This window comes from Dactylosporangium darangshiense (genome assembly GCF_039537565.1).
Taxonomy (GTDB): Bacteria; Actinomycetota; Actinomycetes; order Mycobacteriales; family Micromonosporaceae; genus Dactylosporangium; species Dactylosporangium darangshiense.
Genome location: NZ_BAABAT010000041.1, coordinates 57260 through 101514 on the forward strand (window position 1 = coordinate 57260; position 44255 = coordinate 101514).

General features: G+C 72.8%; 42 protein-coding genes (1 of these 42 cut by a window edge). 20 read left to right on the plus strand and 22 right to left on the minus strand.

The window, feature by feature from the left end:
• From ABD901_RS44815 to ABD901_RS44825, 3 genes are all read right to left on the minus strand, one after another.
• Positions 1–2561 carry the 5' portion of a GH92 family glycosyl hydrolase gene (locus tag ABD901_RS44815; RefSeq protein ID WP_345137497.1) on the minus strand. Its footprint begins 568 nt before the window's first position, so only the first 2561 of its 3129 coding nucleotides appear in the window; its start codon is at positions 2559–2561; its stop codon lies off the left edge, out of view.
• 115 nt (positions 2562–2676) lie between these two features.
• Positions 2677–3819 carry a hypothetical protein gene (locus tag ABD901_RS44820; RefSeq protein WP_345137499.1) on the minus strand — a complete coding sequence of 381 codons (1143 nt, stop codon included), beginning with the start codon at positions 3817–3819 and terminating at the stop codon, positions 2677–2679.
• On the minus strand, positions 3816–4337 hold the full coding sequence (locus ABD901_RS44825; RefSeq protein WP_345137501.1) for a SigE family RNA polymerase sigma factor: 522 nt from the start codon (positions 4335–4337) through the stop codon (positions 3816–3818). The genes ABD901_RS44820 and ABD901_RS44825 overlap by 4 nt, the downstream gene beginning before the upstream one ends.
• A gap of 199 nt (positions 4338–4536) precedes the next feature.
• Here ABD901_RS44825 and ABD901_RS44830 point away from each other — a divergent pair, with 199 nt between their 5' ends.
• The 5 genes from ABD901_RS44830 (at position 4537) to ABD901_RS44850 (ending at position 12412) form a co-directional block, all read left to right on the plus strand.
• Positions 4537–7812 (plus strand): glutaminase domain-containing protein, encoded by a 3276-nt coding sequence (locus ABD901_RS44830; protein WP_345137505.1) that lies wholly within the window; start codon positions 4537–4539, stop codon positions 7810–7812.
• 111 nt (positions 7813–7923) lie between these two features.
• Entirely contained in the window at positions 7924–9702 is a 1779-nt protein-coding gene (locus tag ABD901_RS44835; RefSeq protein WP_345137507.1) for a glycoside hydrolase family 76 protein, read from the plus strand.
• Positions 9699–10097, plus strand: coding sequence for a helix-turn-helix transcriptional regulator (locus tag ABD901_RS44840; RefSeq protein WP_345137510.1), 399 nt, complete (start codon positions 9699–9701; stop codon positions 10095–10097). The genes ABD901_RS44835 and ABD901_RS44840 overlap by 4 nt, the downstream gene beginning before the upstream one ends.
• A gap of 90 nt (positions 10098–10187) precedes the next feature.
• Positions 10188–10898 (plus strand): hypothetical protein, encoded by a 711-nt coding sequence (locus ABD901_RS44845; RefSeq protein WP_345137512.1) that lies wholly within the window; start codon positions 10188–10190, stop codon positions 10896–10898.
• Positions 10899–11080: 182 nt separating this feature from the next.
• On the plus strand, positions 11081–12412 hold the full coding sequence (locus tag ABD901_RS44850; RefSeq protein WP_345137515.1) for a sensor histidine kinase: 1332 nt from the start codon (positions 11081–11083) through the stop codon (positions 12410–12412).
• Between the two features lie 4 nt (positions 12413–12416).
• Here the strand turns inward: ABD901_RS44850 and ABD901_RS44855 are convergent, their stop codons facing one another.
• Genes ABD901_RS44855 through ABD901_RS44870 form a run of 4 tightly spaced genes read right to left on the minus strand, consistent with a single transcriptional unit; the run spans position 12417 to position 15720 of the window.
• The gene (locus ABD901_RS44855) at positions 12417–12986 is read right to left on the minus strand and encodes a DUF6886 family protein (RefSeq protein ID WP_345137517.1); all 570 of its coding nucleotides are present in this window, start codon (positions 12984–12986) and stop codon (positions 12417–12419) included.
• Positions 12987–13024: 38 nt separating this feature from the next.
• Positions 13025–14098 (minus strand): ABC transporter permease, encoded by a 1074-nt coding sequence (locus ABD901_RS44860; RefSeq protein ID WP_345137519.1) that lies wholly within the window; start codon positions 14096–14098, stop codon positions 13025–13027.
• A complete protein-coding gene (locus ABD901_RS44865) occupies positions 14095–14988 on the minus strand; it encodes an ABC transporter ATP-binding protein (RefSeq protein WP_345137522.1) in 894 nt (297 codons plus the stop codon). Before ABD901_RS44865 ends, ABD901_RS44860 begins: the two co-directional genes overlap by 4 nt.
• Before the next feature lie 48 nt (positions 14989–15036).
• Positions 15037–15720: a response regulator gene (locus ABD901_RS44870; RefSeq protein ID WP_345137524.1), complete on the minus strand. Its 684-nt coding sequence runs from the start codon at positions 15718–15720 to the stop codon at positions 15037–15039.
• Between the two features lie 45 nt (positions 15721–15765).
• On the opposite strand from ABD901_RS44870, the gene ABD901_RS44875 reads away from it, so the two are divergent.
• Positions 15766–17442 (plus strand): amidohydrolase, encoded by a 1677-nt coding sequence (locus tag ABD901_RS44875; RefSeq protein WP_345137526.1) that lies wholly within the window; start codon positions 15766–15768, stop codon positions 17440–17442.
• Here the strand turns inward: ABD901_RS44875 and ABD901_RS44880 are convergent.
• Both ABD901_RS44880 and ABD901_RS44885 read right to left on the minus strand, forming a co-directional pair.
• Positions 17390–18595, minus strand: a complete 1206-nt coding sequence (locus ABD901_RS44880; RefSeq protein ID WP_345137528.1) for an RNA polymerase sigma factor — start codon at positions 18593–18595, stop codon at positions 17390–17392. The genes ABD901_RS44875 and ABD901_RS44880 overlap by 53 nt on opposite strands.
• The gene (locus tag ABD901_RS44885; protein ID WP_345137530.1) at positions 18583–18909 is read right to left on the minus strand and encodes a YciI family protein; all 327 of its coding nucleotides are present in this window, start codon (positions 18907–18909) and stop codon (positions 18583–18585) included. The genes ABD901_RS44880 and ABD901_RS44885 overlap by 13 nt, the downstream gene beginning before the upstream one ends.
• 61 nt (positions 18910–18970) lie before the next feature.
• Here ABD901_RS44885 and ABD901_RS44890 point away from each other — a divergent pair, with 61 nt between their 5' ends.
• The gene (locus ABD901_RS44890; protein ID WP_345137533.1) at positions 18971–19234 is read left to right on the plus strand and encodes a nuclear transport factor 2 family protein; all 264 of its coding nucleotides are present in this window, start codon (positions 18971–18973) and stop codon (positions 19232–19234) included.
• Positions 19235–19275: 41 nt separating this feature from the next.
• Here ABD901_RS44890 and ABD901_RS44895 read toward each other — a convergent pair whose 3' ends face one another.
• The 6 genes from ABD901_RS44895 to ABD901_RS44920 form a co-directional block, all read right to left on the minus strand.
• Positions 19276–19584, minus strand: a complete 309-nt coding sequence (locus ABD901_RS44895) for a Rieske (2Fe-2S) protein (protein ID WP_345137534.1) — start codon at positions 19582–19584, stop codon at positions 19276–19278.
• The gene (gene nirB / locus ABD901_RS44900; RefSeq protein ID WP_345137536.1) at positions 19581–22013 is read right to left on the minus strand and encodes a nitrite reductase large subunit NirB; all 2433 of its coding nucleotides are present in this window, start codon (positions 22011–22013) and stop codon (positions 19581–19583) included. The genes ABD901_RS44895 and nirB overlap by 4 nt, the downstream gene beginning before the upstream one ends.
• Before the next feature lie 85 nt (positions 22014–22098).
• The gene (locus tag ABD901_RS44905) at positions 22099–22449 is read right to left on the minus strand and encodes a molybdopterin oxidoreductase (protein ID WP_345137539.1); all 351 of its coding nucleotides are present in this window, start codon (positions 22447–22449) and stop codon (positions 22099–22101) included.
• A 93-nt stretch (positions 22450–22542) separates the two neighbouring features.
• Complete coding sequence (locus ABD901_RS44910; protein WP_345137540.1) at positions 22543–23283, minus strand: SDR family NAD(P)-dependent oxidoreductase; 741 nt, start codon at positions 23281–23283, stop codon at positions 22543–22545.
• A gap of 54 nt (positions 23284–23337) precedes the next feature.
• Entirely contained in the window at positions 23338–23670 is a 333-nt protein-coding gene (locus tag ABD901_RS44915) for a nuclear transport factor 2 family protein (protein WP_345137542.1), read from the minus strand.
• 75 nt (positions 23671–23745) lie between these two features.
• Complete coding sequence (locus ABD901_RS44920; RefSeq protein WP_345137544.1) at positions 23746–24501, minus strand: LLM class flavin-dependent oxidoreductase; 756 nt, start codon at positions 24499–24501, stop codon at positions 23746–23748.
• A gap of 36 nt (positions 24502–24537) precedes the next feature.
• Here ABD901_RS44920 and ABD901_RS44925 point away from each other — a divergent pair, with 36 nt between their 5' ends.
• Positions 24538–25974: a phenylacetate--CoA ligase family protein gene (locus tag ABD901_RS44925; protein ID WP_345137547.1), complete on the plus strand. Its 1437-nt coding sequence runs from the start codon at positions 24538–24540 to the stop codon at positions 25972–25974.
• Positions 25975–25979: 5 nt separating this feature from the next.
• On the opposite strand, the gene ABD901_RS44930 is transcribed toward ABD901_RS44925, so the two are convergent.
• Positions 25980–27419, minus strand: a complete 1440-nt coding sequence (locus tag ABD901_RS44930; protein ID WP_345137549.1) for a PucR family transcriptional regulator — start codon at positions 27417–27419, stop codon at positions 25980–25982.
• 123 nt (positions 27420–27542) lie between these two features.
• Here ABD901_RS44930 and ABD901_RS44935 point away from each other — a divergent pair, with 123 nt between their 5' ends.
• The 4 genes from ABD901_RS44935 to ABD901_RS44950 are packed head-to-tail and all read left to right on the plus strand — an operon-like array spanning position 27543 to position 31394.
• On the plus strand, positions 27543–28529 hold the full coding sequence (locus ABD901_RS44935; RefSeq protein WP_345137551.1) for an ABC transporter ATP-binding protein: 987 nt from the start codon (positions 27543–27545) through the stop codon (positions 28527–28529).
• 23 nt (positions 28530–28552) lie between these two features.
• Positions 28553–29743, plus strand: a complete 1191-nt coding sequence (locus ABD901_RS44940; protein WP_345137552.1) for an ABC transporter substrate-binding protein — start codon at positions 28553–28555, stop codon at positions 29741–29743.
• Entirely contained in the window at positions 29740–30585 is an 846-nt protein-coding gene (locus tag ABD901_RS44945) for an ABC transporter permease (protein WP_345137554.1), read from the plus strand. The genes ABD901_RS44940 and ABD901_RS44945 overlap by 4 nt, the downstream gene beginning before the upstream one ends.
• Positions 30582–31394, plus strand: a complete 813-nt coding sequence (locus tag ABD901_RS44950; protein WP_345137557.1) for an ABC transporter permease — start codon at positions 30582–30584, stop codon at positions 31392–31394. The genes ABD901_RS44945 and ABD901_RS44950 overlap by 4 nt, the downstream gene beginning before the upstream one ends.
• On the opposite strand, the gene ABD901_RS44955 is transcribed toward ABD901_RS44950, so the two are convergent.
• Together ABD901_RS44955 and ABD901_RS44960 are read right to left on the minus strand one after the other, a co-directional pair.
• Entirely contained in the window at positions 31391–32680 is a 1290-nt protein-coding gene (locus tag ABD901_RS44955; RefSeq protein ID WP_345137559.1) for a serine hydrolase domain-containing protein, read from the minus strand. The genes ABD901_RS44950 and ABD901_RS44955 overlap by 4 nt on opposite strands.
• A gap of 40 nt (positions 32681–32720) precedes the next feature.
• Positions 32721–33104, minus strand: coding sequence for a RidA family protein (locus ABD901_RS44960; RefSeq protein WP_345137561.1), 384 nt, complete (start codon positions 33102–33104; stop codon positions 32721–32723).
• Positions 33105–33157: 53 nt separating this feature from the next.
• Between ABD901_RS44960 and ABD901_RS44965 the strand changes: the two genes are divergently transcribed.
• Positions 33158–34036, plus strand: coding sequence for a GNAT family N-acetyltransferase (locus ABD901_RS44965; RefSeq protein ID WP_345137563.1), 879 nt, complete (start codon positions 33158–33160; stop codon positions 34034–34036).
• Positions 34037–34044: 8 nt separating this feature from the next.
• Here ABD901_RS44965 and ABD901_RS44970 read toward each other — a convergent pair whose 3' ends face one another.
• The 3 genes from ABD901_RS44970 to ABD901_RS44980 are packed head-to-tail and all read right to left on the minus strand — an operon-like array spanning position 34045 to position 36971.
• Complete coding sequence (locus tag ABD901_RS44970) at positions 34045–34902, minus strand: hypothetical protein (RefSeq protein ID WP_345137565.1); 858 nt, start codon at positions 34900–34902, stop codon at positions 34045–34047.
• Positions 34903–34917: 15 nt separating this feature from the next.
• A complete protein-coding gene (locus ABD901_RS44975; RefSeq protein ID WP_345137567.1) occupies positions 34918–36378 on the minus strand; it encodes an FAD-dependent monooxygenase in 1461 nt (486 codons plus the stop codon).
• Positions 36375–36971, minus strand: coding sequence for a PadR family transcriptional regulator (locus tag ABD901_RS44980; protein ID WP_345137570.1), 597 nt, complete (start codon positions 36969–36971; stop codon positions 36375–36377). The genes ABD901_RS44975 and ABD901_RS44980 overlap by 4 nt, the downstream gene beginning before the upstream one ends.
• Before the next feature lie 163 nt (positions 36972–37134).
• Here ABD901_RS44980 and ABD901_RS44985 point away from each other — a divergent pair, with 163 nt between their 5' ends.
• From ABD901_RS44985 to ABD901_RS45015, 7 genes are all read left to right on the plus strand, one after another.
• Positions 37135–37791 carry a hypothetical protein gene (locus tag ABD901_RS44985; RefSeq protein WP_345137573.1) on the plus strand — a complete coding sequence of 219 codons (657 nt, stop codon included), beginning with the start codon at positions 37135–37137 and terminating at the stop codon, positions 37789–37791.
• Positions 37792–37885: 94 nt separating this feature from the next.
• On the plus strand, positions 37886–38095 hold the full coding sequence (locus ABD901_RS44990) for a methylenetetrahydrofolate reductase C-terminal domain-containing protein (RefSeq protein ID WP_345137575.1): 210 nt from the start codon (positions 37886–37888) through the stop codon (positions 38093–38095).
• Positions 38092–39345 (plus strand): amidohydrolase family protein, encoded by a 1254-nt coding sequence (locus tag ABD901_RS44995; RefSeq protein ID WP_345137577.1) that lies wholly within the window; start codon positions 38092–38094, stop codon positions 39343–39345. The genes ABD901_RS44990 and ABD901_RS44995 overlap by 4 nt, the downstream gene beginning before the upstream one ends.
• Before the next feature lie 7 nt (positions 39346–39352).
• Complete coding sequence (locus tag ABD901_RS45000; protein ID WP_345137579.1) at positions 39353–40099, plus strand: ABC transporter ATP-binding protein; 747 nt, start codon at positions 39353–39355, stop codon at positions 40097–40099.
• On the plus strand, positions 40096–40944 hold the full coding sequence (locus ABD901_RS45005; RefSeq protein WP_345137580.1) for an ABC transporter permease: 849 nt from the start codon (positions 40096–40098) through the stop codon (positions 40942–40944). Before ABD901_RS45000 ends, ABD901_RS45005 begins: the two co-directional genes overlap by 4 nt.
• A 26-nt stretch (positions 40945–40970) precedes the next feature.
• Positions 40971–42149, plus strand: coding sequence for a hypothetical protein (locus ABD901_RS45010; RefSeq protein ID WP_345137582.1), 1179 nt, complete (start codon positions 40971–40973; stop codon positions 42147–42149).
• Complete coding sequence (locus tag ABD901_RS45015) at positions 42146–43528, plus strand: FAD-binding oxidoreductase (RefSeq protein ID WP_345137584.1); 1383 nt, start codon at positions 42146–42148, stop codon at positions 43526–43528. Before ABD901_RS45010 ends, ABD901_RS45015 begins: the two co-directional genes overlap by 4 nt.
• Here the strand turns inward: ABD901_RS45015 and ABD901_RS45020 are convergent.
• Positions 43525–44255: phytoene desaturase family protein (locus ABD901_RS45020; RefSeq protein WP_345137587.1), on the minus strand; the 731-nt coding region annotated here is incomplete at its 5' end. The two genes, ABD901_RS45015 and ABD901_RS45020, sit on opposite strands and share 4 nt — an antisense overlap.

Genomic DNA, 44255 nt, shown 5'->3' on the forward strand with positions numbered 1-44255 from the left:
GCGGCCTGGGTCCAGTTGGTGCCGTCGGTGCTGGTGGAGATGGTGAACGCGCCCGTGTTCCAGCCGGTGTTCTCGGCGCCGAGGCCGGCGTGCTTGATGACCACGGAGCCGACGGTCTGGTTGGAGCCGAGGTCGACCTGCAGGAACTTGGTCGCCGCCGACGAGCAGAACTTGCTGTTGTTGGCCAGGCTGCCGTCGAAGGCCTTGTCGGCCGACTCGGCGGCGGCGCAGGTGGCCGAGCCGCTGGCCGCCTTGCCCTGGGCGAGGTTCGTGCCCAGGTTCGGCGGGGTGGCCGGCTGCGAGGCGCCGTCGGTGAAGGACGGCGGGACGTTGCCGGCGCCGGTGCCCCACGACGACGGGCTGGTGCCCATCGTGTACTGCAGGGTGCCGCCCGCGGCCAGGTCCGGGTAGCGCAGGTAGTTGTTCGACACCGAGGAGCCGTTCAGCGTCAGGCTCTGCACGTACTGCGACGTGGAGCTGCCGCCGTTGATCTGGATGTTGCCGGCGGTGCGCTGGATGAGGATCGACGGGAACGACGGGCCGTGGATGGCCAGGGTGTCCGCGCCGGGCGTGGCCGGGTACATGCCCATCGCCGACCAGACGTACCACGCGGACGTGGCGCCGAGGTCGTCGTTGCCGGGCAGGCCGCCGGCGCCGGTGGTGAACTGCTCGGTCATGACGCGCCGCACCGCCGAGGAGGCGCCGGCCGGGTACTGCGCGAAGTTGTACGCCCACGGCACGCCGTGCTCGGGCTCGTTGCCGAGGTAGAAGTACGGGCGGGACAGGCCGGCGTTGAGCTCGGTGAAGTGGTGGTCGAGGCGCTGCCGCGCGGTCTGCGGGCCGCCCATGAGGTTGATGAGCCCGGCGAAGTTGTAGGTGACCATCCAGGTGTACTGGGCGGCGTTACCCTCCGTGAAGGGGCTCTCCTGCGCGGGGTTCAGCGGCCACGGCCACGTCCCGTCGCTGTTGCGCGGGTGGATGAACGAGGACTCGGTGTTGAACGTGTTGCGCCAGTACTGGGCGCGGGTCATCGCCGAGTTGTACGTCGTCGTGTCGCCGAGCGACTTGGCGAACTGGGCCACGGCGAAGTCCGACGCCGAGTACTCCATCGAGTCCGACGGCGCGCCCGAAATGTACTTCTTCGACTCGTACTCGGCCTCGCGCCCGCGGATCGGCGAGCCCTGCGCACCCTGGCCGGCGATCGCGTTCTTCATCAGCTGCAGCGCGGCGGCCGTGTCGAAGTTGCGGGCCCCGAACTGGTACGCCTCGTCGACGATGATCGGGCCGGGGTCGCCGGTCATCACGAAGTCCTCGCTGGTCTGCTGCGACCACTTGGGCAGCAGGCCGCCCTGCTGGCCGTCGAGGACCATCGACTTCATGATGTCGCTGGCGATGTCGGGCGCGATGAACGCGACGAGCGCGGACCACGAGCGGTAGATGTCCCAGCCCGAGTAGTTCTGGTACACGTTGTGGGTCGCGGTGTGGATCGCGTTGTCGAAGCCGCGGTACTGCCCGTTGGTGTCGCTGGACAGGTTGGGGTTCTGCATGACGTGGTAGAGCGCCGTGTAGAACTTCTGCAGCTCGGTGGCGCTGCCGCCGGTGGCCTGGATGCGGTTGAGCGCGGTGTTCCAGGCGCCGTCGGCGTTGGTGCGCGCCGTGTCGAACGCCGCCGTCTCGGCGTTGAGGTTGGCCGTGGCGTTGGCGACGCTGACGAAGGAGACGCCGATCTGGGCGTTGACGACCGCGTTGCTCGTGGTGTCCCAGGTGACGAAGCCGCCGGTGTTGGTGCCGCTGGTGCTCGCCGAGCCGTTGCTGATCGTCGAGCCGCTCCAGGTGCCGAACGACGACGGTGCGCGGTCGAAGTGGATCGAGAAGTAGATCGGGTAGGTCTTCGAGGACCCGCAGAACCCGCCGGCGGTCACGTTGCCGGTGATGTTGCTGCCCGAGATGGTGATGGCGCCGCTGCGGTTGCCGGTCGCGCTGCGGCTGGTGTTGACGAGCAGCCGCGACTGGGTGCCGGAGGGGAACGTCAGGCGCATCACGCCGGTGCGGGAGGTGGAGGTGACCTCGACGTTCGTCGAGTACTTGTCCAGGCGATTCTTGTAGTAACCGGCCTGGGCGACCTCGTTGGTCTTGGTGTACGCCGATGCGTAGCTCGTCCACGCCGAGCCGGGCGAGGAGCCGAGCGCGCCGGTGACCGGCAGCAGCCCGATGTCCTCGTTGTTCGGGCAACCCGCCCCGTTGAAGTGGGTGAGGCTGAACTCCTCGATCGTCCGGTCGCTGTCCCGGTAGCCGGAGGGCGAGGCGGTGGGCGTGTCCGGGCTGAACTGGAGCATGCCGAAGGGCACGGTCGCACCCGGGAACGTGCTACCGCCGGCGCCGCCGCCGACCGGGTTCGGGGAGTTGCTGTCGTCCGTACCGATCAGCGGGTTCACGTATTGGGTCAGGTTGAGGTCGGCGGCCTGGGCGGGGGCCGCGAACTGCACGACGGCTAGGGTGCTGCCCAGTAGGGCGGCTCCCGCGCCGGCGAGTAGCCGGTCGACCTTGCGGGATCGGGGCATGGTGTCTCCCGTTCGGTGGCGGTGAGGACGGGAGAGCGCTCTCGATTGACATTCATAGCCCCTGATCTACGTTTGGTCAACATTTGTCAATACAGCCGCAGGTCAGAGGCCCGCGTCAGCCCTGGCCACAGATCCACACCAGGGGCAGGCCGCCGGGCTGGCCGCCCGAGACGCCGCCGACGACCGAGCCGTCGTGGTTCATCGACGTGCCTCGCACGGACTCGGCGCCGGCCGGCGTCGGCAGCTGCGTGGTGCCTCGATCGCGCACCAGCATGACCTGCCGGTCACTGCTGACCAGGATCGAGCCGTCGGCGCCGACGTCCCGCCCCGTCAGGCCGCGGGGCACCGCGTAGCCGGCGGGTTCGACGCTGCCGGGGCCGGTCAGCCACCGGACGTTCGCGGTCAGGTCGAAGGCGTAGCCGGCGCCGAGGCCGTTGACGAGCCCGTTGCCGGCACCGGCGGGCAGCGGCAGCTCCCGGCCGTGCCCGTCGGCGTCCCACACGTAGGGGCGGTGCCGGCCGGCAATGTCTCCGACGTACCCGCCGACCTCGCCGTTGTCGGAGATGTCCATCGCGGCCGAGTTGTCCGGCGCGGCCAGCAGCCGCGGGTGCAGTGGATCTGCGCGGCGCCACACGACCGCCTGCTGCTTGCCACCGCCCGGGCCGTAGACGCCGGCGACATCGCCGGCGCCGTTGACGGCCGACGCCTGCGTGAACGACGCCGAGGCGGCGCCGGCGGGCGGCGTCAGCACCGTGGCGTGGGTGCCGGTGAACGTCATCGCGCGCGAGCGGCCGCCGGAGTCGTTGCCGGTGCCGGCCGCGACGCCGGACGAGCTGATGCCGGCGAGGGAGGTCACGTCCACGTCCTGCACCCCGCCCGCCGGTTCGCCGTCGTGCCAGATGACCACGCCGCGGTGGTCGGCGCGCAGCCCGGCCGTCCAGCGTCCGGTGGTGTCGACGACGACGTGCTCGATCGGCGCGCCGCCGGACACGGCGAGCGCGTGCGAGCGGCAGTTCGGGTCGACGGTCAACGTCGGGGTCGGCGACGGGTGCGGGTGCGCGGGCGGCTGCGGCAGGCGCTCGGCCGCGATCGCGGCGACGCCGACGGTGGCGACGAGCACGAGGGCGGCGGCGACGCCGGTGATCGCGGCGCGGCGCCGGCGCACCCGCCGCCGCCCGGCGGCCACGAGCAGACCCGGGTTGAGCGCGGTGCCCGGCGCGACGTCGTCGCGCAGCAGCTGCAGCGGGTTGTCGTTCACGCGGCACCACCCTTCAGTACGGCGATCTCGGAACCGGACAGCAGCCGCCGCAGCGACTTGAGCCCGTGCGACGTCTGGCTCTTCACCGTTCCCTCCGAGCGGCCCAGCACGGCCGCCACCTCCTCGACCGGCAGGTCGCACAGGAACCGCAGCACGATCACGGTGCGCTGGCCCTCCGGCAGCGCCCGCAGCGCCTGGCGCAGCACCATGCGCTGCTCCGGCCCGGGATCGTCGGGCGGTCCGGGCGTCTCGTCGGGCGGGTTGGCCCACAGCTGCACCCGGGCCCAGAAGCGCCGCCGGTCGGACAGCACGGCCCGCACGACCATGGTGTGCACGTACGCGTCGAGGTTGCGCACCTCGTGCATGCGCCCCCAGCGCTGGTACAGCGCCGTCAGCGCATCCTGCACCGCATCGTCGGCCCGGTGGCGGTCGCCGGTGAGCTGGTAGGCGATGCTGTGCAGCCGCGGCAGCCGGGCGGCCACGTACTGCGTGTAGTCATGTTCCAGGTCCGATCGCAACGCTTGCGGTTTCCCTTCGCGGCAGGCGGTCACAGGTTAGAGGCGCGCCGCGAGGCATCGGGTTGTACCGAAATCTGATCTGTCAATGCTTTTCAGAACTCTCGCGGAACTTTCAACGACCGAACAACTTCAAACAGGTACCGATGAATATCCATGTAGATCGTTGACACATAGCGTCGGAAAATGTTTGCTACGTCACGTGAACCCGCCATTGCACCCCAGCCGCCGGGACCTGCTCCGCCTCGCGGCCCTGGGCGGGCTCGCGGGCACCGCGCTCGGCCCGATCGCCCTGGCCCCAGGCCCTGCCGACGCGGCCGGCCCGTCGACGTTCACGCCGATCCGCCCGCCCGCCACGCCCCTCGCGGTGCGCTCGCCCTACCTCTCGACGTGGCTGCGCGCCGACAACCTGCCGGGCAACTGGCCCACGTTCTGGGCCGGCGCCGTCACCGCGATCACCGGCATCGTGCGCGTCGACGGGCAGCCCTACGTGTTCATGGGCGCGCCGTCCGGCGGCTGGCCCCTCGCCACGCAGAGTGCGCTCGTCGTCACCGCGACCCGCTCGACGTTCACGATCGTCGCGGGCCCGGTCCGGCTGGAGGTCGAGTTCCTCTCCCCCGTCGACCCGGCCGACCTGCGGCGGCAGTCGGTGCCGATGTCGTACCTCTCCGTGACCGCCTTCTCCGCTGACGCGAACACGCACCAGGTGAGCCTGTACGTCGACATCTCCGGCGAATGGGCGCACGGCGACCGCACGACGCAGATCGGCTGGGCCACGCAGGCGAGCGGCGGCCAGCGGGTGCACACGTTCCAGCCGGCGAGCCCGGCCGTGCTCGCCGAGGCCGGCGACCAGGCGTCCTGGGGTACCGTCATCTTCGCCACCGACGACGTGAGCGGCCTGACCTGGCAGACCGGCGCGGACACCGCGGTGCGCGCCCAGGCGGCGAGCACCGGCGCCCTGGCCGGCACCGCCGACGCCAACCAGCCGCGGCCCATCAACGCGAGCTGGCCCGTGTTCGCCTTCAACCGCGCGCTCGGCGCCGTCGGCCCGGCCGGCAGCGGCCCGGTCGTCCTCGTCATCGGCCACGTCCGCACGCCAGCCGTGTCCTACCTCGGCGCCGGCCTCGACCCGTGGTGGCGGACCTACTGGGCCGGTTGGCCGGACATGCTCGCCTGGTTCCGTGCGGATCGCGACGCGGCCCGGGCCGGCGCCGCCGCGACCGACGCGCAGGTCGACGCGTGGGCTCGCCAGGCCGTCGGTATCCCGGGAGCCGCCGCCGACCAGTACGCCGCGCTGTGCGCCCTCGTGCTGCGCCAGGCGTTCGGCGGGACCGAGCTGGTCAACCGCGGCGGGTCACCCTGGGTGATGCTCAAGGAGATCTCCTCCAACGGCGACTTCAGCACCGTCGACGTCATCTACCCGGCGTTCCCGGCGTACCTGCGCATGAGCCCTCGCTGGCTGGAGCTGCTGCTCGCGCCGCTGTTCGACTACACCGAGGTGCGCGGCTTCGACAAGCCCTTCGCGCCGCACGACCTGGGCGTGTACCCCAACGCGTTCGGCCGCATCGGCCAGCCCGAGGAGGACATGCCGGTCGAGGAGTCGGCGAACATGCTCGTCATGGTCGCCGCGCTGCTCTCGCGCATGCCGGCCGCCCGGGCGGGCGCCTACGCGACCGCGCACTACGCGAAGCTCAAGCAGTGGACCGACTACCTGGTGGCCAACCTGCCCGACCCGGGCAACCAGAACCAGACCGACGACTTCACCGGGTTCATCGCGCACAGCGTGAACCTGGCGCTCAAGGGGATCGTCGGCATCGGCGCGATGGCCACGATCGCCCGCTGGGCGGGGCAGCCCTCGACGTACGCGGCGACGGCGCGCTCCTACATCGCGCAGTGGCAGGCGATGGCGCAGAACTCGGGCCGGACGCACCTGAAGCTCACCTACGACGGCGCCGACACGACGTGGAGCCTGAAGTACAACGGCTTTGCCGACCGCCTCGCCGCCACCAACCTCGTGCCGGCCGCGATCGCCGCCGAGGAGGCGAGCTGGTACGTGCAGAACCAGCACGCCTACGGCGTCCCGCTCGACCCGAGGCACACGTACACGAAGGTCGACTGGGAGCTGTGGGCCGCGGCGTTCCTCACCGGGCAGCCGGCCGCTCGCGACGCGCTCATCACCAAGGCGTACACCTTCGCCAACACCACGGCGTCGCGCGTGCCCTTCACGGACTGGCACGACACCGACAGCGGCAACCAGGCCGGGTTCGCCGCGCGGCCCGTCATGGGCGGCGCCCTCGCGCTGGCGACCCTGTGCAACGCGCCGAACGGGCTGACGGGCGCGTGGCCGCTGCGGGGCAACCAGCTCGACGCGAGCGGCAACGGCCACGACGGGTCGGGCACGCCGATGACGACCGCGCGCCCGGTGGTGCGCACCGACGGCTCGTTCACGGTCATGGCCCGGGTCAACCCCACCGACCTCGGCGGGTTCCGCACCGCGGTCAGCCAGGACGGCGCCCGGGTGAGCGGGTTCTTCCTGCAGTACTCCGGGCAGGACGGCCGATGGGCGTTCGCCATGACCGCCGCCGACGCCGATGGCGCCGCCTCGACCCGCGCGGTGGCCTCGACCACGGCCGCGACCGGCGTGTGGGCGCACCTCGCCGGGGTCTACGACGCCGAGGCCGGCCAGATCCGCCTCTACGTCGACGGCGTGCTGCGCGGGCAGGCCGCGTACACGGCCGGCTGGCAGGCCAACGGTCCCCTCGCGGTCGGCCGGGCGCGATGGAACGGCGCCGCCGTCGACGCCTTCCTGGGCGCGATCGAGGACGTGTGCACCTACGACCACGCCCTGCCGGCCGCCTCGATCTCCGCCGCCGCGGGCCTGGCCACGAGCCAGGTCGCGGCGTACCACTTCGACGCCGCCGACGCATCCCTGACCCTCAGCGGTGGCGCGGCGCTCGGCGGCGGATACAGCGGCACGGGGCTGGCGCTCAACGGCAGCACCGGTTTCGCGACCGCGCAGCGGCTGGTCGACACGTCGGCGAGCTTCTCCGTGTCGGCCTGGGTGCAGCTCGCGGCGACGTCGAACTTCGCGACGGTGGCGGGGCAGGACGGCGCGCAGGCGAGCGGCTTCTACCTGCAGTACTCGGCGGCGGACAACGCGTGGGCGTTCGCGATGCTCGCCGCCGACCAGGCGAACGCGGCGGCGACCCGGGCGGTGTCGCCGTTCCCACCGCGGGTGGACGGCTGGACGCATCTCGTGGGGGTGCGGGATGCGACGGCCGGCCGGTTGCGGCTGTACGTCGACGGCGTGCTCGTTGCCGACGCGGCGGCGGGCTCGGCGTGGGCCGCCGGTGGCGCGTTCACGATCGGCCGGGGCAAGTGGAACGGCGGCGACGCCGACCACTTCCCCGGCCGCATCGACCAGCTGAAGGCCTGGACCAGGGCATTGACGGACGCCGACGTCCGCGTCATCGGCTGAGCCGCATCTCGTCATCGGCTGCGCCGCATCTGGAAGGAACATTGCCTGTTGACCGGGGATCTACATCGACGTACAACGTTGTGAGAGCGCTTTCTGTAAAGGAAGTTTCCCGTGGCCGCCATCCACCGAACGCTCGCCGTCCTGCTGCTGCTCGTCGCCGGCCTCGCGGTCGCGGCGAACCCCGCGCACGCGGCGAACCCACCCGTCTGCTCCCAGTACTGCGACACCCGTGACCCGTCCCTGGCCCGCCAGGAGACCTTCCCCGTCGGCACGCTGCTGATCAACAACCGGCGCATCGTGCTGCACCTGTCCGACGCCGACGGCATGGCCTGGGGCAGCATCGACGCGGGCACCGAGGGCGAGTCCGTGTGGCTGGACCGTTCCTTCGACGGCGGCGCCACCTGGGAGGGGCTGCTGGGCAAGGCGTGGATCCCGGGCACGTGGACCGGCACCCGGACCCTGATGTACAACCTCTCGGACCCCTCGCACCACCGCCGCGGCATGGTCCGGGCCTGCGGCGACGCGCACGCCGTGGCCTGCACCGCCTGGGTGCGCCCGGCGGTGTGCAACCCCGCCTGCGACAACGCCGCCGGCGGCACCGACGCGCAGCCGGTCAGCACCGTCACCCTCGCCGGGCGCAGCATCTCGCTGCACTTCGACGCGGCCGGCATGGCGTGGGGCACGATCACCAACAACCGGGCCGGCGACGAGGTGTGGCTGGACCGCTCCTTCGACGGCGGCGCGAGCTGGCCGGGCGGCTCATCCCTGGGCCGTACGACCAATGGCCGCACGAACCGCTTCAACGCCACCGACCCCGTCTCGTACCTGTACGGCGGCGTCGTGCGCGCCTGCGGCCGGGCGGTCGAGGGCCAGAACGGCGCGTGCACGCCCTGGACCCGCCCGTCGGCGAACCGCCTGCGCGGCGCCGCCGACGCGCTCATGTACTCCTACGACCCCTACCCGTCGTGGTGGCCGTCGAGCTGGTGGAACTCCGCGGTCGCGCTGAGCTCGGTGATCGGCTACACGCGGCGTACCGGCGACCAGACCCATGCCTGGGCGATCCGCCGCACGTTCGACGTCAACCGCGTCGCCTTCCCCGCCGGCGCCCGCTCCTCCGACCCCGTCGACGGCCACTTCATCAGCCGCTCCGTGGACGACACGGCGTGGTGGGGCCTCACCTGGATCGACGCCTACGACCTCACTCACGACGGCGTGTACCTCGACGAGGCCGTCACCATTGCCAACTATGTCGCCGGGTTCTGGGACCCGTCGACCTGCGGCGGCGGCGTCTGGTGGGACCGCGAGCGCACCTACAAGAACGCCGTGACGATCGGCCTGTACCTGCGCCTGACGGCCGCGCTGCACAACCGCATCGCCGGCGACACCGCGTGGCTGAACCGGGCCGTCACCGGGTGGAACTGGTTCAACGCGAGCGGCATGATCAACTCGGCCGGCCTCGTCAACGACGGGCTGACCACGGGCTGCCAGAACAACGGGCAGACGGTGTGGAGCTACAACCAGGGCCTGGCGATCGGCGCGGCGATGGAGCTGTTCCGGGCGACCGGTTCGACGGCCTATCAGGACGCGGCGCGCCGGCTCGGCACCGCCGCCCTCAACTCGTCGCTCGTGCAGGGCGGCGTGCTCACCGAGTCGTGCGACCGGAGCGGGCAGACCTGTGACGACAACCAGAAACAGTTCAAGGGCGTGTTCATGCGGTACCTCGCCGAAGCCGGCCAGCAGTTCCAGTCCTTCGCCGACACGCAGGCCACCGGCCTGTGGAACGGCCGCGATCCGATGAACCGCATCGGCAGCCGATGGGCGCCGCCGGCGGCGCCGCCGGACTGGCGCACCCAGGCCTCCGCCCTGTCAGCCCTGCTGGTGGCGTCGTGAGCGCCCGGCACGCGCGGCACGTCGGCATCCTGCTGCAGCTGCGCTCCCGCCCGTGGGTCTCCGCCGCGGCCCTGTCCTGCCGCTTCGGCGTCGACGTGCGCACCATCTACCTCGACATGGACCTGCTGACCGCGGCCGGCCTGCCGATCGAGGCGGTCCCCGGCCGCGCCGGCGCCTACCGCCTGGCGCAGCACGCGGTGTTGCCGGCGATCGAGGAGGCCCTCGGCGAGCCGACGGAGCCGCTGGATCACTACCTGCGCGGCGCCCGCAGCCGGGAGCAGCTGCGGGCGCTGGGCCAGCGCGCCTACGCCCGCCAGCAGCGCCTCCTGTTGCACCGCCTGGACCGCACGGACCGCACCGCCCGCACCGCCGCGGATCGGTCCCGAAGCGCCTGAATCCCGATCGTCGAGGACGGACCGGCGCCTGTCGGATGGGCTCCACGCATATCTACGTTTCGCCTTCGGCCGTCGGGGCAGCACCGCCGCGTGAGCGAGAAATGGGAGTACGGCTACGTTTATTTCGTGTCGACGCAGTCCGAGGAGCAGCGCAACCTGCGCATCCACCCGGACGAGTCGAAGCGGGCCATCGAGTACGACCTGGCCGCGGTGGTCGTGGACGGCGAGAAGATCCGTTCGCAGGCGATCCCCGGCAAGGTCACGTTGCTCAACGAGCTCGGCAACGACGGCTGGCAGGTCGAGAGCGGCCTGAACCTGGCCGGTCACATGCCGAACTGGCTGCGCGAGGCGGTGCGGTCGGCGGTGAGCGACGCCGACCCGAGCGGCGCGATCGAGCACTGCATGCGGCGCAGGCGCCCGGTCGCCACACCGGCACCGGTCACCCGCCAGCAGAGCGCGCGCGCCAACGCGCCTGACCCGGAGCCGGCCAGGGCCTCGATCGCGGGCCCTGACCCGAAACGCGCCGGCACCTCGATCACCGGCCCCGACCCGAAACGCGCCGGCGCCCCGATCGCGGGCCCCGACCCGAAACGCGCCGGCGCCCCGATCGCGGGCCCCGACCCGAAACGCGCCGGCACCTCGATCGCCGGCCAGACACGTGCCGACGCCTCGATCGCCGCTTCCGACCAGACACACGCGCCGGCGAGCGTTGCGAATCCTCAGCCGTTGCCAATCTCGGCCCTGGCAAAACCTCGGCGAAGGGCACCCAAGACCGCGGCGAAGGGCAACGTCCGCGGTTGAAACGTCCGCGGTTGACGAGCGGCACAATCGGGCGAATGGTGCCTTCCGCTTAAATCAATATCACCATACCACCCACCAGCAAGTTGATCTCCCGAGCATCACGCAGCGTAGAGAAATCGCGTGACTAGCCGTAGATACGAGCACGTAGACTGCGGGGCGGCTGTCGGGTGGAGGGGTGGGCGGTGGACAAGCAGAGCGCGGTGGAAGGGTGGCAACGGCCGCGGCCGGATGCGCGGCGGCTGCGGATCGACGTCGGGATCGGGCTGGTCGTCACCGCGATGACGCTGCTCAGCCTCACCCTGACCCGCAGCGTCGGGTTCTATGCGTTCGGGCATCCGCCGACGCTGTTCGAGCAGGTGTTGTGGGCCGTGCTCGCGACGCTGCCGTTGTGCTTGCGGCGGCGGTGGCCCGATGCGGTCGCCGTTGTCGTGTCGGCCGCGTTCATCGTGGGGCAGGTGCGGCATGCGCCCGAGCAGCAGCTGACGTCGGGGGCGTTGTTCGCCGCGATCTACACGCTCGGGGCGTGGGGGCGGGACCATCGACGGGCGTCCTGGATTCGCGGCGGGATCATCGCGGCGATGTTCGTGTGGCTCGGGATCTCCTACCTGATCGCGCTGCCGGGGTTGTCGGCGGCCGAGTTCGCCGACGCGGACGGGCCCGTGTCGCCGATCCTGGCGTCCGCGATCAACGGCGTGCTGGTCAACGTGCTCATCTTCGGGTTCGCGTACTTCTTCGGCGAGCTGTCCTGGATCGCCGAGTCGCGGCGGCAGCAGGTCGAGGCGCAGGGGGCGCAGCTGCTGGCCGCGAAGGAAGAAGAAAGCGCCCGCACGGTACTGCACGAGCGCCTGCGCATCGCCCGCGAGCTGCATGACGTGGTGGCGCACCACGTGTCGGTGATGGGGGTGCAGGCCTCGGCCGCGCGGCGGGTGCTGGACCGCAACCCCGCGCAGGCCAAACAGGCGCTCACCGCCGTCGAGCAGAGCGCGCGCACCGCCGTCGACGAGCTGCATCGGATGCTCGGGCTGCTGCGGCAGGGGGATCCGGGGCCCGAGGCGGCGGACGCGGCGCCGGCGGCGTTCGGGCTGCACCGGGTGGCCGAGCTGCTGGACACCGTGCGGCACGCCGGCCTCGAAACCTCGCTCGGGGTGTTCGGCGACGCGGTGGAGCTGCCGGAGTCGTTGTCGCTCACCGGGTACCGCGTGGTGCAGGAGGCCGCCACCAACACCCTCAAGCACGCCGGTGCGACGAAGCTGGACGTGCGGATCCGCTACCACGCCGACGAGCTCGAGCTCGACGTCGCCGACGACGGGCGGGGGCCGGCGCGGCGGGGGGCCGGCGGGCTCGGGCTGATCGGCATGCGGGAGCGGGTGGCCGCGCACTCGGGGAGCCTGGAGACGGGGCCGCGCACCGGGGGACCCGGGTTCCGGGTGCGCGCCAGGTTCCCGATTCCGCGGCAGGGCGGTCAGGCGGGCAGCCCCCCGAAGCCGGTCTCGTTGCCGTCGGCGTCGGTGTAGGCGATCATGCAGCGTTCCTCAGCCGCGATCCGCTGAAGCCGACGGTGGAGGCGGCGACGCGGTTCCAGAAGGGCCAGATCGACGGGGTGACGCGCAGCTCGATGCCGGCCGCCGCGTGCCGGCCGATGAGGTCGTCGACCGGCACCCGCTCGGTGGCCTCGACCTCTTCGTCGCAGACCCAGTAGCCGCCGACCTCCTCGTGCGGGCGGAACGGCTCCGCCGGGAAGCGGTACGCGTACAACTGGCAATCACGCATCCGGTCGAGCCACGCCGACTCGATGACGTGGATCCGCGCCGCGGCGCTCTGGCCGAAGAAGCGCTCGCGGTCCTCGGGCGTGGTGTCCGCCTGCGGCCACACGCACCCGCGCGGGCAGTCCCGCGGAAACCAGAACATCGGGGCGTGGCGGGTGTCGACGGCCCAGACCAGCGGCGGCGCGGTGGGGTTGGTGGCGGGCGTGTGCGGGCGGAAGCGGCCGAGGCCGGGGTCCTCGCTGTAGTGCCAGAGGGCGTGCGGCTCCTCGCCGAAGTAGGGCGGCGCCGCCTCACGGGCCAGCAGGTGCGCGGGGTAATCCATGAACGCCACTCTGGCACGTACAGCGTGGTCAGATGCGGTCAGATGCTGCGCAACTCGCGGTCCCGCCACGCCGCGCCCCACGACGTCCGCCCGTTGGTGCGCAGCAGCGACCCTTCGTAGATGCGCGCCGCGGCCAACAGCGCGCCGACGGTGGTGAGCGCCAGGACGGCCAGGGCCACGAACGGCTCCCAGCCGGCGGCGTCGCCGTCGAAGAGCCGCACCGGCATGGCGGTGGGCGCGGAGAGCGGGACGTACGACATCACCCGCATCGCCGTCGGGTTGTCCTGCAGGAAGATCACCAGGAAGAAGGGCGCCATCACCGCGAGCTGCACGGGCATGCCCGCGTTGTTGATGTCCTCGAGCCGGTTGACCAGCGCGCCGACGGCCGCCCACAGCGAGGCGAGCATGACGAAGCCGAGCACGAAGAACGGGATGAACCAGGTCATCGCCGGCGCGAGCAGCGGCAGCAGGTTGTCGGCGTCGTCGGTGAACTGGGCGCCGGTCACGCTCACCAGAGCGATCAGCGCGACCTGCGCGAGCGCCAGGATGCCGCCGGCGACGACCTTGCCCACAAGCAGCGCCCGCACCGGGACCGCGGCGACCAGGATCTCGACCATCCGGGTCTGTTTCTCCTCGGTCACGCTCTGCGCGATCTGGATGCCGAAGGTCAGCGATGTGAAGAAGAAGACCAGTGCGAACATGAACGGCACGAGGTACGACGCCAGTTCGTCAACGGCACTCGGATCCAGAAGTCGTACCTCGGGAGCCGTCGACAGCGCCCGCACGACGTCGCCCGGTGCGGACTTCATCGCGAGCACCTCGGGCCGGCCGCCCTTGTCCACGACCGCGGCGTCGGCGTCCCCGTCCCGCACGAGCTTCTCCGGCTCGGCGGCGACCTTGACCTCGAGCCCGGCGTCGTGCAGCCGGGCTTCGTAGACCGAGCCCGGCGCCACCGCAACGCTCGACGCGCCGCCGGCGAACAGCGCGGGCAGCACCGTGGAGGCGGCGGCGAAGAACAGGAAGAACAGGGTGCTGAACAGGAACGTCTTGTCGCGCAGCTTCACCTTCAGCTCGCGCGCGGCGACGAGGCGCACCGCCTCCAGGCGGTTCATCGGGTCACCTCTCGGAAGATCTCGGCGAGCGAGGGCACGACGGGCCCGAACGAGCGCACCGGCCCGCGGGCGAGGGCCTCGCGCAGTACCGCCTGGTCGTCGGCGCCCGTGGCGAGGTCGAACACGGCGCGGTCGCCGTCGAGGTCGAGCAGCGTCACGCCGGCGTGGTCGCGCAGCCAGCCGGCGTCGCCGTCGACGCGCAGCTCGTACCGCGGCTCGGCGTAGGACGCGCGCAGCTCCGCGCGGGTGCCGGTGGCCCGGATCCGCCCGCCGGCGATGATGACGAGGTCGTCGCAGAGCCGCTCGACGACGTCGAGCTGGTGGCTGGAGAACAGCACCGGCACGCCGGCCGCCGTCCGCTCCCGCAGCACCCCGACGACCACGTCCACGGCGAGCGGGTCGAGCCCGGAGAACGGCTCGTCGAGCACGAGCAGCACCGGTTCGTGCACGAGCGCCGCGGCGATCTGCGCGCGCTGCTGGTTGCCCAGCGAAAGCTGCTGCAGCGGATCGTCGGCCCGCTCCCCCAGCCCGAGCCGCTCGATGAGATCGGCGGCGTTGCGCCGCGCCGTCTCCGCACCCAGCCCGTGCAGCCGCCCCAGGTAGATCAGTTGCTCGCGGACGCTCTGCTTGGGGTACAATCCTCGCTCTTCGGGCATATATCCCACCCGGCGCCGGTCCTCTTTGGTCAGGGGCGCCCCCTGCCAGGTGACCGTGCCCGCATCGGCGGCCAGCACGCCGAGGATGATCCGCATCGTCGTGGTCTTGCCGGCCCCGTTGGCCCCGACGAACCCGGTCATCCGCCCGGCCCCCACCGCAAACGTGATGTCGGTGAGCACCTGGCGGTCCCCGAAGCGCCGGTCGACCCCCTCCAGCTGCAGCGCGTCGCTCATGCCGCATACGCTAGGCGCCGCGCCGCCCCACCGAATCCGGCCAGCGATCTACCCGCGGGGTCCGTCGCGCGACGGACCCGGTGTCACCACCCCGTGCTCGTAGGCGAACACCACCGCCGCCGTCCGGTCGCGCAACCCCAGCTTGGTGAGCACCCGGCTGACGTGCGTCTTCACCGTCGCCTCCCCGAGATGCAGCCGCACCGCGATCTCCGCGTTGGTCGCCCCACCGGCCAGCTCGACCAGCACTTCGCGCTCGCGCGGCGTCAGCTCTTCCAGCAGCTGCGCCTGCCGCGGCGACCCTCCTTGCGCCTTGGGCCGCGCGAACGCCGCGATGACCCGCCGCGTCAGCTCCGGCGCCAGCAGCGCATCCCCGCGCGCCACGATCCGCACCGCGTCGATCAGCGCCTCGGGCGTGCCGTTCTTGAGCAGAAACCCGCTGGCCCCGGCCTCGAGCGCCGCAAACAGGTAGTCGTCCCGGTCGAACGTCGTCAGCATGAGCACCGCGGGCGTCGGCCCGGCCGCCGTGATCTCCCGGGTGGCCGCCAGCCCGTCCAGCCCCGGCATCTCGACGTCCATGAGCAGCACGTCCGCCTCGGTCCCGCGGGCCAGCTCGACCGCCTGCCGTCCATCGGCCGCCTCGCCGACGACGGTGAGGTCGTCCTCCGTCTCGAGGATGACCCGAAACCCCGTGCGGACGAGCTGGTGGTCGTCGGCGAGCAGTACCCGAATCACGCCCGCACCTTATCGGACATGCGGATCATGGCGGAGAATGGCGCCATGGGCGCAATGCTGTTCACGGGTGGGCCGGTGTGGACCGGCGAGGGGCGTGCTGAGGCGCTCGCGGTGCGCGACGGGCGGATCGTCGCCGTCGGTGACGCACGCTCCGCGCGGGACGCGCTCGACGGCATCGCGTTCGAGCACGTCGACCTCGGCGGGCGGATGCTCATGCCGGGGTTCCACGACGCCCACGTGCACCCGGTGAGCGGGGCCCTCGAGCGGCTGCGCTGTGACCTGTCCCACCTGCACGACCGCGCCGCCTACCTGCGGACCGTCGGCGAGTACGCGAAGGCCGAGCCGGGGCGGGAGTGGATCACCGGCGGCGGCTGGTCGATGTCGGCGTTCCCGGGTGGGCTGCCGCGGCGCGAGGACCTCGACGCCGTCGCCTCCGGGCGGCCGGTGTTCCTGCCCAACCGCGACCACCACTCGGCGTGGGTCAGCACGGCCGCGCTGGAGCGGGCCGGCATCGACGCGGGCACGCCCGACCCGGCCAACGGCCGCATCGAGCGCGACCCGGACGGGCGCCCGACGGGTGTACTCCACGAGGCCGCGATGGACCTCGTCACGCCGCTGCTGCCCGAGGACACCGACGAGGACTACGACCGGGCGCTGATGGAGGCGCAGCGGTACCTCTTCTCGCTCGGCATCACCGGCTGGCAGGACGCCATCGTCGGCGCCTACGCCGGCTCCCGCGACCAGCTCGGCACCTACCTGCGCGCCGACGCCGCCGGGCGGCTGCGGGCCCGGGTCGCCGGCGCGCTGTGGTGGGAGCGCGACCGGGGCGGCGAGCAGATCGCCGACCTCGAGCGGCGCCGCGCGCTCGCCGCCGGAGCGGCGCGCTTCCGGGCCGGCATCGTGAAGATCATGCAGGACGGCGTGGCCGAGAACTTCACCGCCGCCATGATCGATCCCTATGTCGGCAAGGGTTTCTGTGGTACGTCCAATGTGGACCCTTCCCGCCTCCGCGAACACGTCGCGGCGCTGGACCGGGCCGGTTTCGCGGTGCACTTCCACGCGATCGGCGACCGGGCCGTCCGCGAGTGCCTCGACGCCGTGCAGGCGAGCGCCAACGCGCGGCGGCACCACATCGCGCACCTGCACGTCGTGCACCCCGACGACGTGCCGCGCTTCGGCGCACTGGGCGTGACCGCGAACATCCAGGCGCTGTGGGCGACGCACCACGAGCAGAACGACACCCTGTGCGTGCCGTTCTTCGGCCCCGAACGAGCCGCGCACCAGTACCCGTTCGGCGCCATCGCCCGCACCGGCGGCCGGCTCGCCGCGGGCAGCGACTGGCCGGTCAGCACGCCCGACCCGTGGCCGGCGATCCACGTGGCCGTCAACCGCACCGAGCCGGAGGGCTCCGCCGAGTCCGCGTGGCCGACGTCGCAGACGCCCATGCTGCCGGAGCAGGCGCTGACGCTGACGCAGGCCTTGACGGCGTACACGGCCGGGTCGGCATACGTGAGCCACCTCGACGCCGAGATCGGCACCCTGACGCCGGGCAAGGCCGCCGACCTGGTGGTCCTGGACCGCGACCCGTTCGAGCCCGGCACGACGCTGCACGACGTGCGGGCCGACCTCGTGTTCATCGACGGAGAGGCGGTCCACGACCACGGCTCCACTATTGGAGCTGCGCGGCCCGCGACTCCAGGTAGCGCTGCTCGGGCCGGCTGAGCGTGAGCCGTGCCGCCAGCCGGTAGTGCTCCTGCGCCCCGGCCCGGTCGCCGGCCAGCTCCAGCAGATGGGCCCGCACCGCCGCGGTCCGGTGGTGCCGGGCCAGCACCGGATCCTCGGCGATCTGGTCCAGAGCGGCGAGCCCGGCTTCCGGGCCGTCGACCATGGCGCGCGCCACGATCCGGTTCAGCGTCACCATCGGGCTCGGGGCGAGTGCGTGCAGCATCCCGTACAGGGCGAGGATCTGCGGCCAGTCGGTGTCCTCGGCGCGTGCCGCCTCGTCGTGCACCGCGGCGATCGCGGCCTGCAGCTGGAACGGGCCGATCGGGGCCCGCGCCAGCGTGTGGGTGATGATCGCGACGCCTTCGGCGATGGCGGCGGCGTCCCAGCGGCGCCGGTCCTGCTCGGCGAGCGGGACCAGGGTGCCGTCCGGCCCGGTGCGCGAGGGCCGGCGCGCGTCGGTGAGCAGCATCAACGCGAGCAGGCCGGCCACCTCGCCGTCCTCCGGCAGGCGCCGGTGCAGCTGCCGGGTCAGCCGGATCGCCTCCCGGGTCAGCTCCACGCGGTTCAAGGCGTCGCCGGAGCTGGCCGTGTAGCCCTCGTTGAAGATCAGGTAGAGCACGTGGCGGACCGCGGTGAGACGCTCGCCGAGCTCGCCCGGCGCGGGCGTCTCGAACCGGGTGCCGGTGTCGCGGATGCGCTGCTTGGCCCGGGTGATCCGCTGGCCGACGGTGGCCTCCGGCAGCAGCAGAGCCCGGGCGATCTCCGCGGTGCTGAGCCCGCCGACCGCCCGCAGGGTGAGCGTGACCTGCGCCGGCACGCTCAGCGCGGGATGGCAGCAGAGCAGCAGCAACGCCAGCTCGTCGTCGCCGCGGACCTGCGGCGCGGGCTCGTGCCGGACCGCCTCCTCGCGGCGCCGGCGGGCCGTCTCGTTGCGCAGCAGCTCCACCCGGCGGCGGCTCGCCACGGTGACCAGCCAGTGCTGCGGCTGCTCCGGGACGCCGGTCTCCGGCCACTGCCGGGCGGCCGCGATCAGCGCCTCCTGCACCGCGTCCTCGCATGCCTCGAAGTCGCCGTAGCGGCGCACGACGGCGGCCAGGACCTGCGGCGCGCACTCGCGCAGCAGGTCCGGCAGCCCGGTCACAGCTCCCATGTGCTCATATCGAGGATGGGGCGCACCTCGACCCGGGTATACGCGGCGTCCGGCGCCTTCGCGGCCCAGGCGACCGCCTCGTCGAGATCCGCGACGTCGATCAGGTAGAAGCCGGCCAGGTGCTCCTTGACCTCGGCGTACGGGCCGTCGGAGGTGATCGTCCTACCGTCGCGCACCGAGACCTGGGTGGCCAGGGCCGGGTCGCCCAGCCCTTCGCTGACCACCAGCACGCCGGCCTCGCGCATCTCCTCTCTCAGCCGCAGGTGGCCGAGGCCGAAGTCGATCCGCTGCTGATCGGTCAGCGTCTCGTACACCCTCGCCCCTCCGCTGCGCCAGCCCGGCGACGGCGAGAACCCGGCCGCGCTCGAGGCCTGGATGGCCACCTTCGAGGCGCCGCCGCGCCGCGAGGTCACCCACCTGGAGATCACCACGGACGGCGACGTGGCGTTCGCGACCAGCCTCGACTGCCTGACCGCCGTGCCTCGCGGCTCGACCGCGCCCTTCAGCCTGTGGTTCCGGGTGACGCTGGGCCTGCGCCGCATCGACGGGCGCTGGCTGGTGACGCACGAGCACGAGTCGGTGCCGTTCGAGATGGACGGCTCGTTCCGCGCCTCGACCGGGCTGACCCCCACCGACTGAGGTGATCAGGAGCGCTCGGCCCGCCGCCCTGAGCTGCAGGATCAGCTTGGCAAAGGCGCAATGAGGATCTGGCCGTCCGCGTCGACCGTGGCCGGGTAGACGGTCAGGGAGAACGCGCTCGTCGTCGAGCAGCCCGTTGACAGGTCGAAGGTGTGCTGGTGCAACGGGCAGACCACGTGCCGCAGGTCGGTCAGGCCGTCGGCCAGCGGGCCGCCGGCGTGCGGGCACACCGCGGACACCGCGCGGACCGAGCCGTCGCGCAAGTGGAAGACGGCGACCATGGTGTCGTCGACGGCGTACGCGCGGCCCTCGCCCGCCGGAATATCTGCGAGGGGGCCCAGGCGGTTCACAGCGCCGCCCGGAACTGGCCCGGCGTGGCCTCGGCGCGCCGTTCCAGCCACGGGTCGCGGTACGCGGCGACGGAGGCGGCGATGGCCGAGTCCAGCCGTTCCGCGATGCCCTCGGCGTCGTCGACAATGACCGCGCGGATATGGTCGATGCCCAGCCGCGGCACCCAGGCATAGGTGCGTTCGAGCCAGTTGGCGCTCTCCCGGTAGTACTGCAGGAACCGCCCGGTCAGCGTCATGACCTCCGCCGCGGTCCCGACCGTCGCCAGCAGGTCGCCCTTGCGCACATGCGCGCCGGCGGCGCCGCCGACGTAGATCTCCCAGCGGCCGCCCTCGATGGCGACCACGCCGAGATCCTTCACGTAGGCCTCGGCACAGTTGCGCGGGCAGCCGGTGACGGCGAGCTTCATCTTGCCGGGGCCCTCGATGCCCTGATAACGCTCCTCCAAAGCGATGCCCAAGGACGTGGAATCGCCGAGGCCGAAGCGGCAGAACTCGGCGCCGACGCACGTTTTGACGGTGCGGAACGACTTGCCGTAGGCCCAGCCCGACGGCATGTCCAGGTCCTCCCACATGGCCGGGAGGTCCTCCTTGCGCACGCCCAGGAGGTCGATGCGCTGGCCGCCGGTGAGCTTCACCATCGGCACCTCGTACTTCTCGGCCACATCCGCGATTCGGCGTAGCTGGGCGGGGGTGGTGACGCCGCCCTTCAGCTGCGGTACCACCGAGAATGTTCCGTCCTTTTGAATGTTCGCGTGGACGCGGTCGTTGATGAAACGGGCGTCGCGTTCGTCGACGTATTCGTCGCCCCACATCATCCGCAGCAGCGACGCCAGGCCCATCTTGCTGCGGGCATCCTCCGCGCCGAGCGGTGCAAGGGCGGCGAAGACGGCACTCACGCTTTTGAGCCCAAGGCGCCGGACCGCGGCCATGAGATCCGATTTTTCCATTGGTACACCAGGAACGTAGAACTTTGCCGCCGGTTCCTCGGCCACTGTTCCGCCGGCGGCCCATTCGACGATCTGCGCCACCAAGGTCTTGCACGAGCCGCAGCCCTTGCCCGCCCGGGTTGCCTCCATGGCGGCGCCGACGCCGCGGGCTCCGTCCTCGACGGCGGCGACGAGGGCGCGCTTGCTGACGCCGTTGCAGTTGCACACCTGCAGGTCGTCGGGGAGGGCGGCGACCGATTCGGCCGCGTCCTCGGCGCCGAGGTCGAACAGCAGGGCGGCGCGGTCGTCGGGCAGTGGGAGACCGTCGTGGTACGCCTGCGTGAGCTGCGCGGCGCGGCGCACGTCGCCGACGAGGGTGGCGCCGACGAGGCGGCCGTCGCGGACGACGGCGCTGCGGTACACGCCGCGGCCGGGCTCGGCGAACACGACCGTCTCGTCGCCGTCGCGCTCGGCCTCGCGCAGGCCCATCGAGGCGACGTCGACGCCGGCGACCTTCAGGCGGGTGGCGGTGCGGGTGCCGTGGTAGCCGGCGGACGGGTCGGCGCCGGTGACGTGGTCGGCGAGCACGCGGGCCTGCTCCCACAGCGGCGCGACGAGCCCGTACGTCTCGCCTCGGTGCTGCACGCACTCGCCGACGGCGTAGATGTCGGGCTCGTCCAGGGCGCGGAGCTGGTCGTCGACGACGATGCCGCGCTCCACGACGAGGCCGGAGGCGGCGGCGAGCTCGGTGTTGGCGCGGATGCCGGCGGCGACGACGACCACGTCGCAGGGCAGCTCGCGCCCGTCGCGCAGCCGCACGCCGGTGACGGCGTCGCGGCCGAGGATCTCCGCCGTGTACGCGCCGGTGACGACGGTGATGCCGAGGCGTTCGATGCTGTGGCGCAGGATCGCGCCGCCCTGGGCGTCGAGCTGGGCGTGCATGAGGTGCGCGCCGGAGTGCACGAGCGTGACGTGCGGCAGGTGGTGCTGCAGGCCGCGGGCCGCCTCCAGGCCGAGCAGGCCGCCGCCGATGACGACCGCGCGCTCGTGCTGGCGCGCGTAGCGGATCATGCCGCGGGTGTCGTCGAGCGTGCGGAAGGCGAAGACGCCCTGGTGGTAGCCGCGGTTCGGGTTGCGGATGCCGGGGATCGACGGGATGTGCGCGCTGCTGCCGGTGGCGATGACGAGCTTGTCGTAGCGGCGCTCGGTGCCGTCCTCGGCGTGCACGACGCGGGCAAAGCGGTCGATGCGCGTGACGCGGACGCCGGCGCGCAGCTCGATGTCGTTGTCGCGGTACCACTGCAGGTCGTTGAGGAAGATGCCGTCCTCCTCCTCGGCGCCGCTGAGCACCTCGGAGAGCAGGATGCGGTTGTAGTTGCCGTATGGTTCGGCCCCGAACATCGTGATGTCGAAGAGCTCGGCGCCGCCGCGGCGCAGGACCTCCTCGACGGTGCGCGCGCCGGCCATGCCGTTGCCGACGACCACCAGCCTGCGCCTGCTCATGCCGTCACCTCCGCTTCGCTCCGCCAGCGGCATGAGCTGCACCGGTGTCCATATTGAGCGGCCACTCCGCTTCGCTCCGTACCGCTCATTCGACCTCGACCAGCCCGAGGTCGATGATGACGGTGGCCGTGACGCCGGTCGGGGCGGCGGCGTGCAGCTCGAGGCCGGTGCCGGCCTCGAGGTCCTCCACGACGCGCAGGGCCACGTGCGTGTGGTTCTTGGCGCCGATCGGGAAGTACCGCATCGGCTGGCCGTCGCGGACCAGGAACACGCAGATGAGCTCGGCGGAGGCGTTGCCGCCGCGGAAGTACACCGGCTGCGTGACCGCGCCGCCCGGCACCGTGTAGGCCAGCGCCGGGTCGAGCAGGAACGGCCGGTCGAGCCCCTTGCCCTCGAAGCTGTAGACACCTTGCAGGAAGCGTGGGGTGCTGTGCACGGCGAGGTCCCTTCGTCAGGTGGCCCTTGCCATGCTCGCGACGCGGTGTTGCCGCCCGGTCGCCCGATTGTTACCGGCCGCTGCCCGGTCTGCTCACAACGGCAGCGCGACGCCGGACAGCTCGGCGCAGGCCCGCAGCAGCCCGTCCTGGTAGCCGCGGTCGTGCACGGCCGGGTTGGGGCGCAGCTGCTGGCGCCACTTGAAGTAGCGGCCGGTGACGAGCGCGTCGCCGTCGCCGTCGGCGAGCCAGACCTGCGTCGCGGCGCCGATCGGCAGCTCGTCGGTGGCGTTGGGGCCGCCGAGCTTGGTGCGGATCCAGCCGGGGTCGACGGCGTTGCTGTACACGTCGGGCCACAGCCGGGCGACGGCGAAGGCGAGGGCGACGTCGTGCAGCTTCGAGTCGCTGTAGGACTGCATGCCGTGCCAGGGCTTCGCGCGGTACTGCAGGTCCGCGAGGTCGGCCACGCCGACGGCCTCCAGGCCCGAGGTGAGGTACACCAGGCGCTGCGGCCGCGGCATGAGCGCGGTCAGCACGTAGGGCGCGAGGACGTTGACCTGGAACGTGCGCTCGATCCCGTCGCCGGTCTCGCGCCGCTCGTCCTGCCCGCCGATCCCCGCGTTGTGGATGACGACGTCGAACTTGCCGGCCGCGGCGGCCATCGCCCGGGTCTGCTCCAGCGACCCGAGGTCGGCGACGAGCACCTCCGCGTCGAGGGCGGCCGCCCGTTCGTCGCTGCGCGCATGGAACACCACGTCGTGGCCGAGCCCCTGCAGCGTCCGCGCCGTCTCCAGCCCGATCCCGTCGGTCGACCCGGTGACCAGAATCCTCGCCATAAGTCCGACATGGTAGTGCCCGCGCGGTGGCACCGCGACGGGCCCGCGCCGGCGTCAGCTGATGACGAGCCGGGCGACGCGGTCGCCCTCGACGGTGAACGCCAGGGTGCTGCGGCCGTTGTAGCCCTCGCCGCGCACGGTGATGTCCGCGTCGAACTCGCCCGGGCCGGCGCCGGGCGTGACGCCGTGCAGTTGGAAGTGGGTGCGCTTGCCGATGTTGTCGGTGCGGTCCCAGCTCGCGACGCCGGCGTGGCCGTGGAACTCCCGGCCCCAGTCGTTGAGGTAGGCGTCCTCGGTGAACGCGGCCACGAACCGCGCACTATCGCCGGCGTTGGTGGCCGCGACGAACTCCTGGATCGCCGCCGGCGCCTCGATCGTGTCGCTCATGCCGTCAGTCCACCACGTCGGCCGGCGCCGCCGGGACGAAACCGGTCGGCAGCTCGAGCGTGCCGCGGCGGCGGTTCACGGGGCCGCCGGGGGGCCTGCGGCGATGCGGGTGCGGGCGGCGGACAGGTCGCCGCGCCACCAGCCGAGGGCCTCGATCCACCAGGTCATGCCCGCGGCCGCGTAGGGGGCCAGGCGCCCGGCGTCGGCGGGGCCGGAGGTGAACCCCTCCAGGGCGATGTCCAGGCCGGGGACGTAGGAGGCGGCCTCGGCGAACGCGGCCGGCGCGACGTTGGCGACCCGCTGGTCCTCGAAGGTGGGCATCGCGCCGTCGAAGCGGGCGGCGCGGCGCAGGCCGGCCTTGCGCGGCCAGCGGGCGCCGCACCAGATCGGCACCGGCGGGTGGCCCCAGTCGCGCCAGAGGGCCTGCAGGCGGTCCAGGCGCTCGTCGAGGGCCCGGCCGCGGGCGCGCAGGTCGGGGTCGAGGCCGAACTCGGTGTACTCCGAATCCATGGAACCGAGCGTGGCGACGAGGGTGAGCCGGCCCCCGGACAGCGCGGCGATCGAGGCCGCGTCCTGGGCCACCTCCTGCACCTGGCGGCGCGGCACGGCCACGGTGAGGATGATCCGGACCCGCTCGGTGGCGGCGGCGATCGCGGCGGCCGCGACGACCGGGCCGGCGACGGGCCACCCCGGCTGGTGATAGAGCAGGTGGTCCCACAGTTGCACGCCGTCCCACCCGTGCCGCTCGGCCGACACCGCGAGGCCGAGCAGCGTGCGCACGTCGCCGAACTGCCCGACGGTCGGCAGGCCGATCGCATGTCGAACATCCACCCGGTCGACCTTAGACGCTGGTGCTACGTTCCGGGCATGCATGTACGGGCGGCGCGCACGCTGGAACGGCTCCTGGAGTTCTACACGGCGCCCGCCGCCCCGTTGGCGGGCGACCCGGCCGAGCGGGCGGCTGCGCTGTTCCGCGAGGTGGCCGCGACCGTGCCGGCCTACGCGGAGTTCCTCGCCGAGCACGGCGCCTCGACCGGCACGCCGTTCGGCGAGCTGCCACTGGTGACGAAGGAGTCCTACCTGCGCCGCTACCCCCTGGCGAGCCGCTGCCGGCACGGGCGGCTCGAGGACAGCGACACCATTGCGGTGTCGTCGGGGTCGTCGGGGCGGCCGACGGTGTGGCCGCGGTCCGTCGTGGACGAGCTTGCGGTCGCCCGGCGGTTCGAGGACGCGCTCGTGCACAGCTTCGGCGGCCACGAGCGGCGCACCCTCGTCGTGGTGTGCTTCGCGCTGGGCAGCTGGGTCGGCGGGATGTACACCGCGGCCGCCTGCCGGCACCTCGCCGCCAAGGGCTACCCGGTCACCGTGGCCACGCCCGGCAACAGCGTCGAGGAGATCCTGCGGGTCGTGGCGGAGCTGTCGCCCGGTTACGAGCAGACGGTCCTGGCCGGCTATCCGCCGTTCGTGAAGAACGTGGTCGACGAGGGCGCGCGGCGGGGCGTGGACTGGGCGGCGTACGGCATCCGGATGCTGCTGGCCGGGGAGGTCTTCAGCGAGGAGTGGCGCGAGCTGATGGGCCGGCGGGCCGGGATGTCGCAGCCCGACCACGACTCGGTGTCGCTCTACGGCACCGCGGACGCCGGCGTGCTGGGCAACGAGACGCCGCTGAGCGTGCGAGTCCGCCGGTTCCTCGCCGCCGAGCCGGCCGCGGCCCGCGAGCTGTTCGGCGACTCGCGGCTGCCGACGCTGGTGCAGTACGACCCGATGATCCGCTACTTCGAGGCCGTCGACGGCACCCTGCTGTTCACCGGCGACGGTGGGGTGCCGCTCATCCGGTACCACATCGCCGACGAGGGCGGCCTGCTCTCCCGTGACGAGCTCGTCGCGTTCTGCCGGCGGCACGGCTTCGACCCCGGCGACGGCGACGACCGGCCGTTCGTCTACGTCTTCGGCCGGTCGCTGTTCACGGTGTCGTACTTCGGCGCCAACATCTACCCGGAGAACGTCGCCGCCGCCCTGGACCACCCCGGCCTGGCCGATGACATCACCGGCAAGTTCGTCATGCAGGTGCGCACCGACGCCGACGAGGAGCGCCGCTTCTGCGTCGCCGTCGAGCGCGCGCCAGACCGGCCCGCAGCGGAGGCGGCCGAGCTCGCCGACGCGATCCGGACGACCCTGGTGCGGCTCAACAGCGAGTTCGCCAACTACGTGCCGGCCGCATACCAGACCCCGGTGGTCGAGGTCCGCGACCCCGGCGACCCCGAGTACTTCCCGGTCGGGGTCAAGCACCGGTACAGCCGATGAGCGGGTCAGAGTGACACCGCGTGCAGGGCGAGCCACAGCTGCACCCGGTCGGCGGTCGAGGTGAGCCGCCGGCCCGTGAGCCGCTCGATCTGCTCGAGGCGGTAGCGCACGGTGTTGCGGTGCACGTAGAGGCGCGCGGCGACCTTCGCGACCGAGCCGTCCTCCGCGAGGTACACCCGCAGCGTCTCGACGAGTGCGGCGCCCGAGGCGGCGTCGAAGTCCAGCAGCGGCGCGAGGACCTCCCGGCCGAGGTCGGCCAGCGGCAGGTCGTCGCTGGCCAGCAGCAGGCCCGGCAGTGAGAGCGGCTCCCGGCCGTTGATGCCGGGCCCGCGGCTGAGCGCCTCGCGGGCCTCGTAGAAGCTCCAGCGCAGGCCGTGCACGCCGCTGTAGGCGCCGCCGACGCCGACGCGGGCGCCGTCGCCGAGCTGCGCGACGTAGGCGAGGGTCTTCGCGGCGACGTCGGCGGCGCTGGGTGAGCGGCCGACGAGCACGACGAGGTGGTCGTCGAGGTGCGCGGTGGCGACCGGCTCGACCCCGGTCTCGGCCAGGGGGTAGACGCTGCCGGGCAGGGCCCGCAGGCCGGCGACGTCGGGCGAGGTGGCGAGGACGACGGTGTACGGGTGTGAGACGTCGACGCCGAAGGCGAGCAGCCGCCGTTCGGCCTCGGCGGGGGCGATCGTGGTCCGCACGATGTCCTCGACGAGGTGGCCGATGAGCTCGCGTCGCCCGGCGAGGACGGCCTGGCGGCGGGCCAGCTCGAGGCCGACGAGGCTGGCCGCGTAGGGCAGGATGTCGTCCTGGCCGCCGGCGACCGGCCCGGTGCAGAGCGCCGCCTCGACCGTCCCGCCGACCTCGACCGGGTCCTGCCGGGCGGCGCCGGACGGCCACGGCAGGCCGGGCGGCGCGGAGGCGAAGACGTGGCCGTAGGCGTCCACGACGCCGACCGGCGCGCCGACCATGCGCCGCAGCCCCTCCACCATGCCGGCGAGGCCGCCGCCGGACAGCAGCGCCCGGGTCAGCTCGTCGTGCATGCGCAGGAGCGCCCGCTGGCGGCCGTAGTGCGCGGCGAAGACCCGGTCGGCGACGAGCCGGTCGACGGCGATGAACGGGGTCTCGTACGGCACCTCGAGGATCGGCAGCCCGGCGGCATCCGCGGCGGCGATGGTCGCGGGCGGCACGACCCGGTGGGTGAGCCCGGTGCCGAAGCCGATCGCGGCGACCCCGCGCTCGGCGACCCGCCGCACGAACTGCCGCTGCGCGGCGGCGGTGCGCTGGCGCAGGCCGGTGGTGAGCACGAGCTCGCCGCCCTGCAGCCAGTGCCGTGGGTCGTCGAGCTCGGTCACGGCGCACCAGCGGACCTCCCGCTGCAGGTCCGCGCGGGAGCCGGCCTGCACGACGAGGCTCAGCCCGTCGTCGGCGAGCAGGTCGGTCAGGCGCACGCTCACGGCCGCGACTGTACCGCTGCACAACGATTCGTTGAAGCGTTGTGCATCCGTCCATTGGAGTCGGTGCCCGATTTCCCTACGGTTCCGTCAACCCAGCCGCAGCGAAGCGGAGGTACTACTCGCATGAGCGGACCGGCGATCCGGCTGAGCGGCCTGCGCAAGTCGTTCGGCGCGGTCAACGCCGTAGACGGGGTCGACCTGGAGATCGCCGACGGCGAGTTCTTCTCCATGCTCGGGCCGAGCGGCTCCGGCAAGACGACGGTACTGCGGCTCATCGCCGGCTTTGAGTCGCCGACCGCGGGCACCGTCGAGCTCGACGGGGTGGACGTGACGCGGCGCCCGCCGTACGAGCGCGACGTCAACACCGTCTTCCAGGACTATGCGCTGTTCCCGCACATGTCGGTGCTCGACAACGTCGCCTACGGGCTGCGGGTGCGCGGCACCGGCCGCCGGGAGCGGCGCGAGCGGGCCGAGGAGGCCCTGCGCTCGGTGCGCCTCGACGGCTACGGCGCCCGGCGCCCCGCGCAGCTGTCCGGCGGGCAGCGGCAGCGGGTGGCCCTGGCCCGGGCGCTGGTGAACCGGCCGAAGGTGCTGCTGCTCGACGAGCCGCTCGGCGCGCTGGACCTCAAGCTGCGCGAGGAGATGCAGGTCGAGCTCAAGGCCCTGCAGCGGCAGGTCGGCATCACCTTCGTGTTCGTCACGCACGACCAGGAGGAGGCGCTGACGATGAGCGACCGGGTGGCCGTCTTCTCCGGCGGGCGCGTGGAGCAGGTGGCCGCGCCGGCCGAGCTTTACGAGCGCCCGGCGTCCCCGTTCGTGGCCGGTTTCGTCGGTACCTCGAACCAGTTCGCCGGCGCCGACGTCATCGGCCGGCCCGGCACGTTCTCGCTGCGGCCCGAGAAGATCCGCCTCGACGGCGACGGAGACTGCGCGGCCGCCGGCAAGGTCGCCGAGGTGGTGTACGCCGGCGCCTTCACGCGCCTCGTCGTCGACCTCGACGCCGGCCCCCGCATGGTCGTGTTGCTGACCTCCGCACCCGGCCTGCCCGCGCTGCGCGGCCAGGCGGTCCGCCTCACCTGGAGCTCCTCCGACCTCATCGCGCTCGACTAACGCGCTCGACTTAAGGAGTAGGCATGCGCCGATACATCGCCGTATTCGCGACCGTGCTGGCCCTCGCCGCCTGCGGGGACGACGCCAAGCAGAGCAACGCGCCGGCCGGGCCCGGCGGCGCCCAGCTGCCGAAGATCGACAAGCTGGCGAGCCTCGGGGCCGGCGAGGGCGCGGTGAACATCGTGGCCTGGGCCGGGTACGCCGAGAACGGCAGCAACGACCCGAAGGTCGACTGGGTCACCCCGTTCGAGAAGCAGACCGGCTGCAAGGCCAACGTGAAGGTCGCCGGCACGTCCGACGAGATGGTGACGCTCATGAAGACCGGCGACTACGACGTGGTCTCCGCCTCCGGCGACGCCTCCCTGCGCCTCATCTACGGCGGCGTGGTCGCGCCGGTCAACACCGACCTGGTGCCCAACTACAAGGACGTCTTCGACGGGCTGAAGAACAAGGCGTGGAACTCCGTCGGCGGCGTGTCCTACGGCATCCCGCACGGCCGCGGCGCGAACCTGCTCATGTACCGCACCGACGTGGTCAAGCCGGCCCCGACCTCGTGGGACGTGGTCTTCGACGCCAACTCCCCGTACAAGGGCAAGCTCACCGCCTACGACTCGCCGATCTACATCGCCGACGCCGCGCTGTACCTCATGAAGCACAAGCCGGAGCTGGGCATCAAGAACCCGTACGCGCTGGACGACAAGCAGTTCGCCGCGGCCGTGGACCTGCTCAAGGGCCAGCAGAAGGTGATCGGCGAGTACTGGTCGGACTACACCAAGGAGGTGCAGGCGTTCAAGGCCGGCAACTCCGTGCTCGGCACCACCTGGCAGGTCATCGCCAACCTCGCCAAGGCCGACCAGGCGCCCGTCGAGGCGTTCCTGCCCAGCGAGGGCGCGACCGGCTGGTCCGACACGTGGATGATCGCGGCCAAGGCCAAGCACCCCAACTGCGGCTACCTGTGGATGAACCACATCATCTCCCCCGAGGCCAACGCCGCCGTCGCCGAGTGGTTCGGCGAGGCCCCGTCGAACAAGCTGGCCTGCGCCAAGACCGCCGACCCGCAGCACTGCGCCACCTACCACGCCGACGACGAGTCCTACTACGGCCAGGTCTGGTACTGGACGACCCCGGTCGCCGAGTGCGTCGACGGCCGCACCGACGTGAAGTGCAAGGACTACAGCGAGTGGACCAAGGCCTGGACGAGCATCAAGGGATGACGGTCATCGCAGGGTTCTTCCACCGCCACCCGCGGGCGAGGCTGGCGGCGCTGCTCTCGGCGCCGCTGGCCTGGCTCCTGGTGGCCTACCTCGGGTCCCTCGCGGTGCTGCTCACCTCGTCGCTGTGGCAGGTCAACACCTTCACCGGCGAGGTCGTGCACGAAACCACGCTGGGCAACTTCCGCACGATCCTGACCGAGCCGGTGTACCGCACCGTCGTGCTGCGCAGCGTGACAGTGGCCGCCGCCGTCACGCTCATCGACGGGCTCCTCGCCGTGCCGATGGCGTTCTTCATGGCGAAGGTGGCGCCGGCGCGGTACCGCAGGATCCTCCTCGTCGCCGTGGTCACCCCGCTGTGGGCGAGCTACCTGGTCAAGGCGTACGCGTGGCGGGTCATGCTGGCCAACGACGGCCCGCTGGACCGGATCTTCGGCGGCCCCGGCTACGGGCTGCCCGCGACCGTGCTCGTGCTGTCCTACATGTGGCTGCCGTACATGATCCTGCCCGTCTACGCGGGCCTGGACCGGCTGCCCGACTCGCTGCTGGAGGCGTCGGCGGACCTCGGCGGCCGGCCCGGGCGCACACTGCGCTCGGTGGTGCTGCCGATGCTGGTGCCCTCGATCGTGGCCGGCTCGATCTTCACGTTCTCGCTGTCGCTGGGCGACTACATCACCGTGCAGATCGTCGGCGGCAAGAGCCAGCTGATCGGCAACCTGGTGTACGCCAACATCGGCGCCGCCAACGACCTGCCGTTCTCCGCCGCCCTGGCCACCATCCCGGCGCTGGTGATGGTGGTGTACCTGCTCGCGGTGCGCCGCACCGGCGCCCTGGAGAACCTATGACGCTGTCCCGCACCGCCCGCTGGGTCCTCGGCGCCGTCACCGCGCTGGGCCTGGCGTTCGTGTACGTGCCTCTGGCCCTGGTGCTGCTGAACTCCTTCAACGCCGACCGCACGTTCGCGTTTCCGCCGCGCTCGTTCACGTTCGGCTGGTGGTCGAGGGCCTGGGACAGCAGCGGCCTGCGCTCGGCGCTGTGGACGTCGCTGCAGGCCGGGCTCGGCGCCACCCTGGTCGCCCTGGTCCTCGGCACGATGGTGGCCTTCGCCGTGCAGCGATACCGCTTCTTCGGCCGCGAGGCGGTCTCGCTGCTCGTGCTGCTGCCGATCGCGCTGCCCGGCATCGTCACCGGCATCGCGCTGGACACCGCGTTCCGCTCGGTCGTGGAGCCCCTGGGCGTCGGCAAGGGCCTGCTGTCGGTGGTGATCGGCCACGCCACGTTCTGCGTCGTCGTCGTGTACAACAACGTGCTCGCCCGCCTGCGCCGCACCGGCGCCGCCTACGAGGAGGCGTCCGCGGACCTCGGCGCCCGCCCCGGCCAGACCTTCCGCTACGTCACGTTCCCGCTGCTGCGCTCGGCGCTGTTCGCCGGGGGCCTGCTGGCGTTCGCGCTAAGCTTCGACGAGATCGTGGTCACCACGTTCACGGCCGGCCCCGGCACCGAGACCCTGCCGATCTGGATCTTCAACAACCTGTTCCGCCCCAACCAGGCCCCGGTCATCAACGTCGTCGCCGCGGTGTTGATCGTGGCGTCGATCATTCCGGTGTACCTCGCCCAGCGCGTCTCCTCCGACACGACCGGCGGCCGGCTCTAACCGGCCCGCGTTGCCAGCACCGGCGCGTACCCCGTCGGCCCGAACGACACGTTGTCGCTCGCGTCGATGCGCACCGAGGCGCCGTTGAAGCGGCACCGGTACGTGCGCACGAACGGCCCGTCGGTGTAGGCGACCTTGAACGTGTACTCCCCCGGCCCGCTCCACCCGCCGGTACTGCCGGCGCGCCACTCCCCCGAGCGGCAGTCGTGCTCGTGCGTCCCGGTCTCGTCCTCGATCGTGACCCGCCCGTGCGCGAACGTGATCGCCCGGATCGTCGGCGGCCGCTCGTGACTCGGCCGCCAGTCCTCGGCCCGTGAGACCCGCGGCCGGTCCACGACGTACGTCCCGTGGCGCTCGGGCTCCTCGTGGTCCTGCCCGACGGCCTCGAGCGCGAGCCCGTCCAGGGCCGTCGCCTCGAGGTCGTCGCCCAGCAGGTGCTCCCACACCAGGTCGAGCACCGCCTGCATGTCGGCGGTGCCCGCGTTGAGCGCCAGCACCGTGTCCTGTTCGGGCATCACGATGCAGAACTGCCCGAACGCCCCGTCGCCGCGGTAGGCGTTGTGCCGGCACCGCCAGAACTGAAACCCGTACCCTTGCTGCCAGTCCGGCGTCTCCCCCGCGTAGGCGTTCTCGACCTGCCTGGCCGTGGCCTGCGCGGCCCACCCGTCGGGCAGGATGCCGCGCTCGTCGCGCAGGAGGAGCTGCCCGAACCGCGCGATCTCGGCGGTCCGCGCCGCCATCCCCCACCCCCCGACGTCGAGCCCCGCCGGGCATTGCTCCCAGGTGACGTCGCCGAACCCGAGCGGCTCGAACAGCCGCGGCCGCAGATAGTCGACGAGCCGCATCCCGGCCGCCCGCTGCACGATGGCACCCGCCACGTAGGTGGCCCCGCTGTTGTACACGAAGTGCGTCCCCGGCTCGCGCTCCACGTCGAGCGCGAGAAAGTTCCCCGCCCAGTCGTCCCCAGCGGCGGTCATCCGCGGCGCCGTGTCGTCGACGTGCCCGGTGGTCATGGTGAGCAGATGCCGCACCAGCATCCGCGGGTCCCCGCGCCCGTCGAAGTAGGCACTCACGGGTTCGTCGAGCTTGACCAGCCCGTCGGCAACGGCAAACCCGACGGCGGTCGAGGTGAAACTCTTGCTGAGCGAGAACAGCCGGTGCGCCGCGTCCTTGCGGTAGGGATGCCAATAGCCTTCGGCGAGCACCTCCCCGCCGCGCACCAGCACCATCCCGTGCAGGGCGTCGACGCCCCGCTCAGCCGCCTCGACGAACCCCCGCACACTCACGCGCCCACCCTAACCTCCCCGGGGATCTGACGGACCGGGCTCAGGCGGTGGCGAGGGCCTCGATCTCGACGCGGAAGGCCGGGTGGACGAGAGCACTGACCTGCACGAGCGTGCTCGCCGGCGGTGCCGCCGGGTCGAACAGCTCGTCGCGGACGGCGCGGAAGGCCGGCAGGTCGGCGAGGTCGGTGAGGTACACGCCGAGCTTCACGACCCGGTCCAGCCCCGAACCGGCCGCGTTCAGCGCCGTGGCGAGGTTGGCGAACACCTGGCGGACCTGGGCCTCGGCGTCGCCGGCACCGACGACGGCGCCGGTCGCGTCGAGCGGGACCTGGCCCGACACGGCGACGAGCTCGCCGGAGAAGCGGACGGCGTGGCTGTACCCGTTGACGGGCGGCGAGCCGTCCGGGCGCGTGAAGTGCTGCACCGCCCAACCCTAATCCGCGCGACGCGGGGCGGGTGCCGGGCCACAATGTCGGCATGGGCGACCGCCTGCAGTTCCTCCTCGACCCGGGCGAGTTCCTGGCCGCGGCCGGCGACCGGCTCGCCGCCGACCCGGTGGTCAGCACGGTGGTGACCACCACCGCGCACCGGCTGCGTTCGCAGCCGCCGGACGCCGACAGCTGGTGGGTGGTGGTGCGCGACGGCGACGGCGCGGTGGTCGGCGCCGGCATGCGCACGGCGCCGTTCCGGCCGCGGCCGCCGTTTCTGCTGCCGATGCCCGGCGATGCCGCGGTGGAACTGGCCCGGGCGCTGCACGAGCGCGGCGAAGCGGTGGCGGCGGTCAACGGCGCGCTGCCCGCGGTCGAGCTGTTCGCCGCCGAGACGGCCCGGCTGCGCGGCGGGAGCGTGCGGGTGGCCCGGCACACGCGGCTGCACGAGCTCGGCGACCTCGTGCCGCCCGCGACCGCGCCGGGTACCCTGCGGGTCGCGACCGAGGACGACCTCGACCTGGCGGAGGCGTGGTTCGCCGCGTTCATGGGCGACGCCGACGAGCAGGCGGGCCGGCCGCGAGGCGCCAACGCCGACGAGATGCCCTCCCGCGACGACCTGCTGCGCCGGCTGCGGGCCGGCGGGCTGTGGTTCTGGGTCGACGAGGATGCTCATCCGGTACACATGACCGGCGACACCCCGCCGTCGTTCGGGGTGGCGAGGATCGGCCCGGTGTACACGCCGCCGCAGCAGCGCGGGCGCGGCTGGGCGAGCAACGCGGTCTTCGAGGTCTCGCAGCGGATCCTGGCGCAGGGCGCGCGGGCGTGTCTGTTCACCGACCAGGAGAACCCATTGTCGAACAAGGTCTACGCCGCGCTCGGCTACCGGCCCGTGGTCGACATGGCCAACCTCGTCATCGACGGCTGACGGCGGGGTCAGGCGGGATCCCGCGGTTCCAGCGGGCACTGGTACCACAGGAATGACGGCAGCCCGGGCGTCTCGAACTGCCGCCCGTCGACGCGCACGGCCACCACGACGTCGGGTGCGCCCAGCGCCGCCGTCCGGATCCAGCTGCCGTGCCGCGCCTTGCCGTCCCGCAGCAGTCGCTCGTGCAATCCGGGCGGCGCCCACCGCGCCTCGAACGCCTCGACGAGCCCCTCGGTCGTGTCCGCGAACTGGTAGCGCGCCGCGTACGGGATGCCGGCACGCCACCACTCGAGCCGCTCGACCGGCCGGCGCAGCAGCCCCTCGATCCAGCCGACGGCGGCCTCCACGTCGGCCGCGTGGGCCTCGGGCATCGCGAGGGTCGTGGGCTCGTCCGGCAGCGAGTACACCTGGTTGTGCAGCTGGTCGCCGCGCAGCCGCCCCTGTGCCAGGTGCAGCCCGAACACGAGCAGCTCGGTCTTGTTCCCGATGGAGACGACGGCGACGAGCGGGCCGTCGTCGTCGCGGAAGGAGAAGCTGCTGACCCCGCCGGCCGGCAGCGTCCGGGCGCCGTCGCGCAATGCGGCGAGGAAGCCCAGCTCGAGCTTCGTGGGCTCGCTCTCCTCGTCCTCCTCCAGGTCGAACCAGGACTCGCTGCGCCGCTCCTCGGGCAGCGGCACGGGTGCGCCGATCGGCCGCGGCCGTGGCCCGCGCAGCTGCCGCGCGGCGAGCACCGCGCCGAGGCCGAAGAACAGCACGCCCACCACCCCGGCGACCCGGATGTCCCAGCCGTCGCCGTCCACGGCCGCATAGCCCCCGCAGACCACGAACGCGAGCGACCCGGCGAGCACCATCCACGGACGATTCATCGCAGGATCATGACATCATCTGGGCGTCCCGGCGCCGAACCAGTGCTCCAGGGCGAGGCGCAGCCCTTCGGCGCCCTGGTGCACCCAGGCCGCGTGCCCGTCGGGCCGCAGCAGCACGGCGTCGAACTCCGGGCGCGCGGGGCAGGCGGCGTCGACGACGTCGACGCGGTCCTTCCACGGCGCCGCGGCCTCGGCGAGGGCGCTCGGGCCGGCGAGGTCGAGCAGGAGCCCGCGGCCGCCGGCCTGCAGCGCGGCGACGCCGGTCGGGCCGGCGGCGCCCGTCAGGGCAAGGTCGGGCACCAGGCGGCCGAGCCAGGGGTGCTCGCCGGCGGGGTACATGTCGTAGCGGGTGTCCAGGCCCGTGACGGTCTCGGCGAAGGCGCGGTTGCCGTCCGGGTGCGCGGCGACGCGGGTGAGCAGGTCGAGCAGCGGCGCGAGCCGCTCGCCGGCCTCGCCGAGCAGGACCTGCGCGCGGGTGCTGGCCAGGACGCGCTCGCCGGCGGCGTGACGCTCGGTGTGGTACGTGCCGAGCAGGTGCGCGGGCGCGGTGCCGCGGACGGTGGCGGCGAGCTTCCAACCGAGGTTGAACGCGTCGTCGAGGGCGACGTTGACGCCGATCGCGCCGGCGGGCGGGTGCACGTGCGCGGCGTCACCGGCGAGCATGACGCGGCCGCGCAGGTACTCGGCGGCGAGCCGGGCCGCGTCGCCGAAGCGGGTGAGCCAGCGTGGGCTGTGCAGCGCGACGCGCCGGCCGAGGGCGCCGTCGACGGCGCGCTGGAACTGCTCGAGGGCGACGGGCGCGTCCCGGTCGGCCGGGGGCAGCGGGTCGGCGGTGATGACGCGGACGTAGCCGGGCCGCGGGATGACGAGCACCGCACCGCCGGGCCCTTCGGTGACGCCGTACGCGAGCGCGCCGGGCTCGGCGAGCTCCACGTCGCCGAGCAGCGAGAAACGCCTGGCCTCGGTGCCTGGGAAAGCGACGCCGGCCTGCTTGCGCACGGTGCTGCGCCCGCCGTCGCACCCGACGAGATATCGGGCCCGGATGCGGTACTCCCCGTCGCCGGCCGCCACCGTCGCCACGACACCGTCGTCCTCTTGCACGAGGGTGCGCAGCTCGTGGCCGCGCCGGATGTCGGTACCGCGCTCGACGGCGTGCCGCTCGAGGACCTCCTCGACCCGGGTCTGCGGTATGCCGAGCGAGTAGGGGTGGTCGGTCCACGCGCCGGGCAGGCCGAGCGTCACCGGCAGCCCCGAGAACGCGGCGTGCGGCACCTGCCAGCCCTCGGCGACCAGCTCACCGGCGAGCCCGCGCCGCGCGAGGAGGTCCAGCGCGCGGGCGTTGAGGTTGAAGCCGCGGCAGAAGTCGGGCCGGCGGGCGTGGCGCTCGATCAGCACGGTGTCGACCCCGGCGAGCCGCAGCTCATTGGCGAGCAGCAGCCCCGCCGGCCCAGCACCGACGATCAGCACCTCGGTCATGACTGTTCCTCCCCGTGCTCGATGTCCTCGGACGGCGGCTGTGGCCATGGCAGGCGGCCGTCGCGGATCTCGTCCCCGGTCCGGCGCACCCAGGCCAGCTCGGCCTCCCAGGAGTGCAGCGCGTACTCGACCTCGATCATGAACAGCCGCGGCGCCTCGACCGAGGCGAGCACCTCCCGGGTCTGCTCGATGCGCTCCGCAAGCCGCACGGCCCGCTCACCCAGCGCGTCGGCGGCGCCCTGCGGCCCGAGCGCGCCGAGGTAGGCCACGGCCGCGGTGAACTTCGGGTACTCCGCGACGGGCACCCGGACGAGCTCGTCGACCCACCGGACGAACTCCTGCCGCCCGAGCTCGGTGTGCGTGTACACGGTCCGCTCCGGCCGCCGGCCGTCGCGCACGGTCTCGACCGGCTCGATCCACCCATGCCGGACGAGCGCCTCCACGGTGTCGTACAGCGACCCGGAGTTGACCTTGAAGCTGCCGTCCTTGTGCCGCTCCCGCAGCGTCGACGCCATCTCGTACGGATGCATCGCCCGCTCCTGCAACAACCCCAGCACGGCCAGCGCCAGGGTGTTCGTGACCTTCCGCCGCACCGCCGAATCCCCGATCTCTAATAACCGGGTCCGACTATACGGCGGCGGCCATATTCTCGCCACCTCGGGCCAGCTCACCGTCACAGTGTTGAATGCTTGAACGTGTTCAAGTCACGATGTTACGGTGGTCGTGGACTTGAACGCGTTCAAATATGGAGCTGTCATGATGGAACTCGATCCGGACCGGACGGCGTGGTGGCAGCGGGCGATCGCCGCGGTGGCGCTGCTGAGCGCCGTGCTCGCGACGGTCCTGCTCATCGGTACGACGGACTTCCTGCTGGTCGACGGCGTCGCCGTCGCCCTGACGCTCGTCACGGCGGTGCCGCTCTTCGCCTCCGACCGGCTCACGTTCCACGTGGCGAGCGTGATCTGCGCGGTGCTGCTGATCGTGCTGGCGCTCCCGCTGGTCTTCTTCGGCGCGCACCTCTACCTGCCGAGCGCCGGCCTGCTCCTGCTGGCCCGGTTCACCGGGCGGTCGCGGCTGCCGCAGCGCTTCTGGGCGGCGGCGGTCGCGGTGCTCCTCGTCCTCGTCGTCACGCCGTGGTCGGCGGCCATCTGGGACTCGATGCTGCGCCCGCCGAACATGTACGTGGTGTACCTGCCGGACAACGGCCCCCAGCCGAGCCACGACACCGTCCTCTACGACGGTTCCGGCATCGGCTACGGGGTCACTGGCGTGTCCGAGAGCGACGACAAGCTGTACGTCACGTTCCGCCGCGATCTGTCGGGCGCCGAACTGACACGCCTGGAAGGCCGCCTGCACGAGCTGATGCCGTACGCCACGCGGATCGAACGCTGCCAGAGCCAGCGGCACTGCTGACCCGGCCGGCGTCCGCTCGAGGCGCCGGAGCCTGGAAACGCAAGTGTCATAGTGGCGAAACCACCGGTGTCGGCGGGACCACGAGATTGTTGGCGTGGCCAACATTGCGCCGGCCGCCTGGGAGGTTGCCCGGGCGGCCTGCCCCAAGCGCATGGCACACGGGCCGTGCGCCGGTGTGGCAGACGACGGCGCCTGCGAGGTGCCGGGGTTCGGCGCGTGCCCGTACACCGGCGGCAGCCGCGCGGGCAACAGCCTCGCGATGGCCCGCGACCTGGCCGTCATCGGACGGGAGCTGCGGGCATGAGCATCACCTGGCTGCGCAACGCGGCGCTCGCCGACGGGCGGCGGCGCGACGTCGGGCTCGCCGGCGGGCTCATCGGGGCCGTGACCGAGCCCAGGCCGGGCGGGCCGGGTGACGTCGACCTCGACGGATACGTGCTGCTGCCCTCGTTCGTCGAGCCACACGCCCATCTCGACAAGGCGCTCACCGCGTCGCGCGTCGAGAACCCCGCCGGGGACCTGCTCGGCGCCATCCGCGCGATGCACGCGGCCGCCGGCGGGTTCACCAAGGCCGACATCGCGCGGCGGGCCGACCGGGCGCTGCGCACGATGCTCGCGCACGGCACCACCGCGGTGCGCAGCCACGTCGACGTGGGCTCGAGCGTGGGCATGCGGGCGCTGGAGGCGCTGGCCGAGGTCCGCGCGGCCTGGGCCGGGATCGTCGACGTGCAGCTCGTCGCGCTCGTCGGCAACCCCCTCGCCGGGGAGGGCGGCGCGAACCTGCGCGACGCGCTGCGCAACGGGGCCGACATCGCCGGCGGGTGCCCGCACCTCGACCCCGAGCCGGACCGGGCCGTCGGCATCTGCCTCGACGCCGCCGGGGAGGCCGGGCGCCCGATCGACCTGCACACCGACGAGACCCTCGACCCGGGCAAGCTGACCCTCGCCACCCTGGCGGACCTGGTGCTGCGCACCGGGTTCCCGCACGGCGCCACCGCCAGCCACTGCGTGAGCCTGGCCGTGCAGCCGGTCGCGGTACAACAGCGGGTGTCCGAGCTGGTCAGCGCGGCCGGGGTGGCCGTCGTCGCGCTGCCGCAGACCAACCTGTACCTGCAGGGGCGCGACCACCCGGTCGGGCCGCCGCGCGGGCTGACCGCCGTGCGTGCACTGCAGGCCGCGGGGGCCCTCGTCGCGGCCGGCGGCGACAACCTGCGCGACCCGTTCCACCCCGTCGGGCGGGGCGACCCGCTCGAGGTCGCCGCGCTCATGGTGACCGCCGGGCACCTGAGCCCGGCCGCCGCGGTCGCGTCCGTGACCGCTGCGCCGCGGTCCGCGCTCGGCCTGCCGGGCGTCGCCGTCGAGCCCGGCGCGCCCGCCGACCTCGTCGCCCTGCGCGGCGAGGACCTCATCGCCGCGCTCGGCGCCGCCGACCAGGACCGGCTCGTATGGCGGGCCGGCCGCCTCGTGGCCAGGACCACCGTCTCGCGGACGCTGCACGCCCCGGCACCGCCCGAAATCTCAGCACAGCCCGAACGCTCGCTCGAAGGGAGCTGACCGCCCCGTGACACTCGCGACGACAGCAGCACTGCGGTTCGACCGCGTCGACAAGACCTTCCAGGACGGCACCGTGGCCCTCGTCGGCGCCGACTTCGCCGTGGCGCCCGGCGAGTTCGTCTCCGTCGTCGGGCCGTCCGGCTGCGGCAAGAGCACCCTGCTGCGCATCGCCAGCGGCCTCGACGACGCCAGTGCCGGGCAGGTGCACGTCGGCACCGACCGGCTCGGGTACGTCTTCCAGGACGCCACCCTGCTGCCCTGGCGTACCGTGCGGGGCAACGTCGAGCTCCTCACGGAGCTGCACCGGCTGGCGAAGGCCGAGCGCCGGCGGCGCTCCGCCGAGGCCCTCGAGCTCGTCGGGCTCGCCGGCTTCCACCGGCACATGCCGCACGAGCTGTCCGGCGGGATGCGCATGCGGGCGTCGCTGGCCCGATCGCTGACCCTGTCGCCCGAGCTGTTCCTCTTCGACGAGCCCTTCGGCGCGCTCGACGAGATCACCCGGGAGCGGCTCAACGACGAGCTGCTGAGCCTGTTCCGGCTGCAGCGCTTCGCCGCGCTGTTCATCACCCACTCGGTGATGGAGGCGGTGTTCCTGTCCACCCGGGTCCTGGTCATGTCCGGCCGCCCGGGCCGGATCCTCGCCGACGTCGAGATTCCGTTCGAGTACCCGCGCGAGCCGTCGCTGCGCTTCACGGCGCAGTTCGCGGCGCTGTGCGGAGAGGTCTCGGGCCATCTGCGGGGAGCGCACGCATGAGCACCGTCGCCGAGGCCCAGCAGGTCGCGCCGGCGGCCGTCGCACCGCCCCGCCGTCGCCGGCCGGTGCGCCCGTGGCGGGTCCTGCCGCCGGTCGGCGTGTTCGCGCTGGTCATCGGCGGCTGGTACGCCATCTCCTACCTCGTGCTGGACGACGCCCGCCGCTTCCTGCTCCCGCCGCCGCACGAGATCATCGACGTCGGGTTCCTCGACCCGCGCAACCTGCAGCAACTCATGCGCGCGCTGTGGCTGACCACCGAGGTGGCGCTGCTCGGCCTCGCGATCGCCATCGTCGTCGGCGTCGCCGCCGCGGTGCTCATGAGCCAGGCGAAGTGGCTGGAGGTCTCCGTCTACCCCTGGGTCGTGATCCTGCAAACGATCCCGATCCTGGCGCTGGTGCCGCTGATCGCGCAGTGGACCGGGTTCGGCTTCTCCAGCCGGCTGCTGGTCTGCGTGCTCATCGCGCTGTTCCCGATCATCGCGAACACCCTCTTCGGCCTGCAGTCGGCCGACGCAGGGCTGCGCGACCTGTTCCGGCTGCACGGCGCCGGGCGGCTCACGCTGCTGGTCAAGCTGATGTTCCCGGCGAGCCTGCCGGCCATGTTCGCCGGCTTCCGCATCTCGGCCGGCCTGTCGGTCATCGGCGCGCTCGTCGGCGACCTGTTCTTCAAGCAGGGCGAGCCGGGCCTGGGCATCCTCATCGACGTCTACCGCGCCCGACTGCAGTCCGAGCAGATGTACGCGGCGGTGTTCCTCGCCAGCCTGCTCGGCATCGCCGTGTTCCTGTTCTTCGGCTGGCTCGGCCGGCGTGTCGTCGGCAAGTGGTACCAGGCCAGCCGCGGCTAGTGCGGACCAACCCCCAGGGAGCATCCATGAACCGTTCGAAATGGCCGGCCTTCCTCACCACCCTCACCGCCGCCTCCGCGCTCGCGCTGACCGGCTGCGCCTCCGACGACGGCGCCGATGCCGGCGCCACCGCCGGACCGTCCGCCGCGAGCGGCTCCGCCTACGACCTGGCGAGCGTCTGCCCGTCCACGATCGTCGTGCAGACCGACTGGAACCCCGAGAGCGAGCACGGCGGCACCTACAAGCTCGTCGGCCCCAGCCCCAAGATCGACGCGGACAAGAAGCGGGTGACCGGCGCGCTCGTCGCCAAGGACGGCACCGACACCGGCGTCGACATCGAGATCCGCGCCGGCGGCCCGGCGATCGGGTTCCAGAATGTCGCCGCGCAGATGTACGCCGACACCTCCATCACCCTCGGCTACGGCGGCAGCGACGACGCGATCGCGCTGTCGAAGTCCCAGCCGACCCTCGGCGTGTTCGCGGGCCTGGAGAAGAGCCCGCAGATCATCATGTGGGCGCCGGACGCCCACCCCGACTGGCAGGGCATCGCCGACATCGGCAAGACCGACACGAAGGTCCTGTACTTCCAGGGCGCCGCCTACATGGACTACCTCACCGGCAAGGGCATCCTGAAGAAGGGCCAGGTCGACGGCTCCTACGACGGCGCGCCGGCCAACTTCGTCGCCAGCGCCGGCAAGGTCGCCCAGCAGGGCTTCGCCACCGCCGAGCCCTACATCTACGAGCACGAGATCAAGGCGTGGGGCAAGGCGGTGAAGTACCAGCTCATCGCCGACACCGGCTACGACTTCTACCAGCAGATGCTGGCCATCCGCACCGGGGAGAAGGAGAAGCTGGCGCCCTGCCTCAAGAAGCTGGTGCCGATCATGCAGCAGGCCGAGGTCGACTTCATGAACGACCCGGCGGCCACGAACAAGCTCATCCTCGAGCTGGTGGAGAAGTACAACAACGGCTGGACCTACAGCCAGGGCGTCGCCGACAACGCCGTCAAGCAGATGAAGGCGCTCGGCATCGTCGGCAACGGCAAGGACGCCACCATCGGCAACTTCGACGACAGCCGGCTGGCCGCCCTCATCGACATCACCAGGCCCATCTTCGCCGCGCAGAACAAGGAGATGAAGTCCGACATCAAGGCGGCCGACCTGGCCACCAACGAGTTCATCGACCCCTCCATCGGCCTGAAATGACCGACGTCACCGCACCGGCCGGGAGCCACCGCGCTCCCGGCCGGGAGCCGGCCCGGCTGCCCGTCGACGCGCACCCGGTGCCACCGTCCACCGTGGAGGGACTGACCGAGGACCTCGTGGCCGCCTTCGGCGCCGCGGCGGTCCGCCGCGACCGGGCGGGCCGGCTCTCCGCCTCGACCGACTGGGCGCACATGAGCCCGGTCCTCGCCCCGCTGCTGCCCGGCGGGGTCGCCGACGTCGTGGTGTTCCCGCGCGACGCCGACGGCATCGCCCTCGCCGTCGCCCTCGCGCACCGCCGCCGGGTCCCGGTCACCCCGCGCGGGCAGGGCACCGGCAACTACGGGCAGGGAATCCCGTTGTACGGCGGGATGGTCCTCGACACCAGCCGCGCCACGACGATCCACGCGGTGTCCGACGGCGCGGTCAGCGCCGACGCGGGCGCGTCGTTCGTCGCGCTGGAGCGGGCGGCCCGGGTCACCGGCCAGGAGCTGGCGATCCTGCCCTCGACCGTCGGCAGCACGCTGGGCGGGTTCATCGCCGGCGGCTCCGGCGGGACCGGCTCCCTCGCCAACGGCGCGATCTGGACCGGCTACCTGCACGAGCTGCGCGTCGCGGCCTGCACCGACGAGCCGCGCCTGCACGCCGTACCGTATCCGCAGAACACCGCGATGGCGCACGCGTTCGGCGTCAGCGGGGTGATCGCGGGCGCGACCGTGGCGCTGCGCCCAGCGGTGCCGTGGACGGCGCTGTTCGCCGCGTTCGACACGCTCGAACGGGCCGCGGCCGCCGGCGAGGCGCTCTTCGAGCTGGCGCCGACGCCGCGGCTGGTCTCCCTCGACGAGCCCGGCATCACCGAGACCTACCGGCCGGCCGACCCGGCGATGCCGCCGGGCGCGGTGTCGCTGCGCGCGATCGTGTCCGTCGACAGCGTCGACGCCGCGACGCGCGCGGTGGCCGGGCACGGCGGCACGGTCACCGACGTGCGGGCCAACGGGCCGGCGCTGCTGGCCTCGCTGTCGTACAACCACGTCACCCACCGCGTGCGCAAGGTCCGCCCCGAGCTGACCCACCTGCAGTGCATGGGCCGCGGCCTGGTGCACCGCCGCGCCGAGGTCGCCGCGACGGTCCCCGACTCGCTCGTGCACCTGGAGGGCTTCGACATCGGCGGGTCCCGCACGTGGGTCGGGATGCTCTTCACCCGGTTCGTCGACACGCCGTCGCTGTACGCCGGGATGGACGCCCTCGCGGACGTCGAGGTGGACGTCGACGACCCGCACACCTGGCTGCTGCACCACGACCGGCTCGACCAGGTGCGGGCGGCGGCGCGCCGGTTCGACCCGCACGGGCTGCTCAACCCGGGGAAGCTGCCGCCCGGTTAGCGGCGATCGGCGAGCACCGCGTGTGCGGCGTTGCGGCCGCTGGCGCCCCACACGCCGGCGCCGGGGAACGTGCCGGCGCCGCTCAGGTACAGGCCGCGGACCGCGGTGCGGTAGCGGGTCAGCTCCGGCGGCCGGCCCAGCAGTGCGCCGAGCGGGCCGCCGGCGAACGACGGCGCGTAGCCGCGGGCCAGGCCGAAGTCCCGCTCGTAGTCCGGCGGCGTCATGGCTCGCCACGCGCCGACGCCGTCGAGGAAGCCCGGCTCGGCCAGGGACGCGAGGCGGGTCAGCCATCGCCACGGCTCGTCCGATCCGGCCCAGCCGCCGGCCAGGTGGTACGGGGTCCACAGCACCTCGAGGCTCAGCAGGTGCCCGCCGCCGGGCGGTCGCATCGCGGGGTCGCGCACCGACGGCACGTTGACCAGGAACATCGGCGGATCGGTGACCCGCCGGCCGGGGCCGGCGGCGAGCACCTCCGGCGGCGGGCTGACCACGGTGGTCGCCACGTGCGGCTCGGCGTCCACGCCGGCCAGCGCGCGCAGGGCCGGCGGGGCGGCGATCACCGCGTCCACCTTGGACTCGTACCCGTCCGGCCGCGGCCGGGCGGCGCGGCGCAGGTGCGGCGGGAGCCAGTCGACGAGGACCGTGCGCGGGTCGACGGCGCAGACGACCGCGGGCGCGGTGAGCTGCGTGCCGTCGGCGAGCCGGGCGCCGCGCACCGCGCCGCCCT

Coding starts and splice junctions, on each gene's coding strand:
- ABD901_RS44880 (WP_345137528.1), bottom strand. CDS start 18,595: ATGGGAGCTGTGACCGGGCTGCCGGACCTGCTGCGCGAGTGCGCGCCG.
- ABD901_RS44910 (WP_345137540.1), bottom strand. CDS start 23,283: ATGGCGAGGATTCTGGTCACCGGGTCGACCGACGGGATCGGGCTGGAG.
- ABD901_RS44925 (WP_345137547.1), top strand. CDS start 24,538: ATGCATGTACGGGCGGCGCGCACGCTGGAACGGCTCCTGGAGTTCTAC.
- ABD901_RS44985 (WP_345137573.1), top strand. CDS start 37,135: ATGATGGAACTCGATCCGGACCGGACGGCGTGGTGGCAGCGGGCGATC.
- ABD901_RS44995 (WP_345137577.1), top strand. CDS start 38,092: ATGAGCATCACCTGGCTGCGCAACGCGGCGCTCGCCGACGGGCGGCGG.
- ABD901_RS45005 (WP_345137580.1), top strand. CDS start 40,096: ATGAGCACCGTCGCCGAGGCCCAGCAGGTCGCGCCGGCGGCCGTCGCA.
- ABD901_RS44965 (WP_345137563.1), top strand. CDS start 33,158: ATGGGCGACCGCCTGCAGTTCCTCCTCGACCCGGGCGAGTTCCTGGCC.
- ABD901_RS44945 (WP_345137554.1), top strand. CDS start 29,740: ATGACGGTCATCGCAGGGTTCTTCCACCGCCACCCGCGGGCGAGGCTG.
- ABD901_RS44975 (WP_345137567.1), bottom strand. CDS start 36,378: ATGACCGAGGTGCTGATCGTCGGTGCTGGGCCGGCGGGGCTGCTGCTC.
- ABD901_RS44915 (WP_345137542.1), bottom strand. CDS start 23,670: ATGAGCGACACGATCGAGGCGCCGGCGGCGATCCAGGAGTTCGTCGCG.
- ABD901_RS44935 (WP_345137551.1), top strand. CDS start 27,543: ATGAGCGGACCGGCGATCCGGCTGAGCGGCCTGCGCAAGTCGTTCGGC.
- nirB (WP_345137536.1), bottom strand. CDS start 22,013: ATGAGCAGGCGCAGGCTGGTGGTCGTCGGCAACGGCATGGCCGGCGCG.
- ABD901_RS44855 (WP_345137517.1), bottom strand. CDS start 12,986: ATGGATTACCCCGCGCACCTGCTGGCCCGTGAGGCGGCGCCGCCCTAC.
- ABD901_RS44865 (WP_345137522.1), bottom strand. CDS start 14,988: ATGAGCGACGCGCTGCAGCTGGAGGGGGTCGACCGGCGCTTCGGGGAC.
- ABD901_RS44875 (WP_345137526.1), top strand. CDS start 15,766: ATGGGCGCAATGCTGTTCACGGGTGGGCCGGTGTGGACCGGCGAGGGG.
- ABD901_RS44950 (WP_345137557.1), top strand. CDS start 30,582: ATGACGCTGTCCCGCACCGCCCGCTGGGTCCTCGGCGCCGTCACCGCG.
- ABD901_RS45015 (WP_345137584.1), top strand. CDS start 42,146: ATGACCGACGTCACCGCACCGGCCGGGAGCCACCGCGCTCCCGGCCGG.
- ABD901_RS45010 (WP_345137582.1), top strand. CDS start 40,971: ATGAACCGTTCGAAATGGCCGGCCTTCCTCACCACCCTCACCGCCGCC.
- ABD901_RS44860 (WP_345137519.1), bottom strand. CDS start 14,098: ATGAACCGCCTGGAGGCGGTGCGCCTCGTCGCCGCGCGCGAGCTGAAG.
- ABD901_RS44890 (WP_345137533.1), top strand. CDS start 18,971: ATGGCCACCTTCGAGGCGCCGCCGCGCCGCGAGGTCACCCACCTGGAG.
- ABD901_RS44940 (WP_345137552.1), top strand. CDS start 28,553: ATGCGCCGATACATCGCCGTATTCGCGACCGTGCTGGCCCTCGCCGCC.
- ABD901_RS44970 (WP_345137565.1), bottom strand. CDS start 34,902: ATGAATCGTCCGTGGATGGTGCTCGCCGGGTCGCTCGCGTTCGTGGTC.